The organism is Sulfitobacter sp. M22 (genome assembly GCF_021736025.1).
Taxonomy (GTDB): Bacteria; Pseudomonadota; Alphaproteobacteria; order Rhodobacterales; family Rhodobacteraceae; genus Sulfitobacter; species Sulfitobacter litoralis.
Genome location: NZ_WMEC01000005.1, coordinates 55,843 through 112,147, shown reverse-complemented (window position 1 = coordinate 112,147; position 56,305 = coordinate 55,843). Strand labels below are relative to the sequence as shown.

The 56,305-nt window shown below is 58.8% G+C and carries 59 protein-coding genes, 3 pseudogenes and 1 other annotated feature (2 of these 63 running past the window's edge); of the genes and pseudogenes, 29 read left to right on the top strand and 33 right to left on the bottom strand.

Annotation, left to right across the window (positions count from 1 at the left end):
• The 11 genes from GLP52_RS18070 to GLP52_RS18020 all read left to right on the top strand — a co-directional run.
• Positions 1-697, top strand: the 3' portion of a protein-coding gene (locus GLP52_RS18070) for a phospholipase D-like domain-containing protein (RefSeq protein WP_237273917.1). Its footprint begins 467 nt before the window's first position; the window shows 697 of its 1,164 coding nt (coding positions 468-1,164); its start codon lies beyond the left edge, outside the window; the stop codon is at positions 695-697.
• Positions 698-881: 184 nt separating this feature from the next.
• A complete protein-coding gene (locus tag GLP52_RS18065) occupies positions 882-1,043 on the top strand; it encodes a hypothetical protein (RefSeq protein WP_183530927.1) in 162 nt (53 codons plus the stop codon).
• Positions 1,044-1,163: 120 nt separating this feature from the next.
• A complete protein-coding gene (locus GLP52_RS18060) occupies positions 1,164-1,529 on the top strand; it encodes a DUF5676 family membrane protein (RefSeq protein WP_008282887.1) in 366 nt (121 codons plus the stop codon).
• The gene (locus tag GLP52_RS18055) at positions 1,526-2,902 is read left to right on the top strand and encodes an MBL fold metallo-hydrolase (RefSeq protein ID WP_237273916.1); all 1,377 of its coding nucleotides are present in this window, start codon (positions 1,526-1,528) and stop codon (positions 2,900-2,902) included. The genes GLP52_RS18060 and GLP52_RS18055 overlap by 4 nt, the downstream gene beginning before the upstream one ends.
• A complete protein-coding gene (locus tag GLP52_RS18050) occupies positions 2,899-4,407 on the top strand; it encodes a thymidine phosphorylase family protein (protein ID WP_008282885.1) in 1,509 nt (502 codons plus the stop codon). The genes GLP52_RS18055 and GLP52_RS18050 overlap by 4 nt, the downstream gene beginning before the upstream one ends.
• Positions 4,404-5,351, top strand: a complete 948-nt coding sequence (locus tag GLP52_RS18045; protein ID WP_237273915.1) for a ribose-phosphate diphosphokinase — start codon at positions 4,404-4,406, stop codon at positions 5,349-5,351. Before GLP52_RS18050 ends, GLP52_RS18045 begins: the two co-directional genes overlap by 4 nt.
• A gap of 56 nt (positions 5,352-5,407) precedes the next feature.
• Entirely contained in the window at positions 5,408-7,702 is a 2,295-nt protein-coding gene (locus GLP52_RS18040) for a copper-transporting P-type ATPase (RefSeq protein ID WP_443069457.1), read from the top strand.
• A gap of 15 nt (positions 7,703-7,717) precedes the next feature.
• Positions 7,718-7,987 carry a DUF2933 domain-containing protein gene (locus GLP52_RS19630; RefSeq protein ID WP_079921059.1) on the top strand — a complete coding sequence of 90 codons (270 nt, stop codon included), beginning with the start codon at positions 7,718-7,720 and terminating at the stop codon, positions 7,985-7,987.
• Entirely contained in the window at positions 7,987-8,640 is a 654-nt protein-coding gene (locus GLP52_RS18030; RefSeq protein ID WP_018065789.1) for a methyltransferase family protein, read from the top strand. The genes GLP52_RS19630 and GLP52_RS18030 overlap by 1 nt, the downstream gene beginning before the upstream one ends.
• An 82-nt stretch (positions 8,641-8,722) precedes the next feature.
• Complete coding sequence (locus tag GLP52_RS18025; RefSeq protein WP_223006758.1) at positions 8,723-9,430, top strand: ferric reductase-like transmembrane domain-containing protein; 708 nt, start codon at positions 8,723-8,725, stop codon at positions 9,428-9,430.
• Positions 9,431-9,538: 108 nt separating this feature from the next.
• Positions 9,539-10,882 (top strand): APC family permease, encoded by a 1,344-nt coding sequence (locus GLP52_RS18020; protein WP_237273913.1) that lies wholly within the window; start codon positions 9,539-9,541, stop codon positions 10,880-10,882.
• A gap of 575 nt (positions 10,883-11,457) precedes the next feature.
• On the opposite strand, the gene GLP52_RS18015 is transcribed toward GLP52_RS18020, so the two are convergent.
• The 12 genes and pseudogenes from GLP52_RS18015 to GLP52_RS17960 form a co-directional block, all read right to left on the bottom strand.
• Positions 11,458-11,865 (bottom strand): transposase, encoded by a 408-nt coding sequence (locus GLP52_RS18015; protein WP_237273912.1) that lies wholly within the window; start codon positions 11,863-11,865, stop codon positions 11,458-11,460.
• A gap of 105 nt (positions 11,866-11,970) precedes the next feature.
• Positions 11,971-12,450: a hypothetical protein gene (locus tag GLP52_RS18010; RefSeq protein WP_237273911.1), complete on the bottom strand. Its 480-nt coding sequence runs from the start codon at positions 12,448-12,450 to the stop codon at positions 11,971-11,973.
• The gene (locus GLP52_RS18005; protein WP_237273910.1) at positions 12,447-13,004 is read right to left on the bottom strand and encodes a recombinase family protein; all 558 of its coding nucleotides are present in this window, start codon (positions 13,002-13,004) and stop codon (positions 12,447-12,449) included. Before GLP52_RS18005 ends, GLP52_RS18010 begins: the two co-directional genes overlap by 4 nt.
• A gap of 121 nt (positions 13,005-13,125) precedes the next feature.
• The gene (locus tag GLP52_RS18000) at positions 13,126-13,713 is read right to left on the bottom strand and encodes a plasmid pRiA4b ORF-3 family protein (RefSeq protein WP_272903667.1); all 588 of its coding nucleotides are present in this window, start codon (positions 13,711-13,713) and stop codon (positions 13,126-13,128) included.
• A gap of 39 nt (positions 13,714-13,752) precedes the next feature.
• Positions 13,753-15,276, bottom strand: a complete 1,524-nt coding sequence (locus GLP52_RS17995; protein ID WP_237273935.1) for a Tn3 family transposase — start codon at positions 15,274-15,276, stop codon at positions 13,753-13,755.
• On the bottom strand, positions 15,182-16,327 hold the full coding sequence (locus GLP52_RS17990) for a hypothetical protein (RefSeq protein ID WP_237273937.1): 1,146 nt from the start codon (positions 16,325-16,327) through the stop codon (positions 15,182-15,184). The genes GLP52_RS17995 and GLP52_RS17990 overlap by 95 nt, the downstream gene beginning before the upstream one ends.
• Before the next feature lie 48 nt (positions 16,328-16,375).
• Positions 16,376-16,642 (bottom strand): annotated as a pseudogene (locus GLP52_RS17985) (DUF4158 domain-containing protein); the annotation flags it as partial.
• A 140-nt stretch (positions 16,643-16,782) separates the two neighbouring features.
• Complete coding sequence (locus tag GLP52_RS17980; protein WP_237273209.1) at positions 16,783-17,310, bottom strand: permease; 528 nt, start codon at positions 17,308-17,310, stop codon at positions 16,783-16,785.
• Positions 17,311-17,396: 86 nt separating this feature from the next.
• Positions 17,397-18,161, bottom strand: a complete 765-nt coding sequence (locus tag GLP52_RS17975) for a glutaredoxin (protein ID WP_237273210.1) — start codon at positions 18,159-18,161, stop codon at positions 17,397-17,399.
• A gap of 22 nt (positions 18,162-18,183) precedes the next feature.
• Positions 18,184-19,053: a DUF305 domain-containing protein gene (locus tag GLP52_RS17970; RefSeq protein WP_237273211.1), complete on the bottom strand. Its 870-nt coding sequence runs from the start codon at positions 19,051-19,053 to the stop codon at positions 18,184-18,186.
• A gap of 107 nt (positions 19,054-19,160) precedes the next feature.
• A complete protein-coding gene (gene cueR / locus GLP52_RS17965) occupies positions 19,161-19,580 on the bottom strand; it encodes a Cu(I)-responsive transcriptional regulator (protein WP_007120891.1) in 420 nt (139 codons plus the stop codon).
• A 19-nt stretch (positions 19,581-19,599) separates the two neighbouring features.
• Positions 19,600-22,107: a heavy metal translocating P-type ATPase gene (locus GLP52_RS17960; protein WP_237273212.1), complete on the bottom strand. Its 2,508-nt coding sequence runs from the start codon at positions 22,105-22,107 to the stop codon at positions 19,600-19,602.
• 117 nt (positions 22,108-22,224) lie between these two features.
• Here GLP52_RS17960 and GLP52_RS17955 point away from each other — a divergent pair, with 117 nt between their 5' ends.
• From GLP52_RS17955 to GLP52_RS17895, 14 genes and pseudogenes are all read left to right on the top strand, one after another.
• Complete coding sequence (locus GLP52_RS17955) at positions 22,225-22,455, top strand: heavy-metal-associated domain-containing protein (protein WP_443069456.1); 231 nt, start codon at positions 22,225-22,227, stop codon at positions 22,453-22,455.
• Positions 22,456-22,627: 172 nt separating this feature from the next.
• On the top strand, positions 22,628-23,050 hold the full coding sequence (locus GLP52_RS17950; RefSeq protein ID WP_093734255.1) for a hypothetical protein: 423 nt from the start codon (positions 22,628-22,630) through the stop codon (positions 23,048-23,050).
• Positions 23,051-23,123: 73 nt separating this feature from the next.
• Positions 23,124-23,345 (top strand): hypothetical protein, encoded by a 222-nt coding sequence (locus tag GLP52_RS17945; RefSeq protein ID WP_188678696.1) that lies wholly within the window; start codon positions 23,124-23,126, stop codon positions 23,343-23,345.
• Entirely contained in the window at positions 23,345-24,808 is a 1,464-nt protein-coding gene (locus tag GLP52_RS17940) for a TolC family protein (RefSeq protein WP_237273214.1), read from the top strand. The genes GLP52_RS17945 and GLP52_RS17940 overlap by 1 nt, the downstream gene beginning before the upstream one ends.
• A gap of 11 nt (positions 24,809-24,819) precedes the next feature.
• The gene (locus GLP52_RS17935) at positions 24,820-26,178 is read left to right on the top strand and encodes a multicopper oxidase family protein (RefSeq protein ID WP_027238593.1); all 1,359 of its coding nucleotides are present in this window, start codon (positions 24,820-24,822) and stop codon (positions 26,176-26,178) included.
• Between the two features lie 46 nt (positions 26,179-26,224).
• Positions 26,225-26,941, top strand: coding sequence for a copper-binding protein (locus tag GLP52_RS17930; protein ID WP_237273215.1), 717 nt, complete (start codon positions 26,225-26,227; stop codon positions 26,939-26,941).
• 109 nt (positions 26,942-27,050) lie between these two features.
• Complete coding sequence (locus tag GLP52_RS17925; protein ID WP_237273216.1) at positions 27,051-27,584, top strand: cupredoxin domain-containing protein; 534 nt, start codon at positions 27,051-27,053, stop codon at positions 27,582-27,584.
• A gap of 9 nt (positions 27,585-27,593) precedes the next feature.
• Positions 27,594-28,817, top strand: a complete 1,224-nt coding sequence (locus GLP52_RS17920; protein WP_093734259.1) for an ABC transporter transmembrane domain-containing protein — start codon at positions 27,594-27,596, stop codon at positions 28,815-28,817.
• 81 nt (positions 28,818-28,898) lie between these two features.
• Complete coding sequence (gene tnpA, locus GLP52_RS17915; RefSeq protein ID WP_237273217.1) at positions 28,899-29,294, top strand: IS66-like element accessory protein TnpA; 396 nt, start codon at positions 28,899-28,901, stop codon at positions 29,292-29,294.
• The gene (tnpB, locus tag GLP52_RS17910) at positions 29,291-29,572 is read left to right on the top strand and encodes an IS66 family insertion sequence element accessory protein TnpB (RefSeq protein ID WP_237271234.1); all 282 of its coding nucleotides are present in this window, start codon (positions 29,291-29,293) and stop codon (positions 29,570-29,572) included. Before tnpA ends, tnpB begins: the two co-directional genes overlap by 4 nt.
• Positions 29,547-29,645, top strand: coding sequence for a hypothetical protein (locus GLP52_RS19725; RefSeq protein ID WP_443069442.1), 99 nt, complete (start codon positions 29,547-29,549; stop codon positions 29,643-29,645). Before tnpB ends, GLP52_RS19725 begins: the two co-directional genes overlap by 26 nt.
• Before the next feature lie 54 nt (positions 29,646-29,699).
• Positions 29,700-31,226 (top strand): annotated as a pseudogene (gene tnpC / locus GLP52_RS17905) (IS66 family transposase).
• Positions 31,227-31,355: 129 nt separating this feature from the next.
• A complete protein-coding gene (locus tag GLP52_RS17900; protein WP_237273909.1) occupies positions 31,356-31,796 on the top strand; it encodes a c-type cytochrome in 441 nt (146 codons plus the stop codon).
• A 95-nt stretch (positions 31,797-31,891) separates the two neighbouring features.
• On the top strand, positions 31,892-33,133 hold the full coding sequence (locus GLP52_RS17895; RefSeq protein WP_237273219.1) for a sialidase family protein: 1,242 nt from the start codon (positions 31,892-31,894) through the stop codon (positions 33,131-33,133).
• Between the two features lie 50 nt (positions 33,134-33,183).
• Here the strand turns inward: GLP52_RS17895 and GLP52_RS17890 are convergent, their stop codons facing one another.
• Together GLP52_RS17890 and GLP52_RS17885 are read right to left on the bottom strand one after the other, a co-directional pair.
• A complete protein-coding gene (locus GLP52_RS17890) occupies positions 33,184-33,444 on the bottom strand; it encodes an efflux RND transporter permease subunit (RefSeq protein WP_443069455.1) in 261 nt (86 codons plus the stop codon).
• A gap of 75 nt (positions 33,445-33,519) precedes the next feature.
• A protein-coding gene (locus GLP52_RS17885; protein WP_237271147.1) for an IS3 family transposase occupies positions 33,520-34,763 on the bottom strand; the annotation gives its coding sequence in 2 pieces (ribosomal slippage) (positions 33,520-34,460 and positions 34,460-34,763; 1,245 coding nt in all).
• Positions 34,351-34,467, bottom strand: a sequence feature (AL1L pseudoknot). Its footprint overlaps the gene before it by 117 nt.
• Before the next feature lie 453 nt (positions 34,764-35,216).
• On the opposite strand from GLP52_RS17885, the gene GLP52_RS17880 reads away from it, so the two are divergent.
• Positions 35,217-35,732 carry a hypothetical protein gene (locus tag GLP52_RS17880; RefSeq protein ID WP_223866110.1) on the top strand — a complete coding sequence of 172 codons (516 nt, stop codon included), beginning with the start codon at positions 35,217-35,219 and terminating at the stop codon, positions 35,730-35,732.
• Here the strand turns inward: GLP52_RS17880 and GLP52_RS17875 are convergent.
• The 6 genes from GLP52_RS17875 to GLP52_RS17850 all read right to left on the bottom strand — a co-directional run bounded on the left by GLP52_RS17875 (position 35,729) and on the right by GLP52_RS17850 (position 41,100).
• Positions 35,729-36,385 carry a DUF6927 domain-containing protein gene (locus GLP52_RS17875; RefSeq protein WP_237273225.1) on the bottom strand — a complete coding sequence of 219 codons (657 nt, stop codon included), beginning with the start codon at positions 36,383-36,385 and terminating at the stop codon, positions 35,729-35,731. The two genes, GLP52_RS17880 and GLP52_RS17875, sit on opposite strands and share 4 nt — an antisense overlap.
• Entirely contained in the window at positions 36,385-36,978 is a 594-nt protein-coding gene (locus GLP52_RS17870) for a regulator (protein WP_237273226.1), read from the bottom strand. The genes GLP52_RS17875 and GLP52_RS17870 overlap by 1 nt, the downstream gene beginning before the upstream one ends.
• A gap of 74 nt (positions 36,979-37,052) precedes the next feature.
• On the bottom strand, positions 37,053-39,035 hold the full coding sequence (locus GLP52_RS17865) for a ParB/RepB/Spo0J family partition protein (protein WP_237273227.1): 1,983 nt from the start codon (positions 39,033-39,035) through the stop codon (positions 37,053-37,055).
• A gap of 156 nt (positions 39,036-39,191) precedes the next feature.
• Complete coding sequence (locus tag GLP52_RS17860) at positions 39,192-39,581, bottom strand: DUF3768 domain-containing protein (protein WP_237273228.1); 390 nt, start codon at positions 39,579-39,581, stop codon at positions 39,192-39,194.
• A 69-nt stretch (positions 39,582-39,650) separates the two neighbouring features.
• On the bottom strand, positions 39,651-40,589 hold the full coding sequence (locus GLP52_RS17855) for an ArdC family protein (protein ID WP_237273229.1): 939 nt from the start codon (positions 40,587-40,589) through the stop codon (positions 39,651-39,653).
• A 40-nt stretch (positions 40,590-40,629) separates the two neighbouring features.
• Positions 40,630-41,100 carry a hypothetical protein gene (locus tag GLP52_RS17850; RefSeq protein WP_237273230.1) on the bottom strand — a complete coding sequence of 157 codons (471 nt, stop codon included), beginning with the start codon at positions 41,098-41,100 and terminating at the stop codon, positions 40,630-40,632.
• Between the two features lie 367 nt (positions 41,101-41,467).
• Here GLP52_RS17850 and GLP52_RS17845 point away from each other — a divergent pair, with 367 nt between their 5' ends.
• Positions 41,468-41,761 (top strand): hypothetical protein, encoded by a 294-nt coding sequence (locus GLP52_RS17845; RefSeq protein ID WP_007120638.1) that lies wholly within the window; start codon positions 41,468-41,470, stop codon positions 41,759-41,761.
• A 28-nt stretch (positions 41,762-41,789) separates the two neighbouring features.
• On the opposite strand, the gene GLP52_RS17840 is transcribed toward GLP52_RS17845, so the two are convergent.
• From GLP52_RS17840 to GLP52_RS17780, 13 genes and pseudogenes are all read right to left on the bottom strand, one after another.
• Positions 41,790-42,206: a hypothetical protein gene (locus tag GLP52_RS17840; protein WP_237273231.1), complete on the bottom strand. Its 417-nt coding sequence runs from the start codon at positions 42,204-42,206 to the stop codon at positions 41,790-41,792.
• Positions 42,199-42,489: a type II toxin-antitoxin system prevent-host-death family antitoxin gene (locus tag GLP52_RS17835; protein WP_237273908.1), complete on the bottom strand. Its 291-nt coding sequence runs from the start codon at positions 42,487-42,489 to the stop codon at positions 42,199-42,201. The genes GLP52_RS17840 and GLP52_RS17835 overlap by 8 nt, the downstream gene beginning before the upstream one ends.
• A gap of 79 nt (positions 42,490-42,568) precedes the next feature.
• Entirely contained in the window at positions 42,569-42,952 is a 384-nt protein-coding gene (locus tag GLP52_RS17830; RefSeq protein WP_007120635.1) for a hypothetical protein, read from the bottom strand.
• A 153-nt stretch (positions 42,953-43,105) separates the two neighbouring features.
• The gene (locus GLP52_RS17825) at positions 43,106-44,155 is read right to left on the bottom strand and encodes a helix-turn-helix domain-containing protein (protein ID WP_007120634.1); all 1,050 of its coding nucleotides are present in this window, start codon (positions 44,153-44,155) and stop codon (positions 43,106-43,108) included.
• A gap of 155 nt (positions 44,156-44,310) precedes the next feature.
• A complete protein-coding gene (gene repB / locus GLP52_RS17820) occupies positions 44,311-45,381 on the bottom strand; it encodes a plasmid partitioning protein RepB (protein ID WP_007120632.1) in 1,071 nt (356 codons plus the stop codon).
• Positions 45,381-46,568: a plasmid partitioning protein RepA gene (gene repA, locus GLP52_RS17815; protein WP_037930882.1), complete on the bottom strand. Its 1,188-nt coding sequence runs from the start codon at positions 46,566-46,568 to the stop codon at positions 45,381-45,383. The genes repB and repA overlap by 1 nt, the downstream gene beginning before the upstream one ends.
• A 282-nt stretch (positions 46,569-46,850) precedes the next feature.
• Positions 46,851-47,732, bottom strand: coding sequence for a recombinase family protein (locus GLP52_RS17810; protein ID WP_237273233.1), 882 nt, complete (start codon positions 47,730-47,732; stop codon positions 46,851-46,853).
• 671 nt (positions 47,733-48,403) lie between these two features.
• Positions 48,404-48,610: pseudogene (locus GLP52_RS17805) on the bottom strand (IS6 family transposase); the annotation flags it as partial.
• A 41-nt stretch (positions 48,611-48,651) separates the two neighbouring features.
• Complete coding sequence (locus GLP52_RS17800; RefSeq protein WP_237273907.1) at positions 48,652-49,473, bottom strand: sugar phosphate isomerase/epimerase family protein; 822 nt, start codon at positions 49,471-49,473, stop codon at positions 48,652-48,654.
• A gap of 5 nt (positions 49,474-49,478) precedes the next feature.
• Positions 49,479-50,090, bottom strand: a complete 612-nt coding sequence (locus GLP52_RS17795; RefSeq protein WP_009573732.1) for an NIPSNAP family protein — start codon at positions 50,088-50,090, stop codon at positions 49,479-49,481.
• A 1-nt stretch (position 50,091) separates the two neighbouring features.
• Positions 50,092-51,840, bottom strand: a complete 1,749-nt coding sequence (locus GLP52_RS17790) for an FAD-dependent oxidoreductase (RefSeq protein WP_237273906.1) — start codon at positions 51,838-51,840, stop codon at positions 50,092-50,094.
• Between the two features lie 67 nt (positions 51,841-51,907).
• A complete protein-coding gene (locus GLP52_RS17785; RefSeq protein ID WP_237273905.1) occupies positions 51,908-52,723 on the bottom strand; it encodes an IclR family transcriptional regulator in 816 nt (271 codons plus the stop codon).
• 15 nt (positions 52,724-52,738) lie between these two features.
• Positions 52,739-53,821: a Gfo/Idh/MocA family protein gene (locus GLP52_RS17780; protein WP_237273904.1), complete on the bottom strand. Its 1,083-nt coding sequence runs from the start codon at positions 53,819-53,821 to the stop codon at positions 52,739-52,741.
• 189 nt (positions 53,822-54,010) lie between these two features.
• Here GLP52_RS17780 and GLP52_RS17775 point away from each other — a divergent pair, with 189 nt between their 5' ends.
• Both GLP52_RS17775 and GLP52_RS17770 read left to right on the top strand, forming a co-directional pair.
• Entirely contained in the window at positions 54,011-55,759 is a 1,749-nt protein-coding gene (locus tag GLP52_RS17775) for an FAD-dependent oxidoreductase (protein WP_237273903.1), read from the top strand.
• Positions 55,756-56,305 carry the 5' portion of an NAD-dependent epimerase/dehydratase family protein gene (locus GLP52_RS17770; protein ID WP_237273902.1) on the top strand. Its footprint extends 368 nt past the window's final position, so only the first 550 of its 918 coding nucleotides appear in the window; its start codon is at positions 55,756-55,758; the stop codon falls past the right edge of the window. Before GLP52_RS17775 ends, GLP52_RS17770 begins: the two co-directional genes overlap by 4 nt.

Sequence of the window (56,305 nt, the reverse complement as noted above, 5' to 3'; positions counted from 1 at the left end):
CTCGCGTCGGCTTCACGGCGAGACTCGCCAGCGCGATACACATGTGCGTGTCCCGGCGTCGTTGGCGACGCTTGCCGAAAGCCACTTCGACCGGCTCTGGCAGGACGCCCGCCCGCTTCCATCAAACGCCATTCCCGAAGAGGCCGACGCAATCGAAGGACTGCTGGTACCGAGCTATTCGCGCAAGTGTCAAAAGAGGCTTGCCTGTCTGCACGCGGGACTGATCGGGATGGCACAGACCTGCGTTTATCTGACGTCGCCCTATTTCGGTCCGGGCACCGTGGTCGACCGGGCGCTTCAGGATGCCGCGCGTCGCGGCGTGGACGTCCGTGTGTTGGTGCCTCGCACGAGCGATCCTATGGTCGCTGGCTGGGCGACGCGGGCGGCATATGCGCAGCTTCTCACGGCGGGCGTGAGGGTCTACGAGTATCTGCCCCGTCCATTGCATGCCAAGACGTCGGTCGTCGATACAGGCTGGTCGATCATCGGGTCAGCTAACCTCGACTACCGAAGCCTGTTCGTCAATCAGGAGCTGGTTCTGGTCGCACATGACCGCGTGCTGGCAGGGCAGTTGCAGGCCCAATATCTGCAAGATCTTTCGGATGCCCGCGAAGTCACTCTTCGGGCTTGGCATTCCCGCGGCTGGCGCGCGCGAGGTTTCGAGGTGATCGGATGGGCCGCGCGGCGGCTGCTGTAACCTATGGCACCGGTCAGCCGATAGCCTGCCGGGATGCAGTAACTCTGTCTGCAATATCGACGCCTTCCTACGGCAGAGCGATACACTTGCTCCTGTACTAACGAAGACCGACAGGTTGTCAATTTCTGTAATGCTTCCGGTCGGGGCGCGTCTATAGAACGAAACCAAACAAAAGGAGGTCCAGATGGACGACCGATCAACTTCTCAGACGCAAGACACAGCACAGCAAAAACAGGGCGGATGTTGCGGTGGCAAGACCGACGCGCAGCCGAAAGCAAATGTCGAACCGCAGGTCGCGGAACCCGTAAAGGCAAAACCGGCCAAATCCGGCTGCTGCTGCGGCTAGGGCCGAGGCAAAGCCACCGCAGGATGGGCGTCTGGCGCTTGGTGCGCCCATCCTGAAGCGGCGCCGTCCAGCGGATGTGTTCGCGCTCCGTCCGGATCCACGACAAGAAGGGAGAAAGCCATGATGCCCATTTTCTATTTCACCGCAGTCGCGGTGATCCTTTTCCTGGCCCTGCGCATGACGTGCGGGGCCTGCGTCATGGGCGGGCCTGCCGGGGCAGGGCGTGTGCGTCTGCCGGTTGTGCCGCTTGGTTGGGCGCTGAGCCTGTTCCTGGCGCTGACCTACCTTGTGTGCATCGCATTCGATCTGATCTTTCCCGCCTATGCAATGTATGAAACCTGGTCCGGTCTGCTGCCCGGTTTCGTCTGGCTGACCCCGGTGGGCTTCATCATCGGGCTGGTCGAGAGCTTTCTCTACGGTTGGTACGCCGCGCTGATCTTCGGCGGCCTTTACAACGCCATCGCGGCAAGGGGAACAGCGACGTGATCCCGACCGCACGTCCGAAACTGCGCTTTCTTGGCGCCGCCGGGACGGTGACGGGATCGCGCTATCTGGTCGAGGCCCTGGGGCGGCGCATTCTGGTCGATTGCGGGCTGTTCCAGGGCTTCAAGCAGTTGCGGGCGCGCAATCGCAAACCTTTCCCTGTGCGTGTCAACACCATCGACACTGTGCTGCTCACCCATGCTCATCTGGACCATTCGGGATATCTGCCGACACTGATCCGGGCGGGGTTTCGCGGGCGGGTTCTTTGCACAGAAGCAACGGCAGATCTGTGCGGGCTTATTCTGCCCGACAGCGGCCATATCCAGGAAGAAGAGGCGCGCTTTGCCGCGCGGAGGGGATATTCCAAACACAAGAAGCCAAAACCGCTCTATACGCTCAAGGATGCAAAGGCCGCGCTGGACCGCTTTGATCTTCACCCCTTCGACCGGCGAATAGATTTAGGCGACGGCATCGCGGCCCGTTTCATTCCGGCGGGGCATCTGCTCGGGGCGGCGCAGATCCGGCTTGAGGTCGGCGGCAGGGTTGTCCATTTCAGCGGCGATCTGGGCCATGATCCCGATCCGCTGATGCGATCGCCCCAGCCATTCGGCGGAGCAGATGTTCTGGTCTGCGAGTCCACCTATGGCAACCGGTCCCATTCCGACGTGGACCCAGAAGCCGAACTGGCTCCGATCCTCAAACGCACCTTTGCCCGCGGCGGCACGGTGCTGATCCCGTCCTTTGCCGTCGGACGGGCGCAGGGGCTGATGCTGCACATTGCGCGATTGATGGAGCGCGGCGATATTCCCTATGTCCCGGTGTTCCTCAACAGCCCGATGGCGGTGAATGCGACCGAGATCTATCACCGTCATCACGCCGAGCACCACGTCAGCCGCGAAGACTGCATTGCGATGTTCGAGATCGCCAAGAGGGTAAACACGGTCGAGCAATCCAAGGAGCTGAACACGCGCCAGGGCCCGATGATCATCGTCTCCGCCAGCGGAATGCTGACCGGCGGGCGTATCCTGCACCATCTGGCCAGCTTCGGCGGCGATCGGCGGAACGCGATCTTGCTCTCCGGTTTCCAGGCCGGTGGCACGCGCGGCGCGGCGCTGGCCGGAGGCGCGCGGACATTGCGCATGTTCGGACGGGAGTTCCAGATCGAGGCCGAAGTGGTTCAGCTCCAGTCCTTTTCCGGACATGCCGATGAGATCCTGCGCTGGATGTCCGCCGGTCCCGCCCCCGAGATGACCTATCTCACCCATGGGGAACCTGTCACCGCCGACACCCTGCGATTCCGCGTCGAACACGAGCTAGGGCGATCCGTGCGCGTGCCCGAACATCTCGAATCCGTCTACCTGGACAGGCCGCGATGACCGAAACGCTTGCCCTGGTCTCTTCCCGCATCGACACCTACCGGCAGCCGGTCGTCTACATGCATGAAGACTGTCACGTCTGCCGTTCCGAGGGGTTTGCTGCCCAGACACGCATACGAATCGACCTGAAGGACCGCTGGATCATCGCGACCCTGAATGTCGTCCGCCGCGGAGCATGGCTTGCCGTGGACCAGGCGGCATTGTCCGTTTCCGCCTGGGCCGCGCTTGGCGCTGAGATTGGAGACGAAGCCGCTTTCTCGCACCCTGAACCGCCCGCTTCGGCGTCTATGATCCGGGCGAAAGCCTATGGCGAGAGGCTGGACCGGGCCGGGTTCGCGACGATCGTGCGCGACACGCTCGACAGCCGGTTATCGGATCTCGACCTTGCCGCCTTCGTGACCGCCTGCGCCGGCGACAGGCTGAACGAGGCCGAAACCGTGGCGCTGACCCGCGCCATGAAGGAAGCAGGGCAGACGCTCGACTGGGGGCAGCACACTGTCCTCGATAAGCATTGCGTCGGCGGATTGCCGGGCAACCGGACGACACCCATCGTCGTCGCGATCGTCGCGGCGGCGGGGCATCTGATCCCCAAGACGTCGAGCCGTGCGATCACATCGCCTGCCGGAACCGCCGACACCATGGAGGTGATGGCGCCCGTCGCGCTTGACGCCGCCGCGCTGCGCCGGGTGGTCGAAGCCGAGGGCGGTTGCCTCGTCTGGGGTGGCGGGCTCGCCCTCAGTCCTGCCGACGATCATTTTATCCGTGTCGAACGCCCCCTCGATTTCGACTCCACCGGTCAACTCGTAGCGAGCGTACTGTCGAAAAAGGCGGCCGCCGGTGCCACCCATGTTCTGATCGACATGCCGGTCGGACCAACGGCCAAGGTGCGGTCTGCCGGAGCGGCGGAGGCACTCGGGATACGGCTGTCTTCGGTGGGCAAGGCGTTGGGTCTGAACCTGGCGCTACATATCAGCGATGGCGTGGCCCCGGTGGGACGTGGCATGGGCCCGGCGCTGGAGGCGCACGACGTGCTCGCGGTTTTGCGGCGCGCGCCGGATGCACCTGGCGACCTGCGTGCGCGGGCGCTGGATCTGGCCGGACATCTTCTGGACCTCGCACCGCACGCCGTTGCTGGGCGGGGGCGGGACCGCGCGCAGGCGCTTCTCGATAGTGGTGCAGCGGAGGCAAAGTTCATGGCAATTTGCGCGGCACAGGGCGGTTTCCGCAAACCCGGAACCGCAGCGCAGCAGATCGAAATACGCGCCCCTCATGCGGGCCAGTTGACCGCCATCGACAACCGACGCATCGCACGCATCGCCAAGCTGGCCGGGGCCCCGCGTCAGAAGAGCGCCGGCATCCGCCTTCTGGTGCGGATCGGGGATTGGGTGGACAAGGGCCAGCCGCTTTATGAGCTTCATGCCGAGACACCAGGCGAACTGGCCTATGCCCTGGCTTACGCGGAGTCCCAGACCGGGGTGCTGACGCTGTCCGAGGCAGTGTCATGATCCTTGTCGCGTTTCCCGAGATGAGGCCGCTTGCCGAAGACCTGGCACCCGCGCTTGGGGCGGACCTGCTCGCTCTCGACTGGCACCACTTCCCAGATGGCGAAAGCCTGATTTCGCTGCCCGGCGATCTGGACGGGGCCGATGTGGCATTTCTGGCGACTTTGCGCGATCCCGATCGCCTTGCCCTGCCCTTGCGCTTCGCCGCGGCGACGGCGCGCGAGATGGGCGCGCGTCGCGTCGGATTGATCGCGCCTTATCTTGGCTACATGCGGCAGGACCATCGCTTCGAGCGCGGGCAGGCGGTAAGCGCACCGCTGTTCGCGCAATTCCTGGGGGAAAGTTTCGACTGGCTGGTGACCGTGGATCCGCATCTGCACCGCATCGCGCGGCTGCAAAATGTCTTCCCGATGCCTGCCATTCGCGCCGTATCCGCCCCGCTGCTTGCGACCTGGATCAGCACGAACCTGCCAGACGCCGTTCTTCTGGGCCCTGACAGCGAAAGCCAACAATGGGTGGCTGAGGTGGCCCGGCTGGCCGGACGGCCCTATGAGGTCTTGCGCAAGGTGAGATCCGGTGACCGCAGTGTCGATGTCAGTGTGCCCGAAAGCGCGGCGCTGCGCGAAGGCACACCGATGATCCTCGACGACATCGCGTCTTCGGGGTCCACGATGGCTCGTGCCGTCGAAAGGTTGCTTGCGGCCGGAACCGCCGCGCCTGTCTGCCTGGCTATCCATGCGGTCTTTGCGCACGGCGCTCAGGACGCCATTCTGTCGGCTGGTGCGGCAAGGATCATCACCACCGACACCATACCCCATCCAACGAATGCGATCGGAATTGCCGGTTTATTGGCCGAAGCGATCCTTTCTGTGGTGACAGCCCTTGACCTTCCAGTTGCCGGAACAATTAGGCTGGACCCGAATCCCGCCGAGAGGACAACCGAATGAACGACCAAGTAAGCCATGCTTCACATGAAACCGAATCCAACATTTACGCCTGCCCGATGCACCCTGAGGTACGGCAGAACGGTCCGGGCGATTGCCCGAAATGCGGGATGCATCTTGTGCCCGAGGCGGAGCTCGACAGCCATGCCGGGCATGATCACCACGGTCATGACCATAACGCTGGTGCCGCCCCGGCGGACGGCAGATACGATACCGTCCCGGAGGGCTATGACGGCGCCGTCTACACCTGTCCGATGCACCCGCAGGTTCGCCAGGTCGAGCACGGCTCCTGCCCGATCTGCGGAATGGGGCTGGAGCTTGAGTCCGGGGTCCCGATGGACGACGGCCCGAACCCCGAACTGGTGGATTTCACCCGGCGTTTCTGGGTTGGCACGGTACTGACCATTCCGCTTCTGATCCTCACCATGGGTCCCTATCTCGGCTTCCCGGAAGTGCGAGAGATTTTCGGCGAGCGCGCAACCCTCTGGATCGAGTTGGTTCTCGGAACCCCGGTTGTTCTTTGGTGCGGCTGGCCGTTTCTGGTTCGGGGCTGGAATTCGTTCCGGACGATGAATCTCAACATGTTCTCCCTGATCGGTATGGGGGTAATCGCGGCCTGGCTCTTCAGCGTCGTCGCCGTTCTGGCACCCGGCATATTCCCGGACGGATTTCGCGACGCCGAAGGTCATGTCGGCGTCTATTTCGAGGCGGCGGCGGTGATCGTGACGCTTGTGCTGCTTGGCCAGGTGATGGAATTGCGCGCCCGTGAAGGCACTGGCAAGGCGATCCGCGCGCTTCTCGACATGGCGGCAAAGACCGCGCGGGTCATCCGGGACGACGGATCCGAAGAGGAGATTCCGCTGGAGGATGTGCAGGTCGGCGACCGGCTGCGCGTGCGTCCCGGAGACAAGGTGCCGGTAGATGGCGTGGTTCTGGAAGGCCGGTCCTCAGTCGACGAAAGCATGATCTCCGGAGAACCCGTGCCAGTCGAGAAGACCGAGGGCGACCCGTTGACCGGTGCCACCATCAACGGCACCGGCAGCCTCGTGATGGAGGCGACGCGGGTCGGATCCGACACGATGCTGGCGCAGATCGTCGAGATGGTCTCCAACGCGCAACGGTCGCGCGCACCGATCCAGAAGTATGCCGACAAAGTGGCGGGATATTTCGTTCCGGCCGTGATCGGTATCGCGCTCCTGTCCTTCATCGCATGGGCGATCTGGGGGCCCGCGCCTGCGCTGTCCTACGCATTGATCTCGGCTGTCGCCGTGTTGATCATCGCCTGTCCCTGTGCGCTCGGCCTCGCCACGCCGATGTCGATCATGACGGCGACGGGGCGGGGGGCCCAGGCCGGGGTACTTATCAAGAACGCCGAGGCGCTGGAGCGGTTCGAGAAGGTCGATACCCTGATCGTCGACAAGACCGGCACGTTGACGATGGGCAAGCCGCAGCTTGTCGCCGTCCTGCCGCAACCCGGTCACGACGAGGCCGAGGTCCTGCGTCTCGCCGCATCGCTGGAGCGCGGATCGGAACACCCGCTTGCCGAGGCCATCGTGCGCGGCGCGGAAGAGCGCGATGTGAAGATGGCTAATGCCGACGACTTCGAGGCGGTCACCGGCAAGGGCGTCAAGGGGGTCGTCGACGGCAAAGCGGTCGCGCTCGGCAATCTGGCGATGATCCGGGACCTTGGCCTTGAGGCGGGCGACCTGACCGCCAAGGCAAATGCCCGTCGCGACGAGGGCGAGACAGTAATGTTCGTGGTGCTGGATGGCAAGATCTCCGGTCTTGTCGGGGTCGCTGACCCGGTGAAGGAAACCACACCCGCCGCCATCAAGGATCTGCATGAATTGGGGTTCCGCGTTATCATGGCAACCGGAGACAACGAACGCACGGCCAAGGCCATCGGCGCGCGTCTGGGCATAGACGAGATCCGGGCCGATGTGCTGCCGGAGGACAAGGCACGGATCATCAAGGAATTGCAGCAGCAGGGCCGCAAGGTCGCGATGGCCGGCGATGGCGTCAATGACGCACCGGCCTTGGCACAGGCCGATGTCGGCATTGCCATGGGCACCGGGGCCGATGTGGCCATCGAAAGCGCGGGCATCACACTGGTCAAGGGCAACCTCGACGGTATCGTGCGCGCACGGCGGCTCGCACGGGCCACCATGCGTAATATCCGGCAGAACCTGTTCTTCGCGCTGATCTACAACGCCTCTGGCGTGCCTGTCGCGGCGGGGGTGCTGTTTCCGTTCTTCGGCATCCTCATCAGCCCGATGTTTGCCGCCTTCGCCATGAGCGCCTCGTCGATCTCGGTGGTGCTCAATTCGCTGCGCCTTCGCGGCGCAAAGATCTAGAAAGGAAGCCACAACGTGACCCATCAACCTGATCCATCACATGTTAATCAAAGTCAATCGGAGCATGCCCCCCGCCCGCCCTCATTCTGGCGATCACGCGCCGGCATCTATCTGATCGTTGCGCTGGCAGTTGGCGGCCTTCTCCTGGGTTACGAGCACCGGGTGCACATCCTGAGCAGCGGATTGCTGATCTGGCTGCCATTGCTGCTTTGCGTTGGAATGCACTTCTTCATGCACGGCGGTCATGGAGGCCACGGCGGGCACGGTAAGGGAGACGACCAGTAATGACCGATGCAGGTGCTTCCTATGGACTCTGGCTGCTAGTATTTATCAATTCGGCGGTGTTCATCATTTTCGCCTTCAGTTTCTTCAAGCCGCAGACAAAACGCGACTGGCGCAGTTTTGGAGCGTTCAGCGCCTTTGTCGTAGCTCTCTTCACCGAGATGTATGGGTTCCCGTTGACCATCTTCTTTCTTTCCGGCTGGCTGCAATCGACCTGGCCGGAGGTAGACTGGTTTGCCCACGACAGCGGACATCTCCCCGAAATGATGTTCGGCTGGCAATCGAACCCGCATTTCGGGCCGTTCCACCTCCTGAGCTTCGTCTTTATCGGCGGCGGCTTCTGGCTCATATCCGTGGCATGGTACCATCTGTGGAACGCGCAGCGTCAGGGGTTGCTTGCGACGACAGGCCCCTATGCCCGCATTCGCCATCCCCAGTATGTGGGGTTCGTGCTGATCATGCTGGGCTTTCTCGTGCAATGGCCGACCCTCCTGACGCTCGCGATGTTCCCGGTGCTGGTCTGGATGTACGCACGGCTTGCCCGCGGCGAGGAGGGGGACAGTCGCGCCCGTTTTGGCGAAAGCTGGGACAGGTATGCCAGCCGGGTTCCGGCTTTCATACCAAACGTCAACACTCTGCAGAATGTTGAACGCTGATTGGAAGCGAAAGCCGATCTGATGTGCTATTTGCGTGCCTAAAACATCTTTGGAAGACTGCAAACATACGGTATCTGAAACCATGATGAAAAAACCCGCCCTTCTGCGGCACGTACTAATCATAGGAACGTCCGTGCTTACGGGATACCTGCTGCTTGCTTCGCGTGCCGAGTGGTCGGAGATGCACCGCTACAACCGAGCGCTGGGGGATCTTTCACTGCTGCTCATCGTTGCTGCAATGGCGATTGGGCCGCTCGCACGCTTGTCGTCTACGCCCTTTTTACGGAAGCTTATGCCGTACCGACGCGAGCTCGGTATTTATGCGGTTCTGGCGGCGACGGTGCATACCATCATAATACTGATCGGCTGGGTCGAGCTTGATTTTGCACGGCTGTTCGGTTTTGAGTATCACCCCCAACTGCAACGCTACGTGATGCTTCAGCACGGGTTTGCGCTGGCCAATGTGGTTGGGATCGCGGCACTGCTCTACGGCTTTGTGCTTGCCGGTACGTCGAATAATTTCAGCCAAAGGGTACTTGGCACGTCCGTGTGGAAATACATCCAGCAGGGCGCTTATGTTCTGTGGTGGCTGGCAGTGCTGCACACGGCCTATTTCTTGTTCTTTCATTTTCTTGATTTCCACCGCCAAATGCCTGAGCCAAACTGGGCGCGATGGCCGTTCGTTGCCCTTGTGGCGTCAGTTATCGCTCTGCAAGGGGCCGCCGTTGTAGTCACATGGCGTTCGCAAACTTCCCGGCGGATCTACGGCGCACCCTCGCAACGGGAGTAGTCGCGATTTCATCAGACGCCCAGGGTCGGGACTTCTGGCGGCCTGAAACCGATCGGGTGGGCATGCGCAGAGGCGTAACGACCTAAAAAGCAACCAAGGCAGATCGAAATGCAGAAACACGATAAAAACCACGATGGGAACGACGGCTACCGTGAAGGCTCGATCAGCCTTGGCGGAGCTGTTGCCATGGGCACGGGCGTGATGATCGGTGCGGGCATCTTTGCCCTGACCGGACAAATCGCCCAGCTGGCTGGACCACTATTTCCACTCGCGTTCATCGCTGGTGCCATCGTGACCAGCTTCAGCGCTTACAGCTACATCAAGATGTCGAACGCCTGGCCCTCGGCAGGGGGCATCGCGATGATCCTTCAGAAATGCTATGGATCGGGGGCGGTCGCGGCGGGAGCGGCGCTCTTGATGGCGCTCAGCATGGTGATCGCGGAAAGCCTCGTCGCACGGACATTCGCCACTTATGTCTTGCGGCCTTTGGATATCACGGGCGGGCCACTTGTGCCCGTTCTGGCGGTTGCCGTGATCGTGTTCGCATTCTTGGTCAACATCGCAGGAAACCGCTCCGTCGGGCTATTCTCTCTAGTCATGGCGGCGATCAAGATCGGGGGCATCGCGCTGTTCGGTATCGCAGCACTCTGGTCAAGCGGGTTTCAGTTCGCCGCCGCGTCAGAAACGGCCGAGACCTTTGGAGTGACAGGCTTCATCGCGTCCGTTGCGCTGGCGATCCTTGCCTTCAAGGGCTTTACCACGATCACCAACAGCGGCGGCGAAATCACCGATCCCCACCGCAATGTCGGCCGCACTATCATGCTGTCCATCGCGATCTGCGTGGTGGTCTACCTGCTTGTGGCCTTTGGCGTGGGCGCGAGCCTGACAATCGACGAAATCATCGCCGCGCGCGACTATTCGCTGGCCCAGGCGGCTGAGCCCGCACTCGGGCAGGTCGGCTTTTACTTGACGGTCGTGTTGGCGGCCGTGGCCACGGCATCCGGCGTGCTGGCCAGCGTTTTCGCAGTGTCGCGGATGCTGACCATGCTGACGGAGATGAAAATGATCCCGCACAGCCATTTTGGCATGTCCGGGGCTGTCCAGCGGCATATGCTGGTCTATACAGTCGTTATCGCCTCGACGCTGGCCGTGCTCTTTGATTTGGGACGGATCGCATCCCTTGGTGCCTTCTTTTACCTCGTCATGGACATGATCATACATTGGGGCGTGTTCCGCTATCGTCGAACCGAAGTTGGCGCCTCCAGTATCGTGCTTTTGTCTGCGCTCTCTCTCGATGCAATTGTATTGGCAGCTTTCACCGTAATGAAGCTTCAAAGTGATCCAATGATCGTTCTGTATGCGGCTGTCGGAATGATCGCTGTCTTCGCTTTCGAGCGCGTTTACTTGTCGCGATGGTTGGCACCTCAGGCCGCGCATTCCCACGGTGAATAGCCAGCCATCATCTAGCCCTGAAGGAATGCGATGCCTTGTGCACCGATTGCGATCAATCCGACCGACAGGGCAAACGCAAACAAGGCGAGCAGCATCAAGCCCGCTTCCGTAATGGGGCGGGCCTCTGTCAAGGGTTTCGGGCAAGTCAAAAATCCCGGCGAAGATCTCATTCTTCTCCGAGTTTTAAGGCACAAATTCAGAAGCTTACTTTTTCTTTTTCACTGCACCGGCACGTCAGGACTGAAGGACACCCCCCTGTCCGGGCTTCGCTCTTCCGTCCGTAGTCAGCCTCATGGCTGCCACTCTATGCCTGGTCCAAATCTGGTCCTGGGTGCCCATCTTTCACGCGTATTCAGCGATTGCTGATAACTTGCGGGCTTCCGGCATCTCCAGGAACCACGTCCCGGCAAGGGACCTCGTCGTACCTGTCGTCAGGTGCAGTGCGTTCCTCCGTCCGATCAAGTTCTGGAATTGTTTTTCTCAGACCGTTGCCGGGCAGCTCTGCGCATGGCGGAATGGTGTGCCGTCTCGCCACATGCGGTGCAAAACAACGCCAATACGCCGCGCAAGTGCAATCAAGGCCCGTTTCGATCCACGCCGATGGGCCACTCTGAGCGCCCAGGCCTGGAGCCAGTTTGGGACCCTCGGTGCATCAAGATCATCGCCGCTTGATACAAGGCCGTTCGAAGGGCCCGGTCGCCGGCTCGAGTAATTTGCCCGACAATGTCCATCTCTCCGGATTGCGTGCGCCTCGGCGTCAGCCCCACCCACGGACCAACATCCTTCGATCGCACAAACCGGGTCGGATCGTCGATCGCGGCTTTGACCGTCAGGGCGACGATCCGACCAACGCCCGGCATCGTCATCATCAGACGGCAAACGTCGTCTTGTTTTGCCAGATCCGCGATTTTGGCGTCCAGTTCAGCCAACTCGACGCGCAACTGCGCACGTGCGCGCAAAAGGGCCTCTGTCGACGCGGACAAGATTTCATTTTGCTCAACCAGTTCCCTCACCCGGGCCTCGTACCTAATCGGCCTAGCTGGCCCGAAGCTGCATATTTGGGCTTCTTCTGGAACAGTACATGAACGTTATGTGTCTGAATTCTGTAGATACATCACGACGTTTTCGGCCGGCATTTTGAACCCGCGCCCATCGGAGACCCGCTCAGTGCTAATCGGATACTTTGGTCTATTGGGATTGATTGCCACAATCCGGTAGAGATCTCCGCGTGACTTGAAGGTCCGGCCATAGTCAGATGGCTCAAGGCCAAAATGTGGGGCAAGAACTTCAAAGAGCGCTTTGTCTGGCGAATAGATCGCGCCGTCCTCCATTGGAATGCCGACGCGGAAACTAATGTCGAAGCCATGACGCAGATCGATGTCGCTCAGCTCGCCACCTTCAACCGTCAACCCGTGCGTCTCCGCCACCTTGAGGCACGCTTGCGTCATGTCCCGGCGCAGCTTCTCGCAGAGTGGGGGAGTAAGGTTGCGCGGCGGCGGTACCTTTGTGTTTGTTTGGGCTGGCAGCTTGGCGGTTGGCGACCGCTGCTTTGTCTTGTTCTTTTTCACATCAACGCCTTTGCTTTATAAACCGTGCCCCGCGATATTCCCATGTCGCGTGCAATTTCCGTAGGCGACATGCCCTCTGTCAGCTTCGCCCGAATGGTGGCCATATCGATTTTCGGGAGGCGGCCGCGATACACGCCACGTTGCTTGGCAGCGAGAATGCCCTCGGCCTGCCGCTCACGCCGCAGGTTTGTCTCGAACTCGGCAAAAACACCGAGCATGTCAAAGAAGGCCTTTCCCGTGGCGTTTGATGTGTCCACCGGCTGCTCTGTTGCGGCCAGATGCGCGCCTTTGGATTTCAGGTGGGTGACGATGGTCTGCAAGTCACTGAGGCTGCGGGCCAGCCGATCAATGCGAGTGACCACAAGCGTTTCACCTGAGTGGATGAAATCGAGGATCGTTTTGAGCTCGGGACGCCCTTCAAGGCTGGCACCACTCTTTTGCTCGGTGCGGACCATGCCACACCCGGCTGCTTTCAAGGCAGCAATCTGCGCATCGAGGTTCTGATCGGTGGTCGAGGTGCGCGCATAGCCGATTTTGGCCTGATATGTGTTCATTTTGAGTGTGCCTCTGACAATATCTGTTCATTATCTCGAAACAGACCCAAAGTGAACATGTATTCTGGCGGTTTTTGTGTTCATGCGCGGTGTCGCCATGGGTATACCCATTATGACGCCTCTAGCCCTCCATAACCCAACGTGATGTCCGCCGTGTCTTTTGTCTCTGCAGTTTCGCGAACTGCTCACTGACAGCATCGGCGTGGATTTCATCATGAGCCCAGTCAACGTATCCTGCTTTCTTCGCCCAGTCATGTTCCGGGTGGTTTGTATTCTTCTGCGCCTCCTTGAAGACTTCGTACATGGGCGGGCCTCCAATGTCCTCGGGCGGGGTTGCCCATTGGCCGCCGACAAAACGCGGCAATGGCTCATTTGGCACAACCGTGCGTGTTGAGACGAGCTCAATGCGATGCGCCCAATCATCGCCAAAGTCATAGGTGTAGATCACCGGTGGCACCTTGGCGTTCAGGAAAAAGTCCAGCTTTTTCGTAGTGACCTCCATCACGGGTGGCCCGAACATCGGCTCGATCCAGAAGGCCTCGCTTTTCATCTGATATTTCCGGTCACCAATCTCGAAGTCCCACAGGTGCATGTCGTACCATAGGAAAGCCGCCTGAATGGCATCGTGCAGGTGTGGCAGGGTCTTGTCCGAGCGGATCTCGATTTCCCGCCACGGGGCGGGGTCGACATATTCAAGAGTAATTCTCAGCCGTAGGACCTGGGGTTCTTTTTTTTACCATAAGTGCCTCTATGCGGCCATTTGTTCAAAATCGATCCGCTTATCCAGATTGACCTCAAAGCGGCCATAAGGATTGATGTGTAGATAGATGAGCGGGGACAGGCCACGATAGTCCTCAGGGGACAAGCGCGCGACCACATCGGGATTGCGCAAGACGGATTGCACCATCCGCGTGTTCACGTAGACCAGCGACGACTGCAGCAGATGCAGAGCATGCGCGGCGGTTTCCTGATCTCGCACACGGTTAGTTGCGATCTCACCGCCCTTACCAAAAAATACGAAACTGTTGGCGCTATTCCAGTTCTCCACGACATTCAGCCCTTCGTGGATTTCCCGGCGAAATTCTTCAGAACGCAAATAACGACATAGGAAGATCGTCTTGATGGCGCGGCCAAGCTCCGCCAGTGCCTTGTAGGTGGGGTGCATCACATCGGAACGAGCAAACCGGCGAAGGATGACTTCGGGATCAGCTGTTCCGTGCTGCATGGCCGCGGCGTATTTGACCATTTCGTCATATTGGCGTTCGATCTCCCCCCAATCGATCACGCCAGATAGAATTGGCAACAGATTGGGCAGTTGCCCTCGCATACCCGTACTCGGAAGAGCTAGTTTTTGCCGCGCGATAGCTTTCAGACGTGGCGCAAGTTCAAAACCCAGAAGATGGCAAAAAGCAAAGCCGACGGCGCTTTGTCCGTGACTATCGACATACTGTCTTTGAATTTCCATGTCTGTACAGTGCCGCAAGACGCCCTCAATCATGGCAGCCACTTCGGAAGACGAACATCGTTTCAGCTGTGAATAGACGCAGGTCGCCTGCCGCTCGACATGCCAGTAGATCATGACGCCACGCCCACCATAGCGTGCGTGCCATTCGGTCATCAGATTGCGATCCCAAGCTCCGAATTTTGTGGAATCTCCGGCACATGTTGTGCCCGGCGTACCCCAGATCTCCGGGTTGCGAATTGCCAGTGTCGCACTGGCAACCTGCGCACATGCCGCCTTGAGGGACGCAGGATCAATATACCGCCGCCGAATATGCAAGAGCTCGTCATAGCTGACATCAGGCGAACCAGCAGCCACGCGTTTCAAGCCCGCGTTGGTTCCCAAACCGTAAAGGCAGAGCAGCAAGCGTTGATCTCGCACGGCAGCTGGCAAAGCCTCCCGGCTGGCCGAAGTCTGAAAGCTGTTCAGAAACCCGGTGTCGAGGGCAGTTTCCTTAAGAACATCCAAAAGCCCGGTCATCGGCCACGCCCGGGCAACCTCGGCTTTCAGAGCCGCCAGACCAGTCGGCTCCGGAGCTGGCGTCAGCGGCGTTACGGAAATCCGGTTCTCTCCACCCCACCTCAAGCGCACCTTGTCATTGTCCGGCAAAGTCGCATTCAAAAGGTGAAGTTCCTGTACCAAGTCAGCCTTCACGCCCGCGACAAAGCTCTGCGCGTCACGTGACAGCCCAAGATCGGCATAGTAAGCATCTCGGCGCTCGGCAAAGTCCCCCCGGTAGATCATCATCCGGATTGCGGTACCGGTCCGCACCCTCAATCCAGATTTCCTTCGCGCGGACACGATCTCGCAGCTGTGTCAGTACGCAAAGTTCAAACGACACGACGTTGACCCGACCTTGCTCATCTATGACGGCTTGGCGCCATTTTCCCGGGATGATCCCAGACGGGATATCATCTTCCGTAACAACGCGGCGACCAGAAGCTGCATACCTGACGATCTGGTCCAAGGCGGTTAGTATCGGGTGCCACACCGAATTGTTCGACCGGAACTGCAGCGCCCTGAGTAACGGGGACAGCATACGGCGATAATGACTGGCGTAAGAGCCGCGCATGGTCTGCTGGATGCGCGCATCCAAGGTGCCCTTGGCGCGATGTTCGTCGATGACAGCCCGGAGTTTGGCCGCTCCTGCGATAGGAAAAATGACATCTTCAATACGACCATCCGGATGATCCAATGCGGCCATGGCGATCTCGACAAGCAAACGTTCCTTGCCGTTAACCGCGCCGATATCGGCCGCGATGCGCTGAATGACCTTGCGACGCGACCGCGTTGCCAAGCGATGCACTACCTCCAGAAGCAGGTCGATAAGGCCATCAATCAGCTGAGATCGGCGATGCATCAGGTAGACTGCTAGAAGTCCGAGGCGTTTCTTGGGCGCATGACGACGCATTTCAGAGGCGGTTTCACCTTCTACCTGACGCGCGAGGCGCAACATCCAACCGCGTTCGACATCACCAAGAATATCCATCGGAAGCCCAAGCTCCTCGACAAAAGACGCCTTTCGTGCGGCCAGCAACACGCTGTCGAGGGTTGCCGCTCCGACATCATCCTTCAGCCGCTGAAAGCCCGTATCCTCTAACGGTTCCGCGAGTGCTCGCTCTAATTGCTCCGTCGTCTCGATCGACAGCAGGGATACCACCAACGTCAAGAAATTCTCGCGAAAATCCCGGCGGGCAGCGCGGGCAAGGCGCTCCATGATCTTATCTGAAGAAACAAACACGCCCATTTTCCGCGCCTGGCCGAAACCACGTTCGATCCAGTCCGCTAAGTTCAGGTCTCGGCCACCAAGCTGTTCAATCATCCATGCCTGGATTTTGGCACGGTCACGATCAGAAGCCCGGCAAAACCCAAGAAAATCGAGAATACCCGCACGTTGTCGTCGCGCGGTATCACTGGAAAATGAGTAGGAACAATCCTCTGTCGCCCCAATCTGATCCGCAACGTACGCGATTACATCAGGGTCAAGATCACTGCGGTCGGCAGGAAACCGTGCATGTTGGCGAAAGAATAAAAGTTGACATGCAATCGCGACCCGCGACTTCGCCCCAAACCGGTTAAGAAATTCAAAATCTGAATATGAAAGCCCCCACACCGAGGCAAATGCTTGCTCTGTCATGACCCCTCCAGACGCAAACATCATCCAACATCAGGTCTGGCCGTCAATCAGCCTTTTGTTCTCAACATGTTCTCCCAAAAGCCCAAATATGCAGCTTCGGGCCAGCTAGGCCTCAAACCTGATACCCGAATTCCACTGCCTCACGGCAACGCGGCACAGGTGGCCGAATGCGTCGGAACAGGTGGCCGGATGTGATCGGAATGGGTGGCCGGATGACCCCGGAATACGCACTCTTTTGCGCTTTCGACAAGCGACCTTGGAAACCATATCAGGGTGAGGGCATAGGCGTAGATCGTCATCAGGATGCCAAGCATGAAATTCGCCACCATGAATTTCCAGCCCAGCAGGACCAGAAGGACGATCCCAAGCTCGATCACCAGATTTGTTGATGAAATCAGGAAGGCGATCGAATGGACCGGATGCGCACCTTTCACGAGGATCGAACGCGACGCGGCAAGAGCCGCGAAGGAACAGGACGACGACACGAAACCAAAGAAGCCGGCAATACCTGCCTTCCCGGCACCACGATCACCCAGCACACGCGCCATTTGATCCCGTGTCACGAATATCTGAATGCCTGCGGAGATGATATACCCGAAGATCAGCGCCCAGAGCGCCTTCCAGAGCATGCCCGCCCCGGTCGTGAATGCTTCGAGAATTTGGTCCATTCAACTAAACCCTTTTCTCTGTGCTGTCTGATCTGCAAACCTGTCGGGAAAACAAGTCTGAGGGGTGCGAAAACGGCGCGCGCTTTTCAGCCGATCAGATAGACCCTGAACGGCATCCAGATCCCCATCACCATCATCATCAGGTTCTCAGTGAGCGAGACAAAGCCAAGCGGTACATTGCTTTCACCACCGACGCAGGCACATTTCAATTCACGCTTGTCGATATAGACCGCTTTGAAAACCGATACCGCGCCAACAGTGCCGATGAACAGGGCCACCGGTGCCGAAAGCCAGGTCAGCGCCCCGGCGACCATGAGAATACCTGCGAACGCCTCTCCGAACGGATAGATCTTGCCATAACGCACCCACCGACGCGCCAGCAGGTCGTAGTTCAGGAACATGGTCGAGAAGCTCTCGACATCCTGAAGTTTTTGTACCGCCAGAAAGCACATCGAGATCGAAATGAACCATTCCAGCCCGCGCAGGGTGAAAATGGTCTCGAAGCTGTACCACGACAAACCGAGCGCCATCAGGAACGCGACGGCAAAGATCGCGATCACCGGCTGGTAGGATGTGTCCGACCGTTCGTCTTCGGGCGCATCAATGCCGAAATGGACCCGAAGGTCGCCATATCCGCCGATCCGCTCGTCCCCGATCCAGGTTTGCGGTGTGGTTTCGACGCCGTGCTCTTCCATGAACGCGTCGGTTTCCTCACGCGTGGTCAAAGGGTGATCCTCGACCTCGAAGCCCTTGCGCTCCAACAGGTCCATGGATTTGAGCCCATAGGGACAGAGGTGATCGGGCATCACCATCCGGTAAAGCCTGGCTGTCTGGGTTGTGTCTTTTGGCATGTCATATCCTCCGTTTCAGGGTTCAGGCGTCGCAGCCATAGAAGCCGCGATAGCCTGCCCGCAGGCCGGCATCGAGCTCGAGCACGAGGTTGGCGTCCTGCACTTCACCACTGTTTTCCAGCGCCGCATCCCCGTCCGGGGCACTGAGGGCCACGGACATTCCTTCGGCGCTCAGGGTGCCGGTGCCGTCGGTTGAACCAAGTCGCACCAGATCGCCGCTGATCTTGGCCAGCGCCGCCGGGGCGCCGTCGATGTCTCCTGCGGCAAGCACAGGTTTGCTGGTCGCGGTATACTTGAAGGTGCAGATGGCCCCATCCGGGAAAAGCTGCGCGATCTCATCGCCGGTCAGGAATTCCAGATCGAGGATGGCGATTTCGGCGGATGAGAGTGCCTCGTTCAGATCGACGATGCGGACCGGACGATCCGGGCCCTCATCGGCCGCGTCACCATTCGCGTCGATGTGATTCACCAGATACCGCATCTCGGCGATTTCCTTGTCCTGGGCAAAGATGATCTCGTCGGCCAGTTTGCGCACCCGCGGGTCAGAAATGTTGGCGCGGCTCGACGTCATGATCGCGATCGAATGGTGCGGGATCATCGCGCGCATATAGCTGGTATCGCCCACGGTTACCTGGCTCCGGACCAACCAGAGGGATCCGGCAAAGACCACGGCGGCGCCAATGAAGATGGCGGCGTTGATCGCCTTGCTGGAGTACATCGACAGCATGAAACCCAGCATGATGATCGCCATTGTGGCCCCCATCAGCACGGCCATATAAGCCCGCGTTTCGGACCAGAAGATATGGCTCAGCAGATAGGTGTTGAGATACATCAGGATGAACATCACCACCGTGGATGTGGCGATCATCGCGAAAAAGCGTAGGTATGTCATTGGCGACCTCCAGTCTCGAAAAATTGATGTCCTATAGAAGGAACAACATTGCTGCGCTGGAATGTTCCGTAGTTTTCGGGAAAGTTCGGCTTTTGCAGACGTCAGAGCTACCCGGACGCCTTGCTGATACTGCCCGCCTTTTGTTCCATCGCCAGATCGGCCAAGATGGGGCAATCGGGGCGGTGATCACCCGCGCATGCATCCACAAGATGCGACAGCGTCGCGCGCATTTCGGTCAGTTCGGCGATCTTGCTGTCAATCCGATCAAGATGCTCTTCGGCAATCTGCTTTACCTCGGCACTGGCGCGGTCAGTATCGGCATAAAGCTTCAGCAGGCTCCGGCAATCCTCGATGGTGAATCCAAGGGCCCGTGCCCGGCCGAGAAAGGCCAGCTTGTGCACGTCGCTTTGCCGAAAGCTGCGATAGCCATTTGAACTGCGCAGCGGTTCGACAAGACCGATGTCTTCGTAGTAGCGGATCGTTTTGGCGGGAAGGCCGGAAAGGTCGGCCACATCTCCGATGTTCATAATCGTTTCCTCCTTGAGTTCATTCAGCTGGAATCGGGGATGCCGAGGCTTCGGAGACGGGGCGCGCCGTTTCGTCCATCGCCGGGCGCACGCGGCGCAGCCGCAGCGCATTCGTCAGCACGAAGACAGAGCTGAGAGCCATCGCACCTGCTGCCAGAACGGGTGAGAGCAGAAGTCCTGACACCGGATAAAGCACGCCCGCCGCAACCGGGATCAGGGCGACGTTGTATCCAAATGCCCAGAAAAGGTTCTGACGGATGTTGCGCATGGTGCTCCGCGACACCTCGAGGGCGTTCACGACGCCGCGCAGATCGCCGGACATCAGCACCACATCTGCGGATTCGATGGCCACGTCTGTACCGGTGCCGATGGCGATACCCACGTCCGAATGGGCAAGCGCGGGTGCGTCGTTGATCCCGTCGCCAACGAACGCGATGCGCTTGCCCGCGCCGCGCAGATCGTCGAGCGCCGCCACCTTACCGTCGGGCAGAACGCCAGCGATCACATGGTCGATGCCGATTTCGCGGGCGATAGCCTCTGCCGTTTCGCGCTTGTCACCGGTGATCATGGCGACCTTCAGTCCCTGTGCGTGCAATGCGCGGATTGCAGCGGCGCTGGACGGCTTCACCGGATCGGACACCGCGATGACGGCGGCGACACGACCGTCGATCGCCGCGAAAAGTGCGGTGCGGCCCTGTTCGGCCAGCCGACGCTCCTCGTCGGCCAGATCGCTGATTGTCAGCCCCTCGCGGGTCATCAGGCGGTCGGCCCCGACAAGCACCTCGCGGCCCGCCACTTTTGCCCGCACGCCGTGGCCGGTGATGGATTCAAAATCCTTGGCGTCATGCCGCGCGACGCCCTCGACCTTTGCCGCGCGCACAATCGCCTCGGCGATCGGGTGTTCCGATTGCGCCTCGACAGCGGCGACAAGCGTCAGCACCTCGGTGCGGTCAAAGCTGTCCGCAAGCACGAGATCGGTCAGTTCCGGGCGGCCCTGGGTCACCGTTCCGGTCTTGTCCAGCGCCACCACATCCACGCTGGATAGCTGTTGCAACGCGTCGCCCTTGCGGAAGAGCACGCCCATCTCGGCGGCACGTCCCGTGCCGACCATGATCGACGTTGGCGTGGCAAGACCCATCGCGCAGGGGCAGGCGATGATCAGCACGGATACGCCAGCCACCAGCGCAAATGACAGCGCGGGCGAAGGACCGACCAACAGCCAGACAATCACCGTCAACAGCGCCAATGCCATGACCGCGGGCACGAACCACAGGGTGATCCGGTCCACCAGCCCTTGGATCGGCAGCTTGGCGCCCTGCGCCTCTTCGACCATCCGGATGATCTGGGCCAGCGTCGTGTCGGCACCCACACGCGTCGCGCTAAACCGGAAGGCACCGCTGCCGTTGACGGTGCCGCCGGTGACGGGATCGCCCACGGATTTGGCGACCGGCACCGGTTCGCCGGTGATCATACTCTCATCCACACGGGCACTGCCTTCGGTCAGCTCACCATCCACTGCGATCCGCTCGCCAGGGCGCACGATCAGAATGTCGCCAGCGACGATGCGGTCGATGGCCACATCCTGCGGCTCCCCGTCAACCAGCATACGGGCCGTCTTTGCCTGAAGGCCCAGCAGCTTCTGGATCGCAGCCCCGGTCCGGCCCTTTGCGCGGGCCTCCAGCCAGCGGCCCAGAAGGATCAGCACCACGATGACGGCCGCTGCCTCGAAATAGACCGCGCGCGATCCCGCGGGCAGCAGCGTCGGTGCGAAAAGCGCCACAAGTGAATAGATGTAGGCCGCCGATGTGCCAACCGCGACAAGGCTGTTCATGTCCGGCGCGCCTTTCAACAGTGCCGGGAAACCGCGTGTGTAGAAAGCACGTCCTGGCCAGAGCAGGACTGCCGTGGTCAACACGAACTGGATCATCCAGCTGGCCCGATGGCCGATGGTGTCGCCGATGAGACCGTGCATCCCGGGGATCAGATGTGCGCCCATCTCGAGCAAAAATACGGGCAGGGCGAGGGTCGTCGCCACGACAGTCCGGCGAGCCAGAACCCGTGCCTCTTCGTTCTTGCGGGCTCCTGCGTCTTCCGATGAACTGTCTTCGGCCCGCGTGGCGGGGTAACCCGCGTCGCTGGCCGCCTTGATAAGGTCGGCAACCGCGACTGCGCCCTCCAGATAGCTGACAGTAGCGGTTTCCGAGGCCAGGTTGACGTTCACGTCCAGCACGCCCGGCAGCACTGCCAGTGCCTTGTCCACCCGACCGACGCACGAGGCACAGGACATAGATGAAATGTTCAGACGTACGCTCCGGCTCCGGGCCGGATAGCCGATCTCCTGAAGGGTCGTGGCGATTTCGGCGATGCGCTCCGGTGCGTCGATCTGCGCCTGGGCGGTCTCTCTGGCGAGATTGACACGGACATCGCTGACCCCCGGCAGAGCCGTGAGGCCACGTTCCACGCGCCCGACGCAGGACGCGCAGGACATGTTTTGCAGGGAAAGCCGAAGGGTGCGTGGATCCGACATGAGAATCTCCTTGTTCTGATCCTCCTACAGATAGGGCCTCCAGTTACTGGAAGGTCAACAGGCCTGTAGAATAAAATTCTGGCCATTGACCTTCCCGCGACGGAACGCCTTACATGCATGTCGTCAAAGGAGATTGCGATGTTCAGATTCAGCGTACCGAACATGAGTTGCGGCCATTGTACCGCTTCCATCCAAAAGGCCATTATGGCGGCCGACCCAGATGCAACGGTTTCGTGCGATCTGACTGCACGTATCGTCGACGTAGACAGCACTCTGGATGAAACTGCATTGGCCGCAGCGATCAGCGATGCGGGCTACAGGTCTGAGAAGCTGGCAGAGGTTCAGTAGCCAAGATGCGTCAGCAACGCTCCGCTGGACGGAGATAGTGGCTCTCTCTATGTCGCTGATATGCAACACTCTCTGACAGCAGCGGCCAAAACTCGCCTGTTTCAAAAAAAGCGACAAACCTTCCTGCGCAGGACGGATTGACTGTACTGCATCGCTCTCCGATATTCGCGGCATGAGCTTTCGAGTTTTCATATCAAGCTGGACAAGGGCGTTTACGTGCATTGCGTTTGCGCTGGCATTGGTGTTTTCACCACCTTCTGCCGCTCACGCGGCATCCGGCATGCATGACGGACATCAAGCCAGGTCTGTTGGTGTCGTTGGTGCTGCCATGACTCATGACACCGGAAGCGATGCGCATCACGCGCATGAGAAGCTTGGGGTCGCAAGCGACATCGACATCGCAGCGTCCGACAAGGATGGCAAAGAGCAACAATCCCAAGAGTGTTGCAACGGCATCTGTATTTCTGTCGTCTTCATCGAAGACAGCAGGATCAGAGCAGAGCCGGTTGGTACAAGTGAATATGTCATTCTGGACGGTCAAACGTATTCGGTAGAAACAGCAGGGTTTCTTCGGCCCCCTCGATTCCTGATCTGAACCGGCGCCCAAATCGGGTGTGAGCCTTGCGCAGATTCTGCGTGAGATAACGTTCACCAATCAGGTTACTTTCATGAAAATTCATCTACTTGTGGGGGCTTCGGCCCTCGGGCTTGGCGCATGCGCCTATGAGCCCACCCCGTTGCCGTCCGTCGCGACCCAACAGGCCGTCGTCAACGCGGCAGTTTCGTCACCGATCAGCTATCAGGACCCCTTGGCGGGCTACACCTATCGCGGCCCTACAGGTCCCCGCGACTGGCGTTCCGTCAATCAAGAACAGACGGAGGGCAACTGATGCGGGTATCGAAATTTCCGCTGGTTTTCGGCTTTCCGCTAATCTTGGGTGCCTGTGCTACAGCAGTGCCGGGCATCTACACGGAACCAAAAGCTGGCTTCGCCAATATTTCCAGCCAGGTCACACCAGCCATCGGCAAACGGACAGCCTTCGCCGAAACCCAGGCCGAAAACGAGGCCTTGAAGAAGCAGGTGCACGCAATGGTGCACCGCAAGACCATTTCGGCGGACACCGCCGTTCAGGTTGCGCTTCTGAACAACAAGGGGTTGCAGGCGTCTTATGCGAATGTCGGCCTATCCGCCGCTGAGGCCTGGCAGCAATCGACCCCGGAAAACCCGATCGTTTCGATTGGTGTATTGGGCATCGGTGCGCCCGAACTGGGTGCCTACAGAGCGATCGAAGGACTGATACGGTCGAACGTACTCGATGCCACCACCCGTAAACAACGTGTGGCCATTGCTGACGCAAGCTTCCGGCAGGCACAGCTGAGCGCCGTGAACGACACGCTCGCACTGGCCAATCAAACGCGGAAGGCATGGGTCGATGCCGTAGCTGCCTTCGAGGCCGTGAGCTATCTTCGCCGCGCGAAAGCGACCTCTGACGCCGGGTCGGAATTGGCGATGAGGCTTGGCGAGACCGGCGCGCTGAACAAAGCCGGGCAGGCTCGTGAACAGGCCTTCAACGCCGAACTCGCCGGACAACTTGCCCAGGCACGCTTGAATGCTACCCGGTCCAAGGAGCAGCTGACCAGGCTCATGGGGCTGTGGGGCACCCAGGTCGACTATTATGTGCCCGATGCCCTTCCTGCGCTGCCGCGTTCCGTCGGCCGTGTGACTGACATCGAAGCGAAGGCATTGCGGAATCGGGTTGATCTGCGCGTTGCCAAACTTGGCCTGGAAGCACAGGCCAAGGCGTTCGGTCTGACCGACCAGACCCGCATTATCAGCGATCTCGAATTCATTGCCGGCTTCGAAGCGGAGCGGGAAATCGAGGACGGGGAAACAGAAACCGTGACCACCCCTCAGGTGGAGGTGGAGTTCGCAATCCCGATCTACGACACCGGGAAGGCACGGATGCGCAAGGCGGAATTGTCGTACCTGCAAGCAGCCAACGTGCTGGCAGAAAGAGCCGTCAACGTCCGGTCCGAAGCGCGTGGTGCTGAAGCCTCCTATCACGCCGCGTATAAGATCGCCCGCCACTATCGCGACGTTCTGGTGCCGCTACGCACGACCGTCGAAGAAGAGGGGCTGCTGTCTTATAACGGCATGATCACCAACACTTTCGAGCTGCTGACAGACGTGCGCGAGAAACTGGGCGCATCACTGGAAGCGGCAAACGCAAAACGCGAATTCTACATGGCACAGGCTGATCTGACCGCTGCGATCTATGGCGGCGGCGAAGGCGGTGGCGGTGCTGGTGGAGAAGGCGCGACACTTGCCGCCGGTGGCGGCGCAGGACACTGAAAGGAACTGACATGCTAAATAGACGTCAATTACTCGGAGCCGGCGCGGCAGGTGCAACGCTGGTCTCTTCGAAAGCCTGGGGTCAAACCCTGAACATGGGCCTGCCCGAAGCTGCCCAAATGGATAGCGCAGCAACGGCGATCACGGCGCGTCCTAGTACCGGGCCGGACTACACACCTGTGGTCACATTGAACGGGTGGACCCTGCCGCACCGGATGAACAACGGGGTGAAAGAATTTCACCTCGTGGCCGAACCGGTAGAACGCGAGCTTGCCGACGGCATGATCGCGCATTTGTGGGGCTACAACGGCCAATCCACCGGCCCGACGATCGAAGCAGTCGAAGGCGACCGGGTGCGCATCTACGTCACCAATAAGCTGCCGGAAGGCACAACGGTGCACTGGCACGGGCTCATTCTTCCTTCAGGCATGGATGGGGTCTCCGGATTGAGCCATCCAAGCATCCCGCCGGGCAAAACCTTCGTCTACGAATTCGACTTGGTGAAGTCCGGAACGTTCATGTACCACCCCCACGGCGATGAAATGACCCAGATGGCGATGGGGATGATGGGCATGTTCGTGGTCCACCCCAAGGATCCCACATTCATGCCGGTGGATCGTGATTTCCTGATCATGCTGAATGCTTTCGACATCGATCCGGGTACCTATGTACCCCGCATCATGACGATGACGGATTTCAACCTTTGGACCTGGAACAGCCGGATCTTCCCCGACATTGATCCGCTGGTCGTGAACAAGGGCGACCGGGTGCGAGTACGGGTTGGGAACCTTACGATGACGAACCACCCGATCCATATGCACGGCTATGACTTCAAGGTCACCTGCACGGATGGCGGCTGGGTGCCGCCTGAAGCACAGTGGCCGGAGGTCAGCATCGACATTCCCGTAGGTGCGATGCGCGCCTACGAATTCGTCGCCGATCATCTGGGAGATTGGGCGATCCATTGCCACAAATCGCACCATACGATGAACGCCATGGGCCATGACGTGCCGACGTTCATCGGAGTGAACAAGAAGCCGCTGACCCAGAAGATCCGTCAATTCCAGCCGGAATACATGCCGATGGGCATGTCCGGCATGGGGGACATGGCAAAAATGGAAATGCCGCTACCCGACAATACCATCCCGATGATGACGGGTTGGGGCCCGTACGGACCCATCGAGATGGGCGGCATGTTTTCGGTCGTGAAGGTGCGGGACGGCATCGACGCGGACGATTACTCCGATCCCGGCTGGTACGAGAACCCTCCGGGCGAGATGGCCTACGAATGGACTGGCGAATTACCCGACTTTGCCTCCAACAACAGCCCCAAGACCATTCTCACACCGAAACCAACCTCGAAGGGCTGAGCGGCCCTTCGTCATCTCCAACCGAACCAACCTACAGGACAATAAAATGAGAAATCTTCTTTTGACGACAAGCTTCGCGATCGCGCTATCCGCACCGGCCTTTGCTGCAGGTACACACGACGGCGGACATGGGGAGACCAAGCCAGCCGCAATGATGGTCGGCATGCCGGGTGACGCCGCCAAGGTTGACCGCACAATCGACGTCACTTTGCTCGAAAACGATGAGGGCCAGATGCTGATCGAGAGTGAGCCGATGGATATCAAGGAGGGCGAAACCATTCGCTTCAACATTACCAACAAGGGTGAGTTGGAGCATGAATTCGTACTCGACACGGTCGAGCGCAATGCCGAGCACAAAATCGAAATGGCCAAGATGGACATGGAACACGACGATCCGAACCGTATCCGTCTCGATGCGGGCGCTTCGGGTGAGGTTGTCTGGACTTTCGCGAATTCTGGTACGTTCGAAGCGGCGTGCCTGATCCCTGGCCACTACGAATCCGGCATGCACCGTGAGGTCGCAGTCGGTGACCAGATGGCTCAGGCTGACGTGGAATACACGAGCGGCACCATCAAGAAAATCGACGCCAAGGCTGGCAAGGTCACAATCATCCACGGCCCTCTGGTCAACCTCGACATGCCCGCGATGACTATGGTGTTCCGCGCCGACGAAGCAATGATGAGCAAGATGTCGGAAGGTCAGGACATCGAATTCGTCGCTGACCGGGTCAAGGGTAAACTGACCGTCACGCAGATGAAGTAACTACAAAAAATGGGGTCGGGGGTAAACACTCCGGCCCCATCACCTTGATCGCTTGGCCCAAGCAAGCAAGAAGATCCCATAAAATCAAGCGCTACGGAGGTAGCCGAGCATGAAGAATTTCCTGAGAACCTGCACCATCGCCCTTGCCCTCGTCCTTCCGGCTTTTTCAGTGGGCGCTTCCAGTGGCAAGGGTCAGCAGCCTCATGCGCGAGCCTTCGAAGTGCTTGGCCATGATCCGATCGGGAAACCCGGTGATGGCTCCTCGATCGACACGACGATTGAATTGTCCATCAGGGAGACAGAAAGCGGCTACATGCTTTTCGAGCCGGACGCACTCCACATCGAGAGCGGTTCAGTTATCCGCTTTTTGATCAGCAATCTGGGCGGACTGGATCACGAGTTTTTTCTCGGCTCCTTTAACGAGGTTGCAGAACACCAGCAGTGGATGCGCGAACATCCCGATATGCAACATGACAACGCCAATTCAGTTTCGATCCCTAGTGGACAAAATGCCGAGTTGATCTGGGAGTTCTCCGATATGACCAACCTGGAGTTCGTGTGCTTGATCCCCGGCCACCGGGAAGCGGGCATGTGGGGCGTCATCATCGTGCACGATCACCTTGCGCCGAAATCCAAGGGTTAGACATTTTCAATGTCACTCTTGGACAGGTATCACCTGCTTGTACACGACGTAGCTGCCGCCTTTGGGTACGACTACAACGATGTCACGCCAGACTGGGTGCACCCGTTCATTCATCTCATACTGGTCTTGGCGCCTGCGCTACTGATCACCGTTGGCTCATATCTTGCTATTCGCGGCATTCTGAAGCTTTGGAAGTACCGCAGCACGCCTGCGATCCACCCAGAGCCCATACGAGGGCTCGAAGGAAGTCTTTTCAGCACCGTCTTGCGCTATTCGAGAAGGCAGCAGGCGTTGATGATCGTGGTTAGCCTCATCGCGATGCCTATTCTCTATCTGACCCTGGAACTGCCAAAACAGATCGTGAACAACGCTCTGGATTCCGACCGTTTCCCGATCGTCGTTCTGGGACGAGACCTCGATCAGGTCGTTTTCCTCATACTTCTTTGCGGTCTCTATCTTCTGGCGATCATCCTGAATGGGTTAAACAAATATGGCCTAAACGTCTTCAAAGGGTATGTCGCGGAGCGTTTTCTGCGGCGCTTCCGCCTGCTGGTCTATCGGCAATGGCGCAGCGATCCAGACTCCGGAAACCAAAGCGAGATCGTCCCTATTCTCGCACAGGAAGTCGAGCCCATCGGTGGCTTCGCGGCGGACGTCCTTACGCTGCCAATCCTGCAAGGCGGTACGCTTTTGACGATCCTGTTTTTCATGTTCGTTCAGGACCCTGTCTTGGGTGCCGCAGCACTGACCGTACTGCCGATTCAGCTTGTGCTGCTGCCCAAGCTGCAACGCCGGGTCAACGCGCTTTCGCGCACCAGGATCAAGGAAGTCCGACAGCTTGGCAGGCAGCTCAGCGATCAATTGCGCCAACGGCAGGTCAATTCGGCCGGGCTGCTGCCAGTGAGTGCAAGTTTTAGAGAGCTTGAGCACGTGCGCAGGAAGATTTTCCGTCTGAAGTTCTTCATCAAGGCCCTCAACAATTTTCTGACCGCGCTAACACCGTTCTTGTTCTATTCTCTAGGCGGATACTTCGTCATCGAAGGTCGCATTACACTCGGCGCGCTGGTGGCCGTCCTGGCAGCACACAAGGACTTCTCGGCACCGCTGAAAGAGCTCTTCAGTTACTATCAGACGCTGGAAGACACGCGGATCCGGTACCAGGAAATCACGACCTTTTTCACTGGATCGATTCAGCGATCGGGGAAAGCTCGGGCAGACGATCACAAGCCGTAAGCGATGTGCCGCCCCCACCTTCCTTGTGAGTCCCCGATCTGAGATTCAGCCCTGACGGATGGATTATCAGGGAGTTTCTCCATGGAGCGCTCAACGGAGTTTCTCAGTAACATTGATTTGGTTGTGGGCCCGCGTGGTCACCGCCGGTGGCCGGATGCGGTGAAGGCGCAAATTGTGGCCGAGACGCTGGTGGAGGGTGCCTCGGTGGACGCAGTTGCGCGGCGGTATGACATGCGGGCCAATCATTTATCGGAATGGCGACGCATGGCGCGCGAGGGCAAACTGGTTCTGCCCGCTGTGACCGAGGAACCAAGCTTTGCAGCGTTGGTTGTGCGCGAAGATGTTGAGGCGACACCTGACCCTGAGCCGCCGTCGCCGTTGGATCTGATTTGTGGGAGTGTCACTGTGCGATTGGATGCAGGCACATCGGCGGCGCGCATTGCCGAGATTGCCCGCGCCTTGAATGCGCTCTCATGATGTTCCCATCAAACCGAGTGAGGATCGTTGTCGCGACCAAGCCGGTGGACTTCCGCAAGGGTCATGATGGGCTGGCAGCGCTTGTCAAAAACGAGTTGCGCAAGGACCCGTTCACCGGGATAGTTTTTGTGTTCCGCTCAAAGCGGGCAGATCGGCTGAAGTTGCTGTATTGGGACGGCACTGGTTTGGTCATGGCTTACAAAAAGATTGGAGGAACAAACCTTCACGTGGCCCGCTATCAAAGATGGTCTGATGTCGCTAAACCATGCCCAGTTTGAAGCACTGTTCTCGGGTTTAGACTGGCGCAAAGTAAGGGCTTTATCAGTGCGTCCGCCGACTGCGGCAGAGTGAATCAGGCTGTCTTTTGCAGAGGTGTTGAGCTGCAGGAAATGGTAGTCATTCCCCATGTCAAAACCAGTTGATCTCCCTAATGATGTTGAGGCCCTGAAGGCGTTGCTTGTCGCCTCAGAGGATCGCAATCTGCGCAAGCAGGATCGTATTGATCAGTTGGAGAAACTGGTATCTGACTTCAAACGTGCGCTGTTTGGCGCAAAGTCTGAGAAGGCCGATCCCGAGCAATTTGAGCTGTCACTTGAAGACATTGAAACCTCGATGGCTATGGTTCATGCTGAAGACGAAGCGCTTGATCCGCCTGCATCGCGCTCGGCAAAACCGCGCAACACCAATCGTGGGTCACTGCCAAAGCATCTGCCCCGCATTGAAGAGGTAATTGCGCCCGATAATATGACCTGCGGCTGCGGTGGTGAGCGCCATGTAATTGGTGAGGACACGTCTGAGCGCCTCGACATCATCCCCGCCCAGTTCCGTGTGATCGTCACCCGCCGCCCAAAGTATGCTTGCCGATCCTGCACCAATGGTGTGGTGCAAGCGCCTGCACCAGCGCGCCTGATCCCAGGCGGCATGCCGACAGAGGCAACGGTGGCGCATGTTCTTGTCAGCAAATATGCGGATCACCTGCCACTGTATCGCCAGGCACAGATTTACAGCCGCCAAGGGATCGATCTGGATCGCTCCACCCTTGCAGGATGGGTCGGCAAGGCAGCCTATGAACTCCGTCCTGTCTTCGATGCGTTAATGGCTGATCTGAAAAGCTCAACCAAATTGTTCATGGATGAAACAAGAGCACCAGTGCTTGATCCTGGCAAACGTAAAACCAAAACTGGTTACTTCTGGGCACTGGCCCGCGATGACAGGGCTTGGTGTGGAGCGGCTCCACCGGGCGTTGCCTTTACATATGCGCCCCGGCGTTCCGGCCAATATGCAGATGACATTTTGAAAGGCTTCTCTGGCATCCTCCAAGTGGACGGATATGCCGGGTATAACCGCTTACTCAAACGCGCCGATGACAATGTCGTCTTGGCCTACTGCTGGGCCCACGCACGCCGCAAACTGCACGAAGTTGCACAATCTGGCACTGCCCCCATCGCCGAAGACGGGCTGAAATAGATCGCTGCGCTCTACCTGATCGAAAAGGATATCCGGGGTCTGGCACCCGAGGTGCGATTGGCAGCACGGCAAGACCAATCGGCACCGTTGATCGTCGCGTTTGAGGAGTGGCTCACGACCAACCGCGCGCGGCTGTCTGCCAAAGCCCCTTTGGGCGAAGCTCTCAAATACATCGCAAAATACTGGGATGGACTGTGCCTGTTTCTGACTGACGGCCGCATCGAAATGGACAGTAACGCAGTGGAACGCACGATCCGTCCCATCGCTCTGAACCGCAAGAACGCACTCTTCGCTGGCCACGACGCCGGAGCCTCAAACTGGGGCGTCATCGCTTCCTTGATCGAGACCTGCAAATTGAACAGTGTCGATCCGCATGCCTATCTGGCCGATACGGTCACTGCCATCGTCGCAGGCCACAAACAAAGCCAGATCAACGACCTGCTACCATGGAATTACGTCAAATAGGTGGGATCGGCGCACCGCTTACCACAAGCCGGAAGAGGTCCGCGAATTCGAGGAAGCTACACTGAGATACCCGGCTTTGTCTGTGAAGAGACAGGGGGCGATCGCAACATCATGAAGGAGTCCGATAGAATGAGATGGGCCGCGATATTTTTTGCTCTGGTCACCATTGCTGCGGCGGGATGGTATTTCAAGCAGCAAACAGACTCCCAAACGGGCACCCGGACGGAGGAGGGCAGGGTGCTCCCTGCAGGTGCGCTTGCAACTGTCAAGCTGCCAAGCAGCTTGACCGAGCAGGAGCAAATTGGCGCAAGTGCTTATGATGCGGTCTGTGTCGCCTGCCACGGCCTGAATGGACAGGGTCAGGATGGCGTCGCTCCACCGCTCGTACACAAGATCTATGAGCCGAGCCATCACGGCGACATGGCGTTTGTCCTCGCGGCTCAAAATGGAGTTCGGGCGCATCATTGGAAATTTGGTAACATGCCAGCGGTTGAAGGCGTGACGCGATCAGATATTCTCGATATCGTGTCTTACATTCGTGCATTGCAGCGTGCCAACGGGATATATTGAGCCGTTTCGACGGTCAAAAGGGTGGAATTGGTTCGCGGGTAACTACCATTCTGTTCGCTGCGACATGGCGACAACTGTTGGGGAAAATTCTCTAGATGAGTAAGTGTCTCGCTGCATCGATCCTGATCCTTGCTGCATTTTTTGGATCTTCCACCGCAACTCATGCCGAGGAAACCGGCCTCTTTAGATTGACCGACCGCGCAGCACCGGTCGGCATCGGCGCCCGTGAACCATCACTTGCAACCTTGCCGGATGGCCGGATCATATTGAGTTGGACAGAAGAAAAAGGAGCCGAATCTGAAGTTCGCATGGCCATCCTCGATGGCAGTGAGTGGTCGGACGCTCGCACAATTCATAAATCGTCAAAGATTTACATCAACTGGGCCGATTTTCCATCGGTAGCGGTGCTGGCTGATGGCGGCCTGGCGGCACAATGGCTTAAACTGAATGGGGAGGGTGATTACCAATATGACGTCAATATCGCTTTTTCTAAAGATGAAGGCAGAAGCTGGACGGAACCGCTTGTTCCCCATGATGACAGATCACAACGCGAGCACGGTTTTGTTTCGTTGGTTCCCGATCAGTTTGGCGGGTTGACGGCGCTGTGGCTGGATGGCCGGGAGTATGACAGTCAAACAGAAGGCGAAAACTTCGAGAATGCGATGCAGCTGCGCGCACGACAGATCAACTCTGACGGAACGATGAAGCCAGAAAGCCTGTTGGACGCGCGCGCTTGTACTTGTTGTCAGACGTCCGCAGCGCGGACCGCTTCGGGCGATATCGTGGCGGTCTATCGTGATCGAACCGCCGATGAAATCCGCGACATTTCGATTGTTCGATCTACCGGAAGGGACTGGACGCAACCCCTCACTGTTCACGACGACGGATGGGAAATTGCCGGCTGCCCCGTAAATGGCCCAGCTGTTGATACGATGGACGACAAGGTGTCCGTCATCTGGTTCACTGCAGCTGAGAATAAACCGGAGGTTCATATCGCGTTTTCGGACGATGGCGGCGCGCAGTTTGACGAACCGCTCCGCATTGACCTCGGCACAGCCGCGGGACGGGTGGATGTTCTGCAAATGCCGGATGGAAGCGCATTGGCGCTCTGGATTGAATATGTGGGAGGCGGTGAAGCGATCGTCATGTGCCACATATCGCGAAGTACCGGATGCGCAGCGCCTCAGGCGCTCCATATCAATCGGGGCGGCGGATCGATCGGTTTTCCCCGAATGGCGCGCGGAGACGCCAATACGTTTGTGGCCTGGACGCAGCCGACCGGCGGCGGGGATGGGGACACTAAAATCCGCATGGTCGAAGTCGCGGTGACTCCATAGGTTTCGAGCATACATCTCAATATCCTATTGCTTGCTTGACGCCGTTGCCCTTATTCTGCGGCCCGCCCGAGGGCCAAATCAGGCACTGTACCGGCTTGCTTCAGGCTCCACCCTTTGATGATGGCATAAACCGCCGGAATGACGATCAGGGTCAGCAAGGTTGACGACACCATTCCCCCGATCATGGGCACTGCGATGCGCTGCATGATCTCGGACCCGGTGCCATGCGCCCAAAGGATCGGCATCAGGCCGGCCATGATTGCGACAACTGTCATCATCTTGGGGCGCACGCGGTCTACTGCACCCACCATGATCGCGGCGTAGAGCTCGTCGCGGGTCAGGTCCCTGAACCGCCCCGATTTTACCGGAGGGTGCTTTGTTCAACGTCAGGCTACTTTATCGAGTGTGTTTAGATTTGCATAGAATACCTCCTCTGCTTCTGCGGGTGTGATGTATCCGATGGGACCGAATAGCCGACGGTTGTTATACCAATCGACCCATTTCAGCGCTTCCCATTCGACTTCGCGCCTCGATTTCCATGGACCGATCTGGTTGATGACCTCTGTTTTGAACAGGCCAATGACGCATTCAGCGAGGGCATTATCATAGGAATCGCCGACTGTTCCAACCGATGGATCAATACCGAATTCGACAAGGCGCTCGGTATACTTGATCGAGAGATATTGCGATCCACGGTCTGAGTGGTGAACCAAGGTATTGTTATCAAGTGTTTTTCTTTGCCAGATTGCTTGATCCAAAGCGTCGAGAACGAACTGCGTCGCCATTGAGGTCGATACGCGCCAGCCAACGATCCGGCGCGCAAAGACATCGATGACGAAAGCGACATAGACCGTTCCCGACCACGTCGGGACGTATGTGAAGTCAGAGACCCAGAGCTGGTTAGGCCGATCTGCTTTGAACAAGCGGTTTACCTTGTCGTCAGGGCACGGCTGGGAGGTGTCCGGATTAGTCGTGACAACCTTTTTACCCCGAACTACGCCCTTGATGCCCAAATTGCGCATCAACCGCTCCACCGTGCATCGTGCGATCTCCTGATTATCGCGCAGTAAGACATGCCAGATCTTCCGCACACCATAGAGCTTGCGGTTCTCTTCCCAGGCCGCATTGATCTTGATGCACAGATCAGCGTCAGACTTCGCCCGGGCTGAAGCCCGATCAGGATCACGCGCGATGGAGCGCCGTTCATAATAGGTGGACTGGGCGATTTGCAGCATTTTGCACATCGGCTCGACCCCGAACTCACCGCGATGTTCTTCAATGAAAGCAGTCACTTGCGAAACGGGCGGTCGAGCTCCGCCTGGGCAAAATACGCTGATGCTTTCTTCAGGATCTCATTGGCCTGCCGGAGTTCGCGCACCTCGCGCTCCAACTCCTTGATCCGCGCTTTCTCGGCACTGGTTTGGCCAGGCCGTTCGCCGCCATCACGCTGAGCCTGCCGGACCCAAACGCGAAGACTGTCTGGCGAACAGCCCAATTTGCTTGCGATCGCTGTGAATAAAGCAGCTTCGCTACGATACTCATCGCGGTGTTCCATCGCCAACCGCACCGCACGTTCGCGGAACTCAGGTGAATACGGCTTCGAGGTCTTCTTGTTGTGTGACTGTTCCATAATGGGCAATTCTCCGAAAGTTTTGCCCTCCGGTAAACCCGGGGCGGTTCAGGGTTTCCTTTGGATCAGGGTCTGAGTTCCAAAGACAAAAAGCCCTCTTTCGCTTTTCGGGATGATGAGCTCAGACCAAGAGGCATCCAATCTACGGCCGGCCAATCAAACGGTTTTTCGGAGTTGGATTAGAAAACTGAAAAACCCGCCGCAATGCGACGGGCTTTTGCTTTCTTTGTGCAATGAGGGGAGGCATAGTGCCCGCAATCTCAAAGCTCACGCTCTATATGGCACCGAAAGTCTTTACTGTCAATGTATCCACCGTTCACGGCTGATGAAGAACACCACCTTCCGAACGTCCTATCCGCACCTAGGTTTGCGACCTATCTGCGCGAAACCGGCAATGATAGGACGCGAGCTCTCCACCTATACCACTGGAATCTTCAAGTATCAGCCGCGTTCATGGTTCCACTCCATGTTTTGGAAGTTGCGCTGCGAAACGCGATCGTGGAAGCAATCGAAGCTGTCCATGGAGGAACATGGCCTTGGACACAAGGCTTCATCCGTTCGTTACCGAACCCGCGCGGTCCGGCATACAGCCCCAAACGAGACCTCGAAGGTTGCGCAGCACAGCAACCCACTGCCGGAAAGGTCGTCGCCGAACTGAAGTTCGTGTTTTGGGAGAAGATGCTGACAAACAGGCACCAAGGCAGACTGTGGGACGATCATTTCTACGCAGTGTTTCCGGACGCGCCTCGTGGTGTCGCTGCCAGCCAGCGCCGATCTGAATTAAGGTCTGACATTGAAGCCGTGAGGAGGCTCCGCAACAGAATCGCACACCATGAGCCTGTTTTTCCGCGCGCCCTTCAGGATGATTTTGATCGGATCATCCGCTGCATAAGATGGCGCAACGAAACGACCAGCAACTGGGTGCTGGAAATCGAGACGGTGCGCGCACTACTCGCGGTGCGCCCCTAAGCGTCCCGCCCCGCTAGGAATTCCGCCAGCACAGGACTGGCCGCGCCCTTTGCGGAGCTGAGCAGCTCTGAGCCCGTAAGCGAGGCCTTCGACAGGCGTACGAGCCCACCGGTTTCCTCGATGCGGTAGCAGCGGCGTTTCTGCCGGCCCCGCCTGTAGTGCGTCGCGGTGACAATCTGGCAGGTGCTGCCATTGGTGAGCGTCACAGGAGCCGCGAGCCTGATCTTGTCGCCTTCCTCGTAGTCCGGGATTGCAGCCCAGTCCCGGCAGCGCTGGCGCCAGGCATGGGCATAGCTGTCAGGGTCTTTCAGGTCGGAGAGCAGCGCCAGAAGGCTGAGCGGAGCGCGCGACTCGACGGGCCCCGCGCTTTCCTCCATGTCCTTGTAGCCCCAGCAGCCGTCATCGTATCGGGTGAGGAAGACAGCCCCGAACGTGATGGAGCCATCCGCATCGGTCACATAGGTCGTGTCCTCGACGTGGGTGCCGTCGAGATTGGTGACCTTTGCCGCCGCATACCAGGTGGAGCCGACCTTGCAGGCTTTGACCAGTTCCGTCTTGCGCGTGTCGCCATGAGAGGTGCAGAGCCGGGCGATTTCCGCTTTCTCATCCGCGTAGGTCTGGACGCGGCCGTCGGTGTAGAAGAGCCATCCCATTACGCCGCCCTCCGGTCATCGATTTCCATCAGCGCATCGAGCGGCACGCGGTAGGGCTGCATGGCGTCGAAATTCTCGCAATTGCCGCAGTTCTGCACGATCGCGAAGGTGTCGCAGGCATCCTTGAGGATGACCCGGAAGGTGCCGCCGAGGCCCGAGGGCACCTCGTAGGTCCCGCCGATGAGATAGTCCGAGGCCCGGCGCACGAAGACGCGGATGCTGTGGCCATCGGTGGCGAGCCGGATCGCCCCCCGCCCCCGGTCGATGAGCACCTGCAAGTCATCCAGGATGTCGGTGTAGAACTGGCCGGTCAGATCACGAAACGCCATACGGCGCTGCGCCATCCAGTCGGTGTCCCGAAACGGGTTCATGCCGTCGGCGAAGGCGAAGGAGGGATCGGCCTGTTCGGTGGTGACGATACGGGTGGTCGTGCCATCGATGCCGTTTGAGCGCAGATGCACACCATTGCCGACGATGAGGATCAGGGCGGGCCTGTCCACCGGCCCGTTCCAGTTGGGCAGGAAGGATTTGCAGGCGCGCGCATGGGCGATCTGCGCTGCGACAGCGGAGGCGGAGAACTTGAGAATAGCCATGGGAATGTCTTTCTGTTCGGTGTGAGAGGGTGGACCCGCGCAGGCGGAAGGGCTCGCGCGGGTCGCGTGAGAACTCAGGCCGCTTGCGCGACCGCGCTGTCTGGCTCTCGGGTTTCCGCAGTGATCTCCGCCTCATCACAGGCGACACCGGCGGTCTGCATCATGGGCGGGCACCAGACGGCCACGGCAGCGCGCTGCGCGTCCGTGAGCGTGGCGAAGGGCTCGGCGAAGAGCTTGTCGCAGAAAGCGACGATCTCCTTCTTGCTCGACGAGGCCAGCGTCACCGCCTCCTGGGCCAGACCCAGTTCCTCGCCGAGGATCCTCAGGAGCCAGGCCTTCTTGAAGCGGTTGAAGAGCGCCGCATTCGGCGTCCAATGCGCGCGGATATCGGGCATGATCTCGATCTCGAACGCATGCATCAGGCTGTCGCGCCGAGGATCCCGTGCGAAGCAGGACTGCGTGGTGCTGGCCGTGGCATAGGCCACGAGCTTTGCCTTCTCCCCTGCTTCGAGCGCGCGAAACGCCGCAAACTGATCGGCAGGCGCGCGGTTGTCATCGAGCCACGAAAGGTCGAGCGCATCATGCGCCGCCGCCACCTGCTCGAGCGAGGTCTCGTCGATCTCGTCCATCTTGGCATGGCTGCGGTATTCCTTGCGGGCATCGATCTTGATCGCCTGCGTGACACTCATGCCGCTGGCCAGAACGTCACTGACCAGCTTGAAGAGCGTCAGATCAAGCGTGGCTTCCGGATGCAGCGCCATCGCGGCGCCAAGGGCCATGGCCCGCTCGGTCTTGAGGTCCTCAGCCAGCGAGGCTGGGTAGGTAATTTCGTCGGCGTCAAGGGCTTCTTCCCCGGTCGGGCTAGCCGAGGAGCCGCGCGCGCCCTCCTCTTTGACGGTGTCTTCCGGGCGGACGAGGCCAACATGGAGCGTGATCTGCCCACCCTGCCACGACGCAATCACCCCAGACCGCGCGAGGTCCTCGGCGCTGTAGGCCTCCTGCAGATTGCGTGCTTCCTCTTCCAAGGCGTCCACGCGCTCGTAAAGGGCGTTGTAGGCACCGTCCTCGAGCCCCTCATCCTCCATCTCGAGCTGCAATTTCTCAAGCTCGGCGGTGATGTCCTCAATGCGCTTCTGGGCAGCCTCGTCGGGCTCGATCGGGCCCGGATAGACGCGGCCATAGTCGGCCATGGTCGCGTAATCATAGCGCACCATCGCATCGGCCCAAGCAAAGCCCAGCTTTATGCGAGCCTCTTCGGCAGCGGCACCGAGCTTCTCGAGCAGGATGGTCTCGACTAGTGCGGCATCCTCAAGCACGGAATGCTCATCCAGCAGATCGGCAGCGACAGCGCCGCCGCGCGCCTCGTAGTCTTCGCGCACGAAAGCCCCGATATCGTCGCTGACCTGCACGCCGCGGGACTTGAGGGCCTGTCGGACCGTGTAGGCCTGCAGATAGCCGCCGTCTTTCGTGAGCGCCTCGAAAACCTCGCGCTGCGCCTCCTGGCTCGGATGCTCGGCGAAGGCCTTCATCGTGTCGAGCGTGATCACCTTGCCCCGGGCCGCGGCGCGGATATCGGGGTGGATAAGGCCATAGCGCAACCGGCCTTTCACGGCCGCCACCGTGGCGCCGAAGGTCTTTGCGATCGTCTCGGGCGTCTGGCCGTCGACCTCCATCATCCGGGCGAAGGCCTCGAACTCGTCGATGGCATTCATCGGTGCCTGGGTGATGTTCTCGGCGAGCGACAGCGCCGTGGTGACGTCGCACTCCTCAGGGACAAGGCGGCAGTCCACCTTGGTTTTCGCCGTGAATCCCTTGCTGGCCTTGTCAGCGATCAGCTCCTTCAGGGCTGCATGGCGCCGACCACCGGCGAGGACAGCATATTTGCCGTCAAGCTTCTGAACCAGAAGCGGCTGGAGCAGGCCCAGCACAGCGATACTGGCCTTCAGATGGGCGATGTTCTCGGGGTCATAGGTTTCCGGCGCGTTGCTGCGCACATTGGCGGGATGCGGGACGAGATCGCCGATAGCGACGGTAAGGGGAGCAAAGCTTGTGGTCATGGGATATCCTTCCAGGTGGGTGAGGTGTGGCCCGCGCCTTCAAGCGCGTGACCAATCCCCGGCTTCAGGGATCACCACGACAAAAGGCCCGCTTTGCCTTTTTGAGGGGCAGCGGGCCTTCATCCTCTCATATGTTAGGGGGAGGAGTCCCCTGCCCTACCAGTCGCGCGCCAGCATGATGGTCAGCACGCGGACGGTGGTGGCGGGATTGTCCGGGGCCTCAGCCCCGTAGCGGAAATGCGAATCTGCCTCATAGAGATCGATTTTCCAGAACACGGTCTCGCCCCGGATCTCGACTACCCCGAAATCGTGCCATTCCTCGGGGTCATTCTCAGGCTCGAACGTGGCAAACTCACCGGTTGCCTTCACCGCCTCGGCCATGAAGCCGTCACCGGCCTCCATGAGCGATCGGGTGACATGCATCCGGCCCTGGATGGGCTGCGCGGGCGGCACACCAAGGCACGCGAACTTGCGAAACGCGTCGTTCTGCGCGGCCATCACACTCGGATCCGGGCGGTCTGTCTGGGGGTGTGCGGTAATGGTCATGGGACATTCCCTTGAGAAATTGAAACACCCTTCCCAAAGCCCTCTTTCCCTTTTGCCGACACACACCTCTCATGCGGCCTGAGCGCCCTCCCCTGCCCTGCCCGCCTCGGACCGCGCGATCAGGTAGTCGCAGGCGCGCTGTGCGTCCGCGGCGTGCTTGAAGATCGCGCCCTTGTCTGAACGAAGGACCCGCAACCAGTTGTGGAGGTAGGCGGCATTCATCTCCAGCGTATGCGCCGTGAAGCCGAGCGTCTGGCCCAGAAACACCGAGGTCAGTTCCGCGACGATCTCCTCGCGCGCGTAAGAGGTGTTGCCGAACTTCGAGAGACCAAAATCACGGTTTAGCCGATGCGGGGCTTTCGTGGCATGGGCCAGCTCATGGGCCCAGACCCCGTAGAAATTGCGCGGGTCCTGGAACCGCGTGATGGATGGCATGTAAACCTTGTCCACGGGGGGCAAATAATACGCTTCCGTTCCTGTGAAGACGGTCGTGATGTCGATGCCATCGAAAAACGCCTGCATGTGCGGGATGGGCTCGGACGGCGGGTGGTCAGACGCTGGCTCGGGGTCCGGATAGAAGCTGTCCGGCAGGCCCTCGATCTGGCAGGCATTGAACACGCGGTAGGATTTCTGAAAACGGAAGATGCGGGCTTCCTCGGAGCGATCATCGTCCTCGCTGTGGTCGTCCGCGGCGCCCGCGTCTTTCCGGCTTTGACCGTAATACACGACGACAGAGGACTTCTCGCCCTTGCGGACCTTTGCGTCCAACGCATTGGCCTGCGGCAACGTCATCCAGAAGGGAGAGCTGTGGCCCGCCATCACGGTCCGCATTGTCAGCAGAAAGTTGTTCACCCCCTGGTAGGGTTCACCGCCCACGCGCAGGGTGCGAGAGCTGCCACCTGCGGTCCAAGGCTTGCGCCACGGCAAGACGCCACGCTCGATGATGCGGATGATTTCGTTTGTGATGACCTCGGAGGCATCGAATTTAGGCGTGCGGGATCGGGCCATGGCTGGCCTCCTTTCGAGTTTTGGTGAGAGGAAATGGTGATCAGATTGACTGACGGGGCCGCGGATCGTTGATGATCCTGGCACCGAGGGCTTCGACCATGTCGATGTAGGTGGTCAGCGACACGGACCTGCCGGGACCCCAAGGTTCAGAGTCGTCCGATCCGTCCCGCGCCACCCGCGGCAAGTTCGCGAAGGCAATGACATCGGTGACGGGCCGGACATCGATGAACGGGGTCCCTCGTGCGACCGCAAGAGTGGCCAAGGGAAAGCGCTCGATCGGCGCGAAGGTCGACACGGTGGTCCAACCAAGATGGATGAATGTCCCGCCCTCTCCGCAGATCACATGCGCGTTTGGCAATGACGCCGCCTGCTTCAGATAGCCGAGGTCACGCAGGACAGTCTCGCGCTCGCGCCGTTGTGACTGCCCCGTCTGGCCGGTTCGGCGTAGTTCCTTGTGTCGCCACGACGAGGCAGCGGTCGCGCGCAACACGCGCAAGACACCTGTTTGCATGGGAATGCCCTTAATCAGGAAAGACAGACCGGAACCCGGCCCGGACCCATCTGAGGGACCCCAAAGGCCCTCATCCGTCAGTCACAAAACCCGAAGGACACTTTCACTCTTTAGGGATCTGATGCCGGAGATTGTTAAATGCGAAGCTCATGAGAACGCAGGATCCTGCACTTTCCGGCATCAGACCCCGATGAGGAACAGGATCAAGCCGGTTCAACCCTCTTTCGGGCACCCTCTCTCCGACACCCTCAGGCCTGACCCTCTCCGACCCTCCTCTTCCTCTCAAACCCCATGATTTCCGGAGGTGGCTTGTATTTGTTCCCGTTATGTTCTTTTTTAAGAACCGAGCTAAGAAGGGAAATCCCCGATGGAAAGCACTACTTACGCCCTGCCCGCGACGCCAAAGCAGATTGCCTATGCGCGGTTGCTGGCCCTGCGCAACCAGACGCTTCTGCCGTGGGAGGTTCAGCAAGATCGGCGCTCCTTGAGTGCCTGGATCGACGCACAAGCCAAGTTGAACCCGGGCGCGCAGGACAGCCGCCCGACATCGAAGCAGGTCGCCTTCGCCGAGCGTCTCGCCCGGATCAAACGCCGCGCCGTCCCGGATGAGTGTTTCCGCGACAAGGGGCTGATGTCAAAATGGATCGATGGGAACAAATGAAGCTGGGTAGCCCCTGCGGTGATTGAGACTACTTCAGCCGATCAACAATCGATGCCCCGCCCGACCTGGCAAGCGCGATCAGGCTGGACTGGATTTTGAATGTGAAGACGGAACTGAACGCGCCGATGGGCGTGCGGTCCTCCCAGACATAGGACCGCTCCAGAATATCGGTGTTGATCTTGTCCAGCATGACCCATTTGCGGACATGGGTCTCCAACCCCACACGCTGCGACTCGATCTGTGGCACCTCGATGCACTTGCGCGAGGGCAAGGGCGGTTGCGTCGTGATCGGCAGGATGAACACCACGGTCTCGCTATCGGACTTGGCGACAGTGACGGCGATACAGACAGGCCGTGTCTTGCGGCCCTCGGTCTCGCCCGCCATCTGCTCGCGTTTCCATAGGAACGGGTAGCGGAAAACCTCTCCCGCACTCGGCTTAGTCATCCGCCCGCGTCAAGTCCCGCTCGAGCCCTTCAATCATCAGCGCCTTGAGATCCTCGGGCATCTCGTCAACCATATGAGCCTGTTGCGTGGCCCCCCGCGCGAGCTGCTGGTACTGGTCCATGCTCATCAGCACGAATTTCGGCTTGCGATGCTTGGTGATCGCAATCGGCGACCGAATGGCCGCGTCAAACAGGTCACTTGTGTGCCGCGTCAGGTCGGCCGCCTTGAACTCGGGAAGCTCATGCATGATCTGGGTCTCCATTCGTGCAGAATATACGTACATTCTGGATATTCTGCAAGAGATGGGTTGAGCCTTCCCATGTGTCATCCGAACCGCCGCACGGTCCAGTGTAGGCGTACTCTTAGGCGGTGTTGCCGTCTTCAACGGACTCGTCCGAGGTCAGGTGGTCGTAGCCGCGAGAGACTGCCAGCGCGCCGTAGCGGTCAAACATGACGAAGGCCCCTGCCCGCCCGATGTCTGTCGGATTGAAGGCTAACGGCCGGATCTCGATCTTTTGGATCTCTGCTTCCAACACGCCAAGCTGAGTATCAATCTCGGGGGGTTCATCTTGTCTAGCGTACTCTTCTTCCAAGGCCTGATACTCGGAGAGTAGTTTGGTATGGGTCGCTTGTTCATCCGTCACCAGCCAATCGAGCAGCATTGTATCACCCTCGGCGTTATAAGCATTAACACAGACAAACACGACGGTAAGGTTGGCCACTTGGGCCGAGGCGTCTGTGAACATCTAGCAAACCTAGAATGGCTTCTTGTTCCATGATAAGCTACAACATTCCAGACTTGCACCTGACGCGGGTGATCTGAAGTGTGCCGCAATTGTCTCTTGATCTTCGATGGCTATGCAGACTCACCAGCCGGTCGAGTTTATGTGGCAAGAGCATCAGTTTCCTTGCCTCATCATAGCATCAAGGTAGGCGTTGTTGTTTTTCACCTGTCCTAAGCTGGCTCTCAAAATTAATTCGTTGAGTGCAATAAGGAGCTGCCCTGGACCTCGTTCTCTAAGGTGTTTCATGATCCTGCCCTGTTCTATTCTTAGCAATCTTCCGACATCGGCCAATATTTCGAGAACTGATTGATGATCTCTTGGTTCATGCGGGAAGAAGTCCGATATGTTTTTCAGGTCCGTCCATGCCATAATTGTTGGATCTCGGCGTTCCTGAAAACCAGAGGTGCAGTGTGCATCTGCTCTATCTTTTTTTATATTCAATCTTGTGGGTTCTACGTGCCGGACATTTTGTCCGTCGTCGCCGGACATTTGGTCGGGCATTGTTTCCTGAGCGTCATGGTTTCCGGCCGGAAACTCTCTGATGGTCGCTCCGACCAACTCTGCCAGCCTCTTGATAAGCTCTATGATTTCGTCGGCTTTGAGAGTTGCACGGCGTAGGATGTTTCGTACGTTCTGGAGAAATGAGACAGTCTCAACATCCTTTGCTTGGCGCAAAGCCTCGACACGAAGGGCCAGTGCCTCCGCCTTGAGTGACCGTAGCTTTTCCTGATCGCCCACAAGCTGTTCTGCGTGTTCGGTGAACTCTCTTTCCCGATCATACATTGGCTGCAGATCGAAGCCAAAGGCATCTCTGATCAATCCACCGTAGCGAAGAGGGAACCGTTTGCGGGTTGCGCTATCCCTGCGCTGGATCAGCCCGGCATCCACGAGGTGTCCGATACACCGTCGAATCGTTCTCTCGTTCAGGCCGTTCGTTCTCTCAGACAATGATGCGTTTGAGGGAAAGACGATAGTCATTGGAGCTGTTTGTCCGGCCTTCTTCGGCATGAAGCTGATCAAGGCCTGCAGTGTTACCAGGTCATTTGGTGTCAGACCGAGTTCTTTGCGAATCGCTCGGATTGGCTCGATTACCCTGTACGGGTTCGTACCGGGTATAGTAGATCGTTCCGCCAAGGCGGGTGTGTGAGAAAATACCTGTCTCATGATGATTTCGGCTGAAAAAGCTTCCCCGTTCACCGCGAACGGTGTTGAAAACGATTCGGCTTCGGGGTATCAATCAGGTGTCTAAGCTAATCGAGGCCCTTCGGAAGCACTGCTTTCGGGGGGTCTTTCCTTTTCTGGCCTGTCCTCCTTTCTGCTCAGTTTTTGTTATCGTCTATGTCAGGACCATCAAGATCCTGATCCCTGCCGGAGACTGGGTTACCTATGGGTTCCATTTTCTCTGGGGTAATGATCTGCCCTGGACCAGCGGCCTTCGCGTTCGCCAACGCTAGAAGAGCGGCCTCTGGATTCTCAGAGATCCACTTATGAAGCCCGTCATTTCCGTTCTTGACGGTGATGATCACATTTCTTTTGGTGACCTTCACCATCCCGAGTTTTGTCTTGATTGCCGATGGGGCAGGGGGCTTGTGCTGTTTTAGGAGCCCTTCGAAGATCGCAAAGCGTTCGTCGGAGGTCTTGCCTGAACCTCTGGATTCCATGAGAGCATCATGGAATTCTCGGTTTCCGGCCGGAAACCCTTCATCTCCAGAGAAGCCAAGGCTCTCATAAGCCTTTGCGGCAGCATACCAACGATCCCGTCCAACCCCGGGTGCCGCCCCGATCTTTTGGATGAGTTCAGTCGGAATACAGGAAGTGACTTGTTTCATGCGAGCAAGTCCCGTGAGCTTGTCACCGGCTTTCCTGGCTTTCTGATCGATGTTGAGGGCGTCACAGACCAGTCCCTCATCCTTGCCGGACTCTATGAGAGAACGTGCAAACAGGGCTTTCTCGATCCAGCTGAGGTCTTTTCGGAAGCTGTTCTCTTGGCCTTGTGCAAGAATCGCTTGATCCTCATCCAAGCCTCTGATGAGAGCCTTTGCGGGCTTGCCGATAAGTCGAAGGGCGGCTAATCGCCTGCGCCCATAGATGATCCTGTACCGCCCCCCTTCGGGGCTCAGAAGTATCGGGATAAGCTGTCCCTGCTTGTCAATGCTTTCAGCCAGTTCCCTGATGTCATCTTCGTCATCCAGGGCCAGACGATCCTGGAACTCGGAATCATCAATAAGGTCGGTACTGATTTCTTGAATTGAAGATTGTGCCGCATCCTGAAGAGAACGGGCCATTCCCGAAAGGGCAGGGGCTCGTGACTGGGTTCGAGTCGGAGAAATCGACGAGCTCTGCTGCTTTTCTTCATCCTCGGGAATGTCGAATGTGACTTTGCGGGCCATTACTTACGCCCCCATGCCGTTTTGATGAGCCCTTCGACCTCCGCCACAACCCCGTTGATGGACTCGATAGCCCGATCGTACGTCTGGCGATGAAAATCCGTTCTGGCGATCTCGAACAGTGTCTGTTGCGTGAGTCCAGCGTCAGAGACTGCGGAGGATTTCAGGAAAGGCTGAGTAAGAACGTCATCCGTGAACATGGTCCGCAGGAATGCCGCCATCTGAGTTTGGGGGCCGTCATTGGGCTCGAAACGAGTGATTAGAAATCTCATGAAGTCCCAGTCGGGCGATGCGCCCACATCAGCAATTGTTGCCATGAGGCTGGATGTGAGCTGCAGGAATTGGGCCATCGAGGCGACGTCAAGCATGCTTGGAATGACAGTGACGACTAGGGACGTCGACGCTACCAAAGCCGATAGTGTGGTAAACCCGAGTTGCGGTGGGCAGTCGATGACGACAATGTCGTAGTCTGTCTCGACTTCATTAATGCAAAGAGCAAGCCGCTGATAGAACGGCGGCCTGATATTGTTTCGAAGCGCGTGTGCGGTTTCGGTCTCGAACTCAGAGAGCAACAAGCCGGCCGCGGCTAGATCGAGGTTGTGGAAATACGTTTTGCGCACAACGTCTCTAAATGGGATAGGGTCCTCATACCGGAGGGCATCGTACACCGTTCCGGCCTCAGGGAAGTCGATTTCCGGCCGGAAACCGAACATGGTGGTCATTGAGGCTTGTGGGTCGAGATCGATTGCCAGAACTCGATAACCATCAAGGGCAAGCTTTTGGGCCAGATGGATCGCCGTTGTCGTCTTCCCGGCCCCCCCTTTGAAGTTGGCGATCGAAATGATCTGGATATGCTCCCCATCCCGACGACGAGGAACGATATGCTGGAACTTGGTGCTTGACCGGGCTATTTCGTGGCGCGCTATATCGATTTGCTCTGCAGTGTAGAACCTGCGGCCGCGGGCGTCTGTCTCGATATCACCGAGATCGAGCTTGTCCTCGAAAAACATCTTCCGCAAAAAATCTTGGCTTACCCCGAGGATCTGGGCAACTTCCGTGGATGAGAAGCGTCTGAGAGCCTTTCGTTCATCAGGTAGAAACGACTTGCGCATATTCACATCAAGCGATTTGCTTAGACGTGTCGCCATCGTTTGGATCTTTTGATCCATTCTGATCCGCTGCTCGTTCATGCCCGTCCCGCCGCCCGTCTTCCGGGTCTATCTTGAGAAGGAACGCAAAACCGCCGGAAACTGATGGTTAGCGTTCTTCCGCAAAAATGTCAGGAAAGCGTTTGACAGGCAAGGATTTTTTCAAATGGTGGGCCGGTATCCGGTGAAATCATTTATTTACAATGACTTATCTTATTTTGCGGATCCAGCGCGTCAAGTGCTTGTGTCGCTGCCATCTCTTAAACGCAAGATGTACTCGATTCACATAGGCGGTTTTGCTTCCAAAGAACGAATCTGAGTCTCTTAAATCATTCCCAGACTCTCGGCTCGCTCCAACAGCATCTTGACCGATGAGGGCTGCCAACTCGTTCGGCCACGGGGCGTGCGTTCGCGCATAGCTTCCAGCCGTTCACAGATCGCTCGAAGCGTGATGTCAGGATCTGCGCCCTTGATGCCAGCAATAATGGCGGGCAGGCGGTCGTCGGTTTCGCGGCGCCCGGCGCGGGCCAGAACCTCGGCAGGCAGGAAGCCGTCGCGGACATATGCCTTCACAGCGCGCAAGAGACGGCTTTGGGTCCAGCGACGCGCCTCGGGCAAGGGGCCGTTGATGATGCGCAACACGTCTTCCCAGGCCAAGTCGGGGCGCAACCGGCGCACATGGGGCACCCAGTCTTGTGCCGTCTCGTTCAGGCGCTCCATGTAGCCGTCCTGTCTTGCCAGCCTTACCTTACGAAGAACGGCAGGGTCTTTGGCGCGCAGCCCAGGGTTCCCGCCCACGCGGCCCTTTGTGCGCGCGCTGGCGAGGCCGGCCTTGGTACGTTCCCGGATCAGGGCGCGTTCGAACTCGGCCGCGGCCCCCAGCACTTGCAACGTGAACTTGCCCTGCGGGGATCCGGTGTCGATGGGGTCGTGAATGGAACGAAAGAACGCGCCCCTGGCCTCCAGCCGCTCGATCACCTCCAGCAGATGCGACAGGGATCGCGCAAGGCGGTCGATCCGCACGACCACCAGCGTGTCGCCCTTGCCGACGCGCTCCAACACCCGCGCCAGCACCGGCCGCGCACGATTGCCGCCCGAGGCCTGTTCTTCATGGATCTCGGCGCAGCCCACGGATTTCAGGGCCTGCGTCTGGGGCAGGGGGGTCTGATCCTCGGTCGAGACCCGAGCGTAACCTATCAGGGGCATCAAAACAGTCTTTTTGCAGTTTTATGTATCGCTAATAAACGACCGTATTGAAAGATTTATAATATTGAACAAACAGCACGAATTCTGCGCAATCTTGTAGTTTTCCTTGCATATGAGCGCGATGGGAGACCCGGAGCGCCGTGGGAGCGCGTGTTTCGCAGCGGGGTAGGGGAGGGAGGTCTATTAGGTCTATTCTACAATAGAATAAAATGATTAATTTCATTCGTTCACTTTATATAATATATTGAAATTATGTAATATATTATATGTTTTGACATAACTTAAAGGTGGCCTCGAATATCAAGTAATATTGGCTTCTGCCTTTCAAACAACGAATACTTTGAGCCGACAATGAGATTGGAACGATGGTGTTCTGGTATGGAGAAGGAATTGCAAAGCGCGTACCAAACGAAAACACCAACCGGCTTTGACTACAACAATATTTGCCTCGCGGAACCGACCCATGCGTTCATTGCCCAGGCTAAACTCAGTACTATAGCAAGGCAACTAAACGATCGCAGCGCGAGACCTGGCAATATCAGACGTCAGCAGAATAGTTTGCAAAGTATGTTGCTGCGATCGGTTGAATCCTCCGAGCAATGCTTTTAAATCGATCAGAGTAAGAGGCCGTTATTTCCACGGATCGTGATCACAATTTCGTCCAGATGCTATTTGTCGGCGGGTTGGCGGCGATCGCGCTGGATCTTCGCCGCAATCTGTGTGCCAAATTTTGCCACCCAATCCCGGATAATCTAATGGCTGACTGAGGCGCCGCGCTCTGCAAGTAAGTCTTCAACATCCTGCAGGCTGAGGGTAAAGCGATGGTCGGCCCAAACTGCATAGCCAATGATCGAGCGTGGAAAGCGATAGCCCCACATGCCAGAACTGGCAACCTGACAATGCCCTGAATTGCTCCCGTCTATTTCACAGGGTGGGCTTTGGCGATCAACGCCTTAGATCGTGCGAGTGCCTCTGCAGCGCGGCTCGGGGCATCCACCGTTTTGGCCTTTTCAATCTGAGCCACCTCGACACTCAGAACAATATCACGTGGCAAGGCGCGTACCATTGCAATCAGATCAATTCCGCCGTCGCCGGGCAAAAGCCGTGCGCCTCGGGCAATCTCGATCATTCCGGCATCGGACGGATCATATGGCTTAGGACCATCACAAAGCTGGGCGTAGTGAATGAGCGCGGGGGGCAGGTTTTGAATCTGCGCGACCGTCCCGCCCGCCCGGTCCCAATGCAGCGCGTCGATCAGAACGCCGCCGTTGGCGCACCCCGCCGTTTCCACGATACGTTGCGCCTCGGGCAGGGTTTTGACCCCGGTCCAGGGCATGAACTCCAGATCCCCGGTCAGGTCATATTCGGCTGCGAGATCGCAAAAGGCGGCAAAGGTTTCGGTGAGCCGATCATGATTGGTATCATCGCCCGCAACAAGCACGTTGCGCGCGCCAAGCCTTTGACCGAGGGCTAGAAAATCACGGAAATCCTCGACATCCGTGTCTGGTTTAAGCCGGGCGATTTCAATATCGGCAATGCCGATCCCAGTCTCATCAAGGGCCGCTTTCACCAAAGCTTCAACTGCCGGATCAGACAAGATCGGATAGGGGGCCTCGGTTGGGGCGGCGGGCAAAAACCGCAGCCCCACAAGGTCATACCCCGTGGCCGCCGCAATGCGCACGGCCTCATGAGGCGGGACCTCATGTGTGGTCAAAAAGGCGAGAGAGAATTTATGGGGCATGGCACTCACTTCAGCGGGGAAAACGGCAAGGGAAGGGCGATGGCACTGGTCATCTGTGGGGTGAGCCAGTCAGGGCCGCCTTTGGCCGGCCATTTGCCGTCCGCGACCGATTGGCTGCGCGCCTTGATGCGGGCCTCAAGCGAGCTGTAGGGCCAGATTTGCGTGACACGCGGCGCACCATCAAGGCCCCACATCGCCATGGTCAGCGGCGAATATTCCGAACGTGCCGGCATAGCGCCGCGCCATTTGTCTTGGGTGACGGACACGCCGTTCAGCTTGGCCTTATAGGTGCGAAATTCGTAGATCGGCCCATAGGTGCCGGGGGTGATCGGGGCCATGAAATCAAAGGGTTTGTAGCTGTCAAACCGCAGGTCGACCAAATGCTCCATACAGCCCATCGGATTGTCGGACATCACAGCGCGTTCGCGTTCGTCCATCATCTCGTCCAGCGTCTCGAAACCGCGCAAAACATAGACCTCGTTGAGGGTGCCGATGTCGGTGCCAAATGCCCCGAGCAGCGTGCCTTTGCCCGCTGCAAGCCAATTTTGCAGCCCGTCCGAGGCCTTTCCTGCGCCAAAGATTACGGTCTTGAGCGTTGCGATTTCGTAATAGGCCATGTCATGCATCCTTTGTGTGGTGTGAAAGAGAAGGGGTCAGGCCTTTGATTGGTTGACCTGAAACTCGGCGGCCGACGATGTAGCCAAACGTCATGCCCGGCCCGAGGGTGATGCCGCCAGACGGGTAATGCCCGCCCATGATCGAGGCGGCGTCATTGCCGATGGCATAGAGCCCGGGCGTCGGCGCTCCGTTTTGCCCAAGCACCTGCCCGTCGGCGGTGGTTTTGATCCCGGCAAATGTACCAAGGCTGCCGGGCACGAGTTTGACCGCATAAAACGGCCCGCGCTCCAATGGCCCCAAGGTCGGGTTTGGACCTTTGTGTTTGGCCCAGCCTTGGACGCGGTTGTACAGTGACGCGCCGCGGTGAAACACCGGGTCGTGACCTTCGCGCGCGCCGTCATTGAACCGCGCGATGGTCTGTGCAAGCGCCTCGGGGGGCAAGCCGCACTGCGCCGCCAAATCTGTGATCCGTCGCCCGCGTTTGAGGTAGCCGGAGCGCAGATAGCGGGTGAGCGGGAAGGGAAAGGGCTTGGCCCAGCCGATGCCAAATTGCCTCTGCGCCCGGTGATCACAGATCAGCCAAGCCTCCGGCGCGCAGCCCTTTGGCGTCACCGCAAACAGGGCTTTCATGAACTCATGATAGCTGTCGGCCTCGTTGACGAACCTCTGCCCACGCATATCCACCGCGATGAATCCGGGTTTGGCGCGATCAATGAGATGAGGGAAAGTTTTGAACCCACCCTCACCATCCGGGACGCGGGACACGGGCGCCCATGCGGCGGGTTCAGCGAGGCTCATGTCAAGCGCCGCACCAACCGTTTCAGCCAAACGCAAGCCGTCGCCGGTGTTTGATTTGGGCGCAGCAGAGGCATGCGCGATGGTGTCGGTGTGGGCAAAACTGTGTGTTTGTCGCAGGGCATCATGCGGGTAGCCGCCCGTCGCAAGCACCACACCTTTGCGGGCGGTGATGCGGATTGGCGTCCCTTGTCGGATCACGGATGCACCCACGATCCGACCCTTATCATGGCGCAGGCGGGTCACCGGACTGTCATGCCAAAGCTGAACCCCGCTGTCCGCCGCCCCTTTCAAAAGCTGCGCCACAAGGGCATTGCCGCCCACAAGCTGCATCGAACGCCGATAGCGCGCCAGATCATAGAGATGTTTGGCCAGCCGTTTGGTGACATGCCACAGCGCGCTTGGGGAGCGGGTCGCATTGAAAAAATGTGCCATATCCGCACCGCTGCCAATGCCCATGCCCCAAAGCGACACGACATCGAGTGGCGGCCGCAGCCGCGCCATCAAAGGGCCAAGTTGACGCCCATCATAGGCCGCGGTGGTCACGGATCGCCCGCCTTCGGCGGCACCGTCATGGGCGTAAAAGTCAGGCACATGATTGCCATCGACCCAGGTCATGACGCCGATCTCTTCGAGAAAGCGCAGCATGTCAGGACCGTTTTGCAAGAACGTCTCCAGGCGCGGGTCATTGGCGCGATTGCCCAACAGGGCGCGCAGATAGCGGCGGGGTTTGGCGTCGGGCTCAGTGATCCCGGCGCGGATCGCCTGTGGGTTCTGTGGAATCCAAAGCCAGCCGCCGGACCATGCGGAGGTACCGCCGAAAACCCCGGTTTTCTCGGCCACAATGACCTCAAGCCCTGCCTTCGCAGCCGTGATCGCGGCACACAATCCCGCTGCGCCTGATCCAACGATCAGAACGTCGCAGGCGGTGACGCCCGCCGTTTCGCTGTCCATTGTCCTGCTTTCGTTTCACAGCGCGAAAGTCGTTCGCGCATTCGGGTCAGATGACAGGACCTTGCGGTCAGCCAGCCTGACGGGTTTCGGTTTCTGCGGGCAGGGCCCGGTTGCGGTTGAAAAAGAAAGACGCCTCTGCCGCCCCGCCAATTTCATCGGCGGCTTCGCGCAGAAGCGGGTGGAATTGGTCCATCAATTCGGGCGTCACACGCACACCCGGCCCGGCGATGGACAGACAGCCGATCACAGCATTGTCTTCGCTGCGAAAAATGGGAACAGCCATCGCCGCCATCCCGGCATGATAGCTGTCGGACATGGTGGCATAGCCGCGTTTGCGGGTGTCAGCCAGCGAGGCCAGCACCTCTGGAATTGACGTAGGCGCGCCCGGCCCCATGGCAAAATCCGCCCGCAGCCCTTGCTCACCAATTTTCTCAAGCGCTTGCTCATCCGTCAGTGTTGACAGCCAGGCATGTCCACCCGCCGAGCCGGCCAAATGCACCTTGATCCCCTGTTCACGACCGGGGTCATAGCGCAGGCCCGCAACCGCGCCCTGCGCCACGCCGACCCAGACAAGATCCTCGCCATCAATCACGGACAGGCGCACAAGTTCGCGCGAATCCGCCGCCAAGCGATCAAGGATGGGCTGTGCAATATCGGGCACGCCGGTGCGGGCCAAAAACGCCAACCCGATGCCTGCGAGTTTGATGGTGAGAGCGTAATCGCCTTGGTTCCTGAGCTGTCGCACATAGCCGTATTGCGACAGTTCTTTGAGCAATCGATGCGCTGCCGAGGCGGGCATATCCAGCTCGCTCGCGATCGCGCTCACTTGAACGCCTTCGGGATGTTTCCCAAGAAGTTCAAGGATCGAAAGGGTTCTCTCCATCACACCGGACATCGCTTACTCCATCATCGCTTTTGGCTTTGACGACGTGTTTATCCTGTGTGTGCCAAGCGGAACAGGGCGTCTTTGTGTGATGGACCCACGGATCGCCTCGATCACTGCAATGTTGCGCGCGCCATCGGACAAGGTGATGCGCGGGGTTTCATGTCCTTTGATCACGGCGGCAAAATGGCGGATTTGTTCGACATAGCTGTCGGTCGCGACCAGATCGAGCGGCCGATTGATCTGAGGCACGGTCCAATCGCGCGGACCTTCATGGGTCCAAAGCGACAGATCCGGCAGGCTTATCCCGGCCTGTGTCCCGGCAAACATATGCGAGACGGCGGGCATCGCCGGAAACCGCGCCGGATTTTCGCCTGCGGTCGTGTCCCAACACCATGGCCCCACACCCGCATCGGTCAGCGCAATGGTGATCAACCCGCCGGTTTCAAGGCGCAGGATCACGGCGGCGGTGTCTTCGACGTCAAAGCCGCGTTGGCTGTTTGAGCTGAGGGCCGTGACCTCTGTGATTTCGCCAAACAAATGCCGCACGAGGTCGATTTCATGAATCAAATTGATCAGGATCGGTCCACCCGCGCCCGGTTCCCGCCGCCAAGTCACATCGAAATAGCGGGTATCCTTGTAGAGCGTGGCGGAGATTGTGCCGCTGACCAATGTGCCGAAACGACCCTCGGTGATGGCTGTTTTGGCGGCTTGAACGATGGGGTTGTGGCGGCGGTGATGACCGACAAGCCCCGGCACCCCTGTGCGATCTGACAGGGCCACCAAAGCCGCGCAGCTATTGGCCGTGTCGCCCAAGGGTTTTTCGACCAGCACAGGAAGGCCCGCACGGATCAATGTCATCGCCTGCGGCACATGAAGCGCATTTGGCGTGGCAATAATCACCCCGTCTGGGCGCAACTCAATCAGGGCTGTAAGTGTTTCCAGATGGGGGCATTCCAGGTCTTTGGCAAGGGATTTGCCCGACTCAAACGGATCGACAATGGCAACGAGATCGGTGCCGGGACAGGCGCGGATCGCATCGGCATGGGTGCGCCCAATGATGCCGCCCCCAACAATGGCCAATCGTGTCTGTGTCATGTGGGTCCTCCCTCAGACAGGTGTTTCGGAGCACCTGTGCTTTCCACAACTATATCAACCAAAGCTAAAAATAAAACAAGATTTAAAAGTTGAAAGAGTTTCTATTTTAAGACATGCTGATGAAAGAATTAAGGCGTTTGGTATAAAAGTCTTGTTAAATTAAAGACTTGAGCGCTCAGGGAGGACTCTATGTCAAAAGAATCGCGCTCTGGCGCACAGCTTGAAAATGGCGCCAGCTACGATGTGGTCGTTCTTGGGGCGGGGGCGGCAGGCCTGTCTGCCGCCGTGTTTGCGGCTCTTGAAGGCGTGCGCGTTTTGCTGGTGGAACGCACAGAATTCCTTGGAGGCACCTCGGCTTTGTCGGCGGCAACCACATGGGTGCCAAACACCCGGTTTCGTGATGAGTTGGGGGCGAAAGACAGCGAAGAGTCTGTTCTGGCGTTTCTGGATCGTGCCGTTGGGAACCGCGCGCCGCGTGCCCTGCGCGAGGCCTTTGTCAAACGCGGCCCCGGCGCGATCCATCGCCTTGAAGATGAGACAAACGTCCGGTTCCGGGGTCGTCCTTTCCATCCCGACTACTTGTTTGAACTCGAAGGCTCGACCGCCTTTGGTCGCGCGCTTGAGCCTGTGCCCTTTGACGGCGCGTTGCTGGGCGATGACCTAAAGCTTGTGCGTCCACCGATCCCGGAATTCACTATTTTGGGCGGGATGCAGATTGACCGTGATGACATCGCGCATTTGCTCAAGATGAAGAAAAGCCCACGCTCGCTGGCCTATTCGATCCGGATCGTCGCGCGCTATTATTTGCGAAAATGGGCGCATGGCCGCGACACACGCCTGTTGATGGGGAATGCGTTGATCGGGCGGTTTCTTTATGAGGCACGCAAGCGCGGGGTTGAGATTGTCACACAGACCAAAACCACGGGATTGACGCCGCTCGAAGAGGGGGCGTATCGGCTGACTTTGGAGCAAAGCGGGCAGTCTTTCGACGTCACAGCAACCAAAGGCGTGGTGCTTGCCTCCGGCGGTTTTGCGCGCCACCCTGTCAAACGTCAAACCATGATGCCCGCACCGACGCCGCGTGTGTCGCCAGCGGCTCCCGGCCATACGGGCGAGTTGCACGACATTGTCCTAGGGCTTGGGGCGCATTATTCCGACAGTTCGGCGCAGCCATGTTACTGGGCGCCGGTGTCGATCCGTAAACGCGCGGACGGGACAGAGGCTGCGTTTCCGCATTTCGTGTTGGACCGCTCCAAGCCGGGGATCATTTCGGTCGGGCGCGACGGCAAACGCTTCGTCAACGAAAGCCGCAGCTATCATGAATTTGTCTCCGCCATGTATGCGGCCGACAAGGACGGCTCGCATATTCCGACGTTCCTCATTGCCGACGCGGCAGCGGCGCGCAAATACGGCATGGGCATGATCCATCCGGGGACCAAGAATTTTGGACCGTACATCGCCGAAGGCTATCTGACTGAGGGACGCGATCTGGGCGATCTTGCCGCGCAACTTGGCATTGATGGCGCAAACCTGAGCGCCACCGTGGCGCGGTTTAATGAGATGGCAAAGCAGGGCGTGGATCAGGATTTTCACCGGGGTGAAACCGTCTATGAGCGCGCCAATGGTGATGCCACCCATGACGGGCCAAACCCCACCCTGCGCCCGCTTGGCAAGGGTCCCTATTATGCGGTCAAACTGTATCCGGGCGATATTGGCGCGGCTCAGGGTCTTGTTACCGATGAAAACGCCCGTTTGCTGACGGAAAATGGCACCGTAATCGAGGGGCTTTATGCGGCAGGCGCTGATATGAATTCGATCATGGGAGGGGTCTATCCCGGCCCCGGTATCACCATCGGTCCGGGCATTGTTTTCGGCTCGATCGCGGCGACCCATGCGGCACAGCGCAAGACCGCCCGCGCAGATCGGATAGCCTCATGAGCCGCTGGCAAGACAAGCCAGTTTTGGTGACCGGCGGGACCGGATTCCTTGGGGCTTTTGTCGCGCGCGAGCTTGTCGCGCAGGGGCTGCGTCCGCGGGTGTTTGATCGAAAGCTCAACGCCGAGACGCTTGATTTTGTGCGGGGCGGCCTGTCGCAGAGCTGTGAGGGTGTTGCGGGTGATGTGACGCAGCACGAGGATGTGGCAAGGGCGATGGACGGCTGCGGCGCGGTTGTCCATCTGGCCGGACTGATGACCGTCGATTGCAAGGTTGATCCGCTCCGCGCTGCTCTGGTGAATCTCATCGGCAGTCAAACGGTGATGGATTTGGCGATCAAGAATGGCGCGGAGCGGTTGGCCTACGCGTCCAGCTCGGCGGTCTACGGATCAGGGGAGGGCATCTTGCCAAATCCTGAGACCCTTTACGGCGTGCACAAACTGGCGATTGAGGGCATGGCGCGGTGTGCGTGGCTGGATCACGGCCTGCCAAGCGTCGGATTTCGCCCCTATATCGTCTATGGTCCCGGTGAAAGCAGGGGCATTGCAG

Excerpts from the sequence above, each read along its gene's own strand:
- GLP52_RS18065 (WP_183530927.1), top strand. The coding sequence starts at position 882 with ATGGACGACCGATCAACTTCTCAGACGCAAGACACAGCACAGCAAAAA.
- GLP52_RS18060 (WP_008282887.1), top strand. The coding sequence starts at position 1,164 with ATGATGCCCATTTTCTATTTCACCGCAGTCGCGGTGATCCTTTTCCTG.
- GLP52_RS18050 (WP_008282885.1), top strand. The coding sequence starts at position 2,899 with ATGACCGAAACGCTTGCCCTGGTCTCTTCCCGCATCGACACCTACCGG.
- GLP52_RS18045 (WP_237273915.1), top strand. The coding sequence starts at position 4,404 with ATGATCCTTGTCGCGTTTCCCGAGATGAGGCCGCTTGCCGAAGACCTG.
- GLP52_RS18040 (WP_443069457.1), top strand. The coding sequence starts at position 5,408 with ATGCACCCTGAGGTACGGCAGAACGGTCCGGGCGATTGCCCGAAATGC.
- GLP52_RS18030 (WP_018065789.1), top strand. The coding sequence starts at position 7,987 with ATGACCGATGCAGGTGCTTCCTATGGACTCTGGCTGCTAGTATTTATC.
- GLP52_RS18025 (WP_223006758.1), top strand. The coding sequence starts at position 8,723 with ATGATGAAAAAACCCGCCCTTCTGCGGCACGTACTAATCATAGGAACG.
- GLP52_RS18020 (WP_237273913.1), top strand. The coding sequence starts at position 9,539 with ATGCAGAAACACGATAAAAACCACGATGGGAACGACGGCTACCGTGAA.
- GLP52_RS18005 (WP_237273910.1), bottom strand. The coding sequence starts at position 13,004 with ATGAACACATATCAGGCCAAAATCGGCTATGCGCGCACCTCGACCACC.
- GLP52_RS17990 (WP_237273937.1), bottom strand. The coding sequence starts at position 16,327 with ATGATTGAACAGCTTGGTGGCCGAGACCTGAACTTAGCGGACTGGATC.
- GLP52_RS17980 (WP_237273209.1), bottom strand. The coding sequence starts at position 17,310 with ATGGACCAAATTCTCGAAGCATTCACGACCGGGGCGGGCATGCTCTGG.
- GLP52_RS17975 (WP_237273210.1), bottom strand. The coding sequence starts at position 18,161 with ATGCCAAAAGACACAACCCAGACAGCCAGGCTTTACCGGATGGTGATG.
- GLP52_RS17970 (WP_237273211.1), bottom strand. The coding sequence starts at position 19,053 with ATGACATACCTACGCTTTTTCGCGATGATCGCCACATCCACGGTGGTG.
- cueR (WP_007120891.1), bottom strand. The coding sequence starts at position 19,580 with ATGAACATCGGAGATGTGGCCGACCTTTCCGGCCTTCCCGCCAAAACG.
- GLP52_RS17960 (WP_237273212.1), bottom strand. The coding sequence starts at position 22,107 with ATGTCGGATCCACGCACCCTTCGGCTTTCCCTGCAAAACATGTCCTGC.
- GLP52_RS17955 (WP_443069456.1), top strand. The coding sequence starts at position 22,225 with ATGTCGTCAAAGGAGATTGCGATGTTCAGATTCAGCGTACCGAACATG.
- GLP52_RS17950 (WP_093734255.1), top strand. The coding sequence starts at position 22,628 with ATGAGCTTTCGAGTTTTCATATCAAGCTGGACAAGGGCGTTTACGTGC.
- GLP52_RS17945 (WP_188678696.1), top strand. The coding sequence starts at position 23,124 with ATGAAAATTCATCTACTTGTGGGGGCTTCGGCCCTCGGGCTTGGCGCA.
- GLP52_RS17940 (WP_237273214.1), top strand. The coding sequence starts at position 23,345 with ATGCGGGTATCGAAATTTCCGCTGGTTTTCGGCTTTCCGCTAATCTTG.
- GLP52_RS17935 (WP_027238593.1), top strand. The coding sequence starts at position 24,820 with ATGCTAAATAGACGTCAATTACTCGGAGCCGGCGCGGCAGGTGCAACG.
- GLP52_RS17930 (WP_237273215.1), top strand. The coding sequence starts at position 26,225 with ATGAGAAATCTTCTTTTGACGACAAGCTTCGCGATCGCGCTATCCGCA.
- GLP52_RS17925 (WP_237273216.1), top strand. The coding sequence starts at position 27,051 with ATGAAGAATTTCCTGAGAACCTGCACCATCGCCCTTGCCCTCGTCCTT.
- GLP52_RS17920 (WP_093734259.1), top strand. The coding sequence starts at position 27,594 with ATGTCACTCTTGGACAGGTATCACCTGCTTGTACACGACGTAGCTGCC.
- tnpA (WP_237273217.1), top strand. The coding sequence starts at position 28,899 with ATGGAGCGCTCAACGGAGTTTCTCAGTAACATTGATTTGGTTGTGGGC.
- tnpB (WP_237271234.1), top strand. The coding sequence starts at position 29,291 with ATGATGTTCCCATCAAACCGAGTGAGGATCGTTGTCGCGACCAAGCCG.
- GLP52_RS19725 (WP_443069442.1), top strand. The coding sequence starts at position 29,547 with ATGTCGCTAAACCATGCCCAGTTTGAAGCACTGTTCTCGGGTTTAGAC.
- GLP52_RS17900 (WP_237273909.1), top strand. The coding sequence starts at position 31,356 with ATGAGATGGGCCGCGATATTTTTTGCTCTGGTCACCATTGCTGCGGCG.
- GLP52_RS17895 (WP_237273219.1), top strand. The coding sequence starts at position 31,892 with ATGAGTAAGTGTCTCGCTGCATCGATCCTGATCCTTGCTGCATTTTTT.
- GLP52_RS17890 (WP_443069455.1), bottom strand. The coding sequence starts at position 33,444 with ATGGTGGGTGCAGTAGACCGCGTGCGCCCCAAGATGATGACAGTTGTC.
- GLP52_RS17880 (WP_223866110.1), top strand. The coding sequence starts at position 35,217 with ATGGTTCCACTCCATGTTTTGGAAGTTGCGCTGCGAAACGCGATCGTG.
- GLP52_RS17875 (WP_237273225.1), bottom strand. The coding sequence starts at position 36,385 with ATGGGATGGCTCTTCTACACCGACGGCCGCGTCCAGACCTACGCGGAT.
- GLP52_RS17870 (WP_237273226.1), bottom strand. The coding sequence starts at position 36,978 with ATGGCTATTCTCAAGTTCTCCGCCTCCGCTGTCGCAGCGCAGATCGCC.
- GLP52_RS17865 (WP_237273227.1), bottom strand. The coding sequence starts at position 39,035 with ATGACCACAAGCTTTGCTCCCCTTACCGTCGCTATCGGCGATCTCGTC.
- GLP52_RS17860 (WP_237273228.1), bottom strand. The coding sequence starts at position 39,581 with ATGACCATTACCGCACACCCCCAGACAGACCGCCCGGATCCGAGTGTG.
- GLP52_RS17855 (WP_237273229.1), bottom strand. The coding sequence starts at position 40,589 with ATGGCCCGATCCCGCACGCCTAAATTCGATGCCTCCGAGGTCATCACA.
- GLP52_RS17850 (WP_237273230.1), bottom strand. The coding sequence starts at position 41,100 with ATGCAAACAGGTGTCTTGCGCGTGTTGCGCGCGACCGCTGCCTCGTCG.
- GLP52_RS17845 (WP_007120638.1), top strand. The coding sequence starts at position 41,468 with ATGGAAAGCACTACTTACGCCCTGCCCGCGACGCCAAAGCAGATTGCC.
- GLP52_RS17840 (WP_237273231.1), bottom strand. The coding sequence starts at position 42,206 with ATGACTAAGCCGAGTGCGGGAGAGGTTTTCCGCTACCCGTTCCTATGG.
- GLP52_RS17835 (WP_237273908.1), bottom strand. The coding sequence starts at position 42,489 with ATGTACGTATATTCTGCACGAATGGAGACCCAGATCATGCATGAGCTT.
- GLP52_RS17830 (WP_007120635.1), bottom strand. The coding sequence starts at position 42,952 with ATGTTCACAGACGCCTCGGCCCAAGTGGCCAACCTTACCGTCGTGTTT.
- GLP52_RS17825 (WP_007120634.1), bottom strand. The coding sequence starts at position 44,155 with ATGAGACAGGTATTTTCTCACACACCCGCCTTGGCGGAACGATCTACT.
- repB (WP_007120632.1), bottom strand. The coding sequence starts at position 45,381 with ATGGCCCGCAAAGTCACATTCGACATTCCCGAGGATGAAGAAAAGCAG.
- repA (WP_037930882.1), bottom strand. The coding sequence starts at position 46,568 with ATGAACGAGCAGCGGATCAGAATGGATCAAAAGATCCAAACGATGGCG.
- GLP52_RS17810 (WP_237273233.1), bottom strand. The coding sequence starts at position 47,732 with ATGCCCCTGATAGGTTACGCTCGGGTCTCGACCGAGGATCAGACCCCC.
- GLP52_RS17800 (WP_237273907.1), bottom strand. The coding sequence starts at position 49,473 with ATGCCCCATAAATTCTCTCTCGCCTTTTTGACCACACATGAGGTCCCG.
- GLP52_RS17795 (WP_009573732.1), bottom strand. The coding sequence starts at position 50,090 with ATGGCCTATTACGAAATCGCAACGCTCAAGACCGTAATCTTTGGCGCA.
- GLP52_RS17790 (WP_237273906.1), bottom strand. The coding sequence starts at position 51,840 with ATGGACAGCGAAACGGCGGGCGTCACCGCCTGCGACGTTCTGATCGTT.
- GLP52_RS17785 (WP_237273905.1), bottom strand. The coding sequence starts at position 52,723 with ATGGAGAGAACCCTTTCGATCCTTGAACTTCTTGGGAAACATCCCGAA.
- GLP52_RS17780 (WP_237273904.1), bottom strand. The coding sequence starts at position 53,821 with ATGACACAGACACGATTGGCCATTGTTGGGGGCGGCATCATTGGGCGC.
- GLP52_RS17775 (WP_237273903.1), top strand. The coding sequence starts at position 54,011 with ATGTCAAAAGAATCGCGCTCTGGCGCACAGCTTGAAAATGGCGCCAGC.